Origin of the sequence: Blautia aquisgranensis, from assembly GCF_040096615.1 — a bacterium.
In the GTDB taxonomy this organism is placed as follows: domain Bacteria; phylum Bacillota; class Clostridia; order Lachnospirales; family Lachnospiraceae; genus Blautia_A; species Blautia_A aquisgranensis.
In genome coordinates this window covers 1-41372 of sequence record NZ_JBBMEJ010000024.1, presented here as the reverse complement: position 1 = coordinate 41372, position 41372 = coordinate 1, and the positions used below count along the sequence as shown (strand labels likewise).

General features: G+C 45.2%; 36 protein-coding genes. 10 read left to right on the top strand and 26 right to left on the bottom strand.

Annotated features, from left to right (window positions below; genetic code table 11):
- Together WMO28_RS15135 and WMO28_RS15130 are read right to left on the bottom strand one after the other, a co-directional pair.
- A partial coding sequence (locus WMO28_RS15135) for a GGGtGRT protein (protein WP_349057535.1) occupies positions 1 to 998 on the bottom strand: 998 nt, incomplete at its 3' end.
- Between the two features lie 40 nt (positions 999 to 1038).
- Positions 1039 to 1731: an iron-sulfur cluster assembly scaffold protein gene (locus WMO28_RS15130; protein ID WP_015525726.1), complete on the bottom strand. Its 693-nt coding sequence runs from the start codon at positions 1729 to 1731 to the stop codon at positions 1039 to 1041.
- A gap of 246 nt (positions 1732 to 1977) precedes the next feature.
- On the opposite strand from WMO28_RS15130, the gene WMO28_RS15125 reads away from it, so the two are divergent.
- Entirely contained in the window at positions 1978 to 2712 is a 735-nt protein-coding gene (locus WMO28_RS15125) for a TraX family protein (protein ID WP_349057534.1), read from the top strand.
- Positions 2713 to 2876: 164 nt separating this feature from the next.
- On the opposite strand, the gene WMO28_RS15120 is transcribed toward WMO28_RS15125, so the two are convergent.
- The 8 genes from WMO28_RS15120 to WMO28_RS15085 form a co-directional block, all read right to left on the bottom strand.
- Positions 2877 to 3032, bottom strand: coding sequence for a hypothetical protein (locus WMO28_RS15120; protein ID WP_349057533.1), 156 nt, complete (start codon positions 3030 to 3032; stop codon positions 2877 to 2879).
- Positions 3033 to 3387: 355 nt separating this feature from the next.
- Complete coding sequence (locus WMO28_RS15115) at positions 3388 to 4059, bottom strand: LbetaH domain-containing protein (RefSeq protein WP_178643890.1); 672 nt, start codon at positions 4057 to 4059, stop codon at positions 3388 to 3390.
- Positions 4056 to 6104, bottom strand: coding sequence for a DNA topoisomerase (locus WMO28_RS15110; RefSeq protein WP_349057532.1), 2049 nt, complete (start codon positions 6102 to 6104; stop codon positions 4056 to 4058). The genes WMO28_RS15115 and WMO28_RS15110 overlap by 4 nt, the downstream gene beginning before the upstream one ends.
- 1 nt (position 6105) lies before the next feature.
- A complete protein-coding gene (locus WMO28_RS15105) occupies positions 6106 to 6861 on the bottom strand; it encodes a formate/nitrite transporter family protein (protein ID WP_178643893.1) in 756 nt (251 codons plus the stop codon).
- 210 nt (positions 6862 to 7071) lie between these two features.
- Positions 7072 to 7308: a putative Se/S carrier protein gene (locus WMO28_RS15100; RefSeq protein ID WP_349057531.1), complete on the bottom strand. Its 237-nt coding sequence runs from the start codon at positions 7306 to 7308 to the stop codon at positions 7072 to 7074.
- A gap of 164 nt (positions 7309 to 7472) precedes the next feature.
- Positions 7473 to 8558: an aspartate-semialdehyde dehydrogenase gene (asd, locus tag WMO28_RS15095; RefSeq protein WP_178643896.1), complete on the bottom strand. Its 1086-nt coding sequence runs from the start codon at positions 8556 to 8558 to the stop codon at positions 7473 to 7475.
- Between the two features lie 94 nt (positions 8559 to 8652).
- The gene (gene argH, locus WMO28_RS15090; RefSeq protein ID WP_349057530.1) at positions 8653 to 10032 is read right to left on the bottom strand and encodes an argininosuccinate lyase; all 1380 of its coding nucleotides are present in this window, start codon (positions 10030 to 10032) and stop codon (positions 8653 to 8655) included.
- 154 nt (positions 10033 to 10186) lie between these two features.
- Positions 10187 to 10849: an epoxyqueuosine reductase QueH gene (locus tag WMO28_RS15085; RefSeq protein WP_349057529.1), complete on the bottom strand. Its 663-nt coding sequence runs from the start codon at positions 10847 to 10849 to the stop codon at positions 10187 to 10189.
- 121 nt (positions 10850 to 10970) lie between these two features.
- Between WMO28_RS15085 and WMO28_RS15080 the strand changes: the two genes are divergently transcribed.
- On the top strand, positions 10971 to 11738 hold the full coding sequence (locus tag WMO28_RS15080) for an ATP-binding cassette domain-containing protein (RefSeq protein ID WP_178643902.1): 768 nt from the start codon (positions 10971 to 10973) through the stop codon (positions 11736 to 11738).
- Positions 11731 to 12525 carry an ABC transporter permease gene (locus WMO28_RS15075; RefSeq protein WP_349057528.1) on the top strand — a complete coding sequence of 265 codons (795 nt, stop codon included), beginning with the start codon at positions 11731 to 11733 and terminating at the stop codon, positions 12523 to 12525. The genes WMO28_RS15080 and WMO28_RS15075 overlap by 8 nt, the downstream gene beginning before the upstream one ends.
- A gap of 111 nt (positions 12526 to 12636) precedes the next feature.
- Here the strand turns inward: WMO28_RS15075 and WMO28_RS15070 are convergent, their stop codons facing one another.
- Positions 12637 to 15060, bottom strand: a complete 2424-nt coding sequence (locus WMO28_RS15070) for a putative bifunctional diguanylate cyclase/phosphodiesterase (RefSeq protein WP_349057527.1) — start codon at positions 15058 to 15060, stop codon at positions 12637 to 12639.
- 162 nt (positions 15061 to 15222) lie between these two features.
- Positions 15223 to 15876, bottom strand: a complete 654-nt coding sequence (locus WMO28_RS15065; protein WP_349057526.1) for a DUF3786 domain-containing protein — start codon at positions 15874 to 15876, stop codon at positions 15223 to 15225.
- A gap of 383 nt (positions 15877 to 16259) precedes the next feature.
- Between WMO28_RS15065 and WMO28_RS15060 the strand changes: the two genes are divergently transcribed.
- A complete protein-coding gene (locus WMO28_RS15060) occupies positions 16260 to 17399 on the top strand; it encodes a glucose-1-phosphate adenylyltransferase (protein ID WP_119239971.1) in 1140 nt (379 codons plus the stop codon).
- 1 nt (position 17400) lies between these two features.
- A complete protein-coding gene (gene glgD / locus WMO28_RS15055; RefSeq protein ID WP_178643908.1) occupies positions 17401 to 18522 on the top strand; it encodes a glucose-1-phosphate adenylyltransferase subunit GlgD in 1122 nt (373 codons plus the stop codon).
- Between the two features lie 140 nt (positions 18523 to 18662).
- Here glgD and WMO28_RS15050 read toward each other — a convergent pair whose 3' ends face one another.
- Both WMO28_RS15050 and WMO28_RS15045 read right to left on the bottom strand, forming a co-directional pair.
- Positions 18663 to 19364, bottom strand: coding sequence for a hypothetical protein (locus tag WMO28_RS15050; protein ID WP_349057525.1), 702 nt, complete (start codon positions 19362 to 19364; stop codon positions 18663 to 18665).
- Between the two features lie 56 nt (positions 19365 to 19420).
- A complete protein-coding gene (locus tag WMO28_RS15045; RefSeq protein WP_178643912.1) occupies positions 19421 to 20440 on the bottom strand; it encodes an acyltransferase family protein in 1020 nt (339 codons plus the stop codon).
- Positions 20441 to 20643: 203 nt separating this feature from the next.
- Here WMO28_RS15045 and WMO28_RS15040 point away from each other — a divergent pair, with 203 nt between their 5' ends.
- The 4 genes from WMO28_RS15040 to rfbD all read left to right on the top strand — a co-directional run bounded on the left by WMO28_RS15040 (position 20644) and on the right by rfbD (position 24911).
- Complete coding sequence (locus WMO28_RS15040; RefSeq protein ID WP_178643914.1) at positions 20644 to 21825, top strand: methyltransferase domain-containing protein; 1182 nt, start codon at positions 20644 to 20646, stop codon at positions 21823 to 21825.
- A gap of 125 nt (positions 21826 to 21950) precedes the next feature.
- Positions 21951 to 22847, top strand: a complete 897-nt coding sequence (gene rfbA / locus WMO28_RS15035) for a glucose-1-phosphate thymidylyltransferase RfbA (RefSeq protein WP_349057524.1) — start codon at positions 21951 to 21953, stop codon at positions 22845 to 22847.
- 100 nt (positions 22848 to 22947) lie between these two features.
- Positions 22948 to 23982 (top strand): dTDP-glucose 4,6-dehydratase, encoded by a 1035-nt coding sequence (gene rfbB, locus WMO28_RS15030; RefSeq protein ID WP_015525710.1) that lies wholly within the window; start codon positions 22948 to 22950, stop codon positions 23980 to 23982.
- A complete protein-coding gene (gene rfbD / locus WMO28_RS15025) occupies positions 23979 to 24911 on the top strand; it encodes a dTDP-4-dehydrorhamnose reductase (protein ID WP_178643918.1) in 933 nt (310 codons plus the stop codon). Before rfbB ends, rfbD begins: the two co-directional genes overlap by 4 nt.
- A 57-nt stretch (positions 24912 to 24968) precedes the next feature.
- Here the strand turns inward: rfbD and WMO28_RS15020 are convergent, their stop codons facing one another.
- The 3 genes from WMO28_RS15020 to WMO28_RS15010 all read right to left on the bottom strand — a co-directional run bounded on the left by WMO28_RS15020 (position 24969) and on the right by WMO28_RS15010 (position 28846).
- Positions 24969 to 26546: an LCP family protein gene (locus tag WMO28_RS15020; protein ID WP_349057523.1), complete on the bottom strand. Its 1578-nt coding sequence runs from the start codon at positions 26544 to 26546 to the stop codon at positions 24969 to 24971.
- A gap of 71 nt (positions 26547 to 26617) precedes the next feature.
- The gene (locus tag WMO28_RS15015) at positions 26618 to 28036 is read right to left on the bottom strand and encodes an exopolysaccharide biosynthesis polyprenyl glycosylphosphotransferase (RefSeq protein ID WP_178643705.1); all 1419 of its coding nucleotides are present in this window, start codon (positions 28034 to 28036) and stop codon (positions 26618 to 26620) included.
- 93 nt (positions 28037 to 28129) lie between these two features.
- A complete protein-coding gene (locus WMO28_RS15010; protein WP_178643707.1) occupies positions 28130 to 28846 on the bottom strand; it encodes a CpsB/CapC family capsule biosynthesis tyrosine phosphatase in 717 nt (238 codons plus the stop codon).
- Positions 28847 to 29198: 352 nt separating this feature from the next.
- Between WMO28_RS15010 and WMO28_RS15005 the strand changes: the two genes are divergently transcribed.
- Positions 29199 to 30077, top strand: coding sequence for a homocysteine S-methyltransferase family protein (locus tag WMO28_RS15005; protein WP_178643709.1), 879 nt, complete (start codon positions 29199 to 29201; stop codon positions 30075 to 30077).
- Between the two features lie 139 nt (positions 30078 to 30216).
- On the opposite strand, the gene ptsP is transcribed toward WMO28_RS15005, so the two are convergent.
- The 9 genes from ptsP to WMO28_RS14960 all read right to left on the bottom strand — a co-directional run bounded on the left by ptsP (position 30217) and on the right by WMO28_RS14960 (position 40952).
- Positions 30217 to 31869, bottom strand: a complete 1653-nt coding sequence (gene ptsP, locus WMO28_RS15000) for a phosphoenolpyruvate--protein phosphotransferase (protein WP_349057522.1) — start codon at positions 31867 to 31869, stop codon at positions 30217 to 30219.
- A 29-nt stretch (positions 31870 to 31898) separates the two neighbouring features.
- Positions 31899 to 32939: an extracellular solute-binding protein gene (locus WMO28_RS14995; protein ID WP_178643713.1), complete on the bottom strand. Its 1041-nt coding sequence runs from the start codon at positions 32937 to 32939 to the stop codon at positions 31899 to 31901.
- 27 nt (positions 32940 to 32966) lie between these two features.
- Entirely contained in the window at positions 32967 to 34820 is a 1854-nt protein-coding gene (locus WMO28_RS14990) for an extracellular solute-binding protein (RefSeq protein WP_178643716.1), read from the bottom strand.
- Between the two features lie 12 nt (positions 34821 to 34832).
- Positions 34833 to 35651: an ABC transporter permease subunit gene (locus tag WMO28_RS14985; protein ID WP_178643717.1), complete on the bottom strand. Its 819-nt coding sequence runs from the start codon at positions 35649 to 35651 to the stop codon at positions 34833 to 34835.
- Entirely contained in the window at positions 35651 to 36697 is a 1047-nt protein-coding gene (gene potA, locus WMO28_RS14980) for a spermidine/putrescine ABC transporter ATP-binding protein (protein ID WP_178643719.1), read from the bottom strand. The genes WMO28_RS14985 and potA overlap by 1 nt, the downstream gene beginning before the upstream one ends.
- Entirely contained in the window at positions 36694 to 37479 is a 786-nt protein-coding gene (locus WMO28_RS14975; RefSeq protein WP_178643721.1) for an ABC transporter permease subunit, read from the bottom strand. The genes potA and WMO28_RS14975 overlap by 4 nt, the downstream gene beginning before the upstream one ends.
- On the bottom strand, positions 37476 to 38330 hold the full coding sequence (locus tag WMO28_RS14970) for an ABC transporter permease subunit (RefSeq protein ID WP_178643725.1): 855 nt from the start codon (positions 38328 to 38330) through the stop codon (positions 37476 to 37478). Before WMO28_RS14970 ends, WMO28_RS14975 begins: the two co-directional genes overlap by 4 nt.
- The gene (locus WMO28_RS14965) at positions 38323 to 39483 is read right to left on the bottom strand and encodes an ABC transporter ATP-binding protein (protein WP_349057521.1); all 1161 of its coding nucleotides are present in this window, start codon (positions 39481 to 39483) and stop codon (positions 38323 to 38325) included. Before WMO28_RS14965 ends, WMO28_RS14970 begins: the two co-directional genes overlap by 8 nt.
- A gap of 164 nt (positions 39484 to 39647) precedes the next feature.
- Entirely contained in the window at positions 39648 to 40952 is a 1305-nt protein-coding gene (locus tag WMO28_RS14960; protein WP_178645309.1) for an amidohydrolase, read from the bottom strand.
- Between the last annotated feature and the right edge of the window lie 420 nt (positions 40953 to 41372).

The following is a 41372-nucleotide window of genomic DNA, read 5'->3' as shown; positions in this document are numbered from 1 at the left end:
GATCTAGCAGCTTCCTGTACGGAAACAGCTACAGCAACTGTCATACCAACCATCGGGTTGTTTCCAGCGCCGATAAGACCCATCATCTCTACGTGAGCCGGTACGGAAGAAGATCCTGCGAACTGAGCGTCAGAATGCATACGTCCAAGTGTATCAGTCATACCGTAGGAAGCAGGACCTGCTGCCATGTTATCCGGGTGAAGTGTACGTCCTGTACCACCGCCGGAAGCAACGGAGAAGTATTTCTTACCTTTCTCATTGCACTCTTTTTTGTATGTTCCTGCTACTGGATGCTGGAAACGAGTCGGGTTTGTGGAGTTTCCTGTGATGGAAACGTCAACGCCCTCTTTCCACATGATAGCAACACCTTCCGGAACGCTGTTAGCGCCGTAGCAGTTAACTTTTGCACGAAGACCCTCTGAATAGGATTTACGGAATACTTCCTTAACCTCGTTCTTATATGGATCATACTCTGTCTCTACATATGTAAAGCCGTTGATACGGGAGATGATCTGAGCAGCATCTTTACCAAGACCGTTCAGGATAACACGAAGAGGTTTTTTACGAACTTTGTTCGCTTTCTCAGCGATACCGATAGCACCCTCAGCTGCTGCGAAAGACTCATGTCCTGCAAGGAAGCAGAAGCAGTCTGTCTCTTCCTCAAGAAGCATCTTTCCAAGGTTTCCATGTCCAAGACCTACCTTACGTGTGTCTGCAACGGATCCCGGAATACAGAATGCCTGAAGGCCTTCTCCGATAGCTGCTGCTGCGTCAGCGGCTCTTCTGCAGCCTTTTTTGATTGCGATAGCTGCACCTACTGTGTAAGCCCAGCAAGCATTCTCGAAGCAGATCGGCTGAATGCCTTTGATCTGATCGTAAACGTTCAGACCCGCGTCTTTAGTGATTTTCTCAGCTTCTTCGATAGAAGCGATTCCATAGCTGTTTAAAACAGAATTGATCTTGTCAATTCGTCTCTCATATGATTCAAATAAAGCCATTTCCTGTAACCTCCTGATATTTTTACCTTACGAAGTGTAATTACTCTTTTCTTGGGTCGATGATCTTAACAGCATCTGCAACACGGCCGTACTGACCTTTTGCTTTCTCCCATGCTGTGTTCGGGTCATCACCTTTCTTAATGAAGTCAGTCATTTTTCCAAGGCTTACGAACTGGTATCCGATGATCTCATCGTTCTCGTCAAGAGCGATACCTGTAACATAACCCTCAGCCATCTCAAGGTAACGAGGTCCTTTTTTCAGAGTTCCATACATTGTACCAACCTGAGAACGAAGTCCTTTTCCAAGGTCCTCAAGACCAGCTCCTACTGCAAGTCCGTCCTCGGAGAATGCAGACTGGGAACGTCCGTAAACGATCTGAAGGAAAAGCTCTCTCATAGCTGTATTGATTGCATCACATACAAGGTCTGTGTTCAGTGCCTCCATAACAGTAAGTCCTGGAAGAATCTCAGAAGCCATAGCTGCAGAATGAGTCATTCCTGAACATCCGATAGTCTCAACAAGTGCCTCCTGGATGATTCCCTCTTTAACGTTAAGGGAAAGCTTACATGCACCCTGCTGAGGAGCACACCAGCCAACACCGTGTGTAAATCCGGAGATATCCTTTACTTCTTTTGCCTGAACCCATTTTGCTTCTTCCGGGATCGGAGCGGCACCATGATGTACGCCCTGTGCCACTGGACACATTTCTTCTACTTCGCGTGAATAAATCATTTTAAAACTCCTTTCAAGTATAGATTGACCGATGTTATTGAGAAAAAAAGTTCTATAACACCCTATGGGTATTTTCTCACAAAACCTTTGTTTCGTCCAGTCATATTTGATAATTTTTTGTGATAAAACGCATTATATTGGAAGTTATTATTCCGGTATTTCCCCCTTATCCGCCAAATATTTCTGGCAACTTCATCATCCATATGTTAATATGTTATCAAGTCAGACCCCGGAGGTTTATTTTTTATGAACACATCTGCAGATTTTATTTTTCCAGAAAAATACCGCATACTCAGTGGCAGCACCCTGAAAATGATCGCGATCATAACCATGCTCATTGACCACACCGGAGCCGTTCTCCTCAGTATGTACCCACCGGCTCAGAAAATATTCTTCACGCTATTCGGCCGGGAATACAGTCTGTATCTCATCTTCCGCGATATTGGAAGAGTCGCCTTCCCGATCTTCTGTTTTCTCCTTCTGGAAGGCTTCCGGCACACACACGACCGCTTCCGTTACGGACTAAACCTCTTCCTTTTTGCACTGATCTCCGAGATCCCATGGAACCTTATGTTCACAAATACTCTGCGTTATGAAAAACAGAATGTGTTTTTTACACTTTTCCTGGGATATCTTGCCTTCTGCGCCATTGAATATTTTCAGGATGACCAGCTCCGTCAGCTGTTGTGCATAATCGGTCTGCTGATCGTTTCCATCCTTCTGAAAGCAGATTATTCCTGGCGTGGATATATCTTTCTCCTGATCATGTACTACACAAGAAAAGATCCAACCGGCCAGGCCATCCTCGGAAGCTGCTGGCTGTACTACGAGTGGAGGGCATGCTTTGCCTTTCTGTCCATTAACCTCTACAATGGAGAGAGGGGGTTTGTTCGGAACAAAGTCTTAAAATACGTTTTTTATTGGTTTTATCCGGTGCATATTTTGGTATTAGTGGTAATTAGGAAAGTTTTGTTTTTATGAGATTTTTTTCTACCTTTTTTAAGGTGGGAATATCTGAGGGGAGAAAACACTCAAAGTTGCGAAGCCCGTTTTTCTCCCCTCAGACTCCCCTCTTTCCGGGCACGCGAAAAATCTCTTATTTTTTATAATGTAACGTTTTGATTTTAATCTGTATTCTACTTCTCTCAGAAATGCAAGGTTGTGCCGATTATTTTATATACAGTTCCACTGTCAAACAAACCGGCACATCTTCCAAATGCACCGTCAAACCAATTCGTCACACCCTCAAACGCAATCTCAGCCTTTCCCATAAGCCATCCAGCGCAACGCCGATGGCCCATCCCCTCCCGTCAGACCACGCTATCCTCACCACCGGATGAACCAGCCCGGGAGGTGTGTGCTGTATTCCACTGACTCTGCAGGAGAGGAGCTGATTCTTGGCTGGTGGGAATCTGCGTTGTTTTTCAAAAGTCCGCTGTCTGAGCGACTTTAGGAGCGAGTTCGGGCTTTTGGAAAACGGTTTTAGCAGATTTCCGGCAGCCTAGAAGCCAGCCCTCGACGAAGCCCAGTGGAAAACAGCACACACCTCCCGGGCGTCCCCATCCGCCACACACCCACACAAAAAAAGAGCCACACTCCAAAAGTGCAGCTCTTTAGCATCAACGTGAACAGAAGGACAGGATCAATCCCATCTTTTTAATCCCTTTTTCTGACAACCTCACCGACATTCTTATAAATCGAATCCGACGCCACACAGCCTCTCACAGAAGACAGCGGATAAATATTACAGTTCCGTCCGATCACAGTACCAGGATTCAGCACAGAACCACATCCAACCTCAACATGATCCCCAAGCATAGCCCCGAACTTCTTAAGCCCGGTCTCGACCTTCTCCTCACCATCCTTCACAACCACAAGCTTCTTATCTGACTTCACGTTAGAACAGATCGATCCGGCCCCCATATGAGACTTATAACCAAGCACAGCATCACCAACATAATTATAATGCGGAACCTGCACCTTATTAAAGAGCACTGCATTCTTAAGCTCAGTAGAATTACCAACTACAGCACCCTCGCCAACGATCGCATTTCCACGGATAAACGCACAGTGACGAACCTCCGCATCCTTACCGATGATCGCTGGGCCTGTAATGCTGGCAGTCGGCGCAACCGTTGCAGACTTTGCGATCCATACATTCTCACCTATTTGCTCATACTCAGCAGGATCCAGAGTCTTACCAAGCTTAATGATAAAATCACCGATATCCGGAAGCACCTCCCACGGATAAGTCTTTCCCTCAAAAAGCTCTGCAGCGATCGTCTCGTTAAGATTCAGAAGATTGCTGATCGTAAAATCCTTCATCATGATTTTTTTCCTCCCTGTCCGGAAGCACGCTCCGGCTTCCTGTAATTTACAGCGGCCGCATCAAAAAACTGCCGCAGGTTATACTGATAATTGCTGGCCTCGACCTGCTGGGTACGCACCCTCACAAAATGCTCCAGCTTGTCCATATATTCCTGTTCTGTAATACTGCCCTCAGCCACATACGTGAGCCCTTTTTCCCAGCTCGCAGTAAGCTCCGGATTCAGAAGCTGCCGGATCGAACAGTTCACCACATCAAAGATCATCTCACCAAGAAGCGTAGGCGTGATCACCTGTGTCTTTTTATTCAATGCAAGATACTTGATATTTACAAGTTTTTTCAGAATCTCGGCTCTGGTAGCACTGGTACCGATCCCGCTGCCCTTGATCTGGGCGCGAAGCTCCTCATCCTCAATAAGCTGACCTGCATTCTCCATGGCAAGGATCATGGAACCGGAATTGTATCGTTTCGGCGGTGAAGTCTCGCCCTCCTTGATCGAAAGCCCGTTCACAGGAAGTATATCACCCTTTTTCAGCTTCTGCAACGCATCCAGAAGCACCGTATCACAGGAAACCTCTTCTTCCTCACCATTTCCACTCTTGTCACTGTCGGAAGCCTTTTTCCAGGCAAAAGAATTCGTGGCAACCTTAAGATATCCCTCTTCCTTAAGCACCTTAAAGGATGAAAAGAAAGCCTCCCCGTCAAGCTTCGTCACAAGACTCACCTTCTGATAAACAGCCGGCGGATAAAAAATACACAAAAATCTCCGCACGATCGTCTCATATACTCTCTGCGCGGTAAGTGAAACACTACCCAATGCATTTAAACCCTGACCTGTAGGAATGATCGCATAATGATCCGTGATCTGCTTATCATTCACATATCTCGTCTTTGAAATATTTTTCCAGGAATCCATTCCAAGAACTTCCGCTGCCACAGCCCCGGCCTGGGGATAATTGCGAAGACCAGAAATATTCTTATAGATCTCCTTAGCCACTGCTGTAGAAAGAACTCTGGCATCCGTTCTCGGATACGTCACCAGCTTCTTCTCATAAAGCTCCTGCACGATCCGCAGCGTCTCATCCGGACTGATCTTGAACAGCTTGGAACAGACATTCTGAAGCTCCGCAAGGTTGAACAGAAGCGGTGGATTCTTGTTCTCCTTCTTCCGCTCTATCTTCTCCACAGTACACTGAAGCGGCTGATTTTGCATCAGCTGGTCGATCAGCTCCTTGGCGTGCTCTTTTTTCTTGAAGCCGTTCTCTTTATAAAGATATGGGGACTGAAAATACCGGCTGCCTTCCACAGCTCTCCATTCTCCGTCAAAGCTCTCGCCCGCAAGGGCGATACTGCTTAATACCCGGTAAAACGGTGTCTTCACAAAGACGCGGATCTCCCTTTCTCTTCGAACCACCATTCCAAGAACACAGGTCATCACACGTCCCACTGCGATCGCCTGATACTTAGAATGGAGATAATTGGTCACGCTGCTGCCATAGCGCAAAGTCAGTACTCTTGAAAAATTAATTCCCATGAGATAATCCTCTTTTGCCCTGAGGTACGCAGATGCTGCCAGATTATCGTACTCCGAGATATCCTTTGCCTCCCGGATTCCTCTTAAGATCTCCTCTTCTGTCTGGGAGTCGATCCACACACGCTTCTGGACCTTTCCCTTCACGCCTGCCATCTGTGCCACCAAACGATAGATATATTCTCCCTCGCGTCCGGAGTCAGTACACACATAAATGGTCTCTACATCCGGGCGGTTCAAAAGTCCCTTTACAATATCGAACTGTTTCTTTACTCCCGGTATCACCTCATATTTAAATTCGCGCGGCAAAAAAGGCAGGGTATCAAAACTCCACCTTTTATATTTCATATCATATTTTTCGGGATAACTCATGGTGACCAGGTGCCCCACACACCAGGTCACCACGCTGTCCTGTGATTCCAGATATCCGTCTTTTCTCTGTCCGTTAATCTTTAAAGCCTTCGCAAATTCCTGTGCCACGCTGGGCTTTTCTGCTATGTATAAAGCCTTTGCCATACTATTTATCTGCACTCATCTTTCTAAGCGGCCATGCAAGAAGCACAGCTCCACCAACTATATTTCCTAATGTTACGATCACCATACTCTTAAGCATGGCACCGACAGACAATCCGGGAACCATACAGTACGCAACTGTAAAGATGCCCATATTTGCAATACAGTGCTCAAATCCGCTGACAACGAAACCTGAAATACAGATCACGATCATCAGAAACTTGCCTGACTCACTCTTAAGCTTAATGCCGCAAAGCACTGCAAGACAGACAAAGAAATTACAAAGCACTGCACGGAAAAACATCTGTCCTGCCGGAATACTGAGTTTTCCGTTTATAAAGCCGGCAAAATAATCTGCAGTACCGGAGGCTCCGGCACCTACAAAAATCCATGCCAGAATCAGGCATCCCACAAAATTGCCGATATAACTGACTCCCCATACCTTGCCAACGTCTTTCCATGATACGCTCTTGTCATACGCACCAAACGCCATTACCAGATTGTTACCGGTAAAAAGCTCTCCGCCTACCATCACGATCAGAAGTACCGCGATGGAGAACACGATGGCTCCAAGGAATTTCCCCCATTCCGGGAATGTCTTGGAAAATACATTTCCCACAACATTACTGTAGATCATCGCCACATCAATAAAAAATCCAGCCATGATCGCCCGCATAAAGTATTTTCCAAAGTTGCTGTTCAAGAGATTGCTCTTACCTTTCGCAGCGGTTGACAATTTCTCTACATCCTCCCTGTTCATAAATAGCACCTCCACATTTTTTTAGCAAGCGTGGCACTTTGCTGCTGCTTCTTTGTTCACAGCAGCACGCTTTACGGAAATCTGCTCTTCATATTGTAACACTTTATCAAATAGTTCACAACAAAAATGGGAAAATTTCTGAAAAATCATGTATTGTTACACACAACAAACAAAATCTCTGTCAGGCGGATATTCTCACTCTGCATTCAGTTAAATCAGAACCCGGTAGATTCCGTCCCATGCAAGTTCTTTTTCCTGCAAAAAAATCTCTGTCTCTTCCTCAGACTGCTTCTCGCATTTCCAGGCAAGCCCGCATTCGGCACTGATCTCAGACGGGATCGGAATCAGCCTTCCCGAAAATCCCGACTCCTTAGACGTTTTTTCCATCTTCATAGCTGCTGTTGTGGTAGAAAAGGTAATTACTGTTCGAATTTCTTTCTTACGCATTTACTTCTGCTCCTTAATATACGATCCTGTCGCACGGACACTTCACAGGCATTCTCTTTACAGACCCCTTCAGAAGTTTCCTTTGAGACGCAAAAACAGGACACCGAAAAGTTCCGATATCCCGTTCTGCTGATACTTTTTATTTCATATGAAGATTTACCTGATTATTTAGCCTGGATATATCCCTTAGCTTTCAGAGTCTCTGCACAGAGAACAGCTCCGCCTGCAGCTCCTCTTACTGTGTTATGGGAAAGTCCGATGAACTTGTAATCGTAAACAGTATCCTCACGAAGACGTCCTACAGATACTCCCATTCCGTTCTCATAGTTTACATCCATCTGTACCTGCGGACGGTTGTCCTCCTCAAGATACTGAATGAACTGCTTCGGAGCACTCGGAAGCTCAAGCTCCTGCGGAAGTCCCTTGAACTCAACAAGCTTCTGGATCAGCTGCTCTTTGGTCGGTTTCTTGCGGAATTTAACGAATACAGCTGCTGTATGTCCGTTGAGAACCGGAACACGTACACACTGGCATGTGATAACTGGTGTAGTAGCCGGAACGATCACGCCGTCCTCGATCTTACCCCAGAGTCTTAACGGCTCCTTCTCACTCTTCTCTTCCTCACCACCGATGTACGGAATGATGTTATGCTCCATCTCCGGCCACTCTTTGAAGGTCTTACCTGCTCCGGAAATAGCCTGGTATGTAGTAGCAACTACTTCATATGGCTCGAACTCTTTCCATGCAGTAAGAACCGGTGCGTAGCTCTGGATAGAGCAATTTGGCTTAACAGCTACGAAACCGCGTTTTGTTCCGAGACGTTTCTTCTGGAACTCGATTACATCGAAGTGCTCCGGGTTGATTTCCGGAACTACCATCGGAACATCCGGTGTCCAGCGATGTGCGCTATTGTTGGAAACAACCGGTGTCTCTGTCTTCGCGTACTCTTCCTCGATTGCCTTGATCTCTTCCTTAGTCATATCCACTGCGGAAAATACAAAGTCAACAGTAGCTGCAACCTTCTCAACCTCATGAATGTCCATAACAACAAGCTTCTTCACTGCCTCCGGCATCGGAGTATCCATCTTCCATCTGCCGCCTACAGCCTCTTCGTATGTCTTGCCTGCGCTTCTCGGGCTTGCTGCTACAGTAACCACCTCAAACCACGGATGGTTCTCCAGAAGAGAGATAAATCTCTGTCCAACCATTCCAGTTGCACCTAAAATACCGACTCTAAGTTTTTCGCTCATAATAAAATTTCTCCTCATCTTGTGTCCCTCTATGGCACACATTTGTCTTTTCTGTAAATACTATACCAATTTTTCAAAAAATGCAAGCATTATCTTAATTTTTTTCAAGATATTCCCTGTTCTCAGCGATTACCTGTTCCATAACGGACGGTCCCGGTGCTCCCAGAGTCACACGCTTCTCCACACAGGTCTTCATGCTGATCGCTTCGTAGATATCCTCCTCAAAGACAGGGCTGATCTCTTTGTACTCCTCAAGAGGAAGCTCATCCAGGGAGATTCCCTTGTCCAGGCACAAAAGAACCAGTCTTCCTACAATGCCGTGGGCATCACGGAACGGTACTCCATGATTTACCAGATAGTCAGCTGCATCTGTGGCGTTTGTAAAGCCTCTCTTTGCGCTCGCCTCCATGTTCGCCTTATTGAACTGCATTGTGGAAACCATACCTGTAAACAACGCGATACAGCCCTTTACTGTGTCGATCGCGTCAAAGGTCAGCTCTTTGTCCTCCTGCATATCTTTATTGTATGCAAGCGGGATTCCCTTCATGGTTGTAAGAATAGATGTCAGCGCACCGTAAACACGGCCAGTTTTTCCACGGACAAGCTCTGCGATATCCGGATTCTTCTTCTGTGGCATGATACTGCTGCCTGTGCTGTATGCGTCATCGATCTCCACGAAACGGTACTCATTGGAGTTCCACAGGATGATCTCCTCGCAAAAACGGCTCAGATGCATCATGATCGTGGAAAAAGCACTCAAAAGCTCGATCACATAATCTCTGTCTGATACGGAATCCATGCTGTTTCTGGTCGGCGCATCAAACCCCAGAAGTTCTGCTGTGTAAGCACGGTCCAGTGGATAAGTCGTTCCTGCCAGTGCGCCTGCACCCAGCGGACAGGTATTCATTCTCTTACGGATATCAAAAAGTCTGTCGCGGTCTCTCTTAAACATCTCAAAATAAGCACCTACATGATGTGCCAGTGTGACCGGCTGTGCCTTCTGAAGATGGGTAAATCCAGGCATGTAGGTGTGCACATTCTCTTCCATGATCTTCTGCAGTGCAACAAGAAGCGCTTTCAGCTCTTTATCCGTCTCATCGATCTCATCACGGACATAAAGCTTCATATCAAGTGCAACCTGATCATTACGGCTTCTTCCTGTGTGCAGCTTCTTACCAGCGTCACCGATGCGGTCAATCAGATTCGCCTCCACGAAGCTGTGGATATCCTCGTATTCGGATGTGATCGCAAGCTTTCCAGCCTCCACATCTGCAAGAATTCCGTCCAGGCCTTCTGTGATCTGATTCTTCTCTTCCTCTGTCAGGATGCCCTGTTTTGCAAGCATGGCAACGTGTGCCTTGCTTCCGCGGATATCCTGTTTATAGAATTTCTGGTCAAAAGAAATCGATGCATTAAAATTATAAACCAGCTTGTCCGTCTCCTTTGTAAAACGGCCTCCCCATAACTGTGCCATATCTCTGTTCCTCACTTTTTCTTTTTTGCGGCAGAATAGCCTGTTCTGCACCGACGTACAGCCTCGTCCCGGCCTTCTGCACTTTTCTGTGTTAGTGTATCATATTTTTATAAAAATGCAAAGTTTTTCATACTTATACATTCTGTAAATCTTACTATTCTTCTGTCTCTGAATTTTCAACTGCTTTTTTGCGGTCTCTTTCCTGGGCTTCTCTTCTGGAGAAAACGCAGCCGCAGTAATTCTGGCGGTACAGATCGTACTCATGTGATAATTCAATAGAACGTTTATATCCATTCTTCTTTTTGAAATCCGATGGCAGGTGCTCTACCTTATAGATTCCGGATAACTCCTCACCGATCTCATTGATCTTTCCGGCATTTTTCAGAGGACTGATGCTGAGCGTAGTCGTAAAGTAATCATATCCACCCTCTTCTGCCAGCTTCGCAGCCTCCTCCATACGAAGGCGGTAACACCGGAAGCACCGCTCTCCACCCTCCGGGATGTCCTCCAGACCTTTTGCCATATCATAGAATTCCTTCGGATCATACCGGCCTTCCACCAGCGTCACCGGATGAACAAAATCCATTTCTCCGATCAGGCGGCGGATCTCCTCCACACGATGAACATACTCTTCCTCCGGTGCAATATTCGGATTATAAAAAAACACTGTGATCTCAAAATACTGTGAAAGATATTCCATCACATAACTGCTGCAAGGTGCACAGCAGGCATGGAGAAAAAGCCTCGGCACCTTTCCATCCTTCTGTATATTTTTTATCAGATTATCCAGCTCTTTCTGGTAATTTCTCTTATTCAAACAAATGCTCCCTTCTTCTGATACACTGATTTTCTGAATTGCTGTGATTTCCTTTATCAGTCAGCATTTCTCAGACATATGATGATATTATACCACTATCTACGAAACGGAGGCAATATTCATGAAGCCTGTCTTAAAGGTACGGGATGTGTGTCTTTCCTATCACACCTTATCCGGAGAGACCCCCGCCCTTTCTCATATATCCTTTGATCTCATGCCTGGCGAATTTCTGTCCATTGTAGGTCCGTCCGGTTGCGGAAAATCCACGCTTCTCAATCTGATCGCCGGTCTGCTCTCTCCTGAGAGTGGTTCCGTCACCTTAGATGGAAAAAAAATCTCTGCCGGAAGCACTGAAGTAGGATACATGCTCCAGAAGGATCATCTTCTGGAATGGCGCAGTATTTACCGGAATATTCTCCTTGGCCTTGAAATCCGTAAGGAGCTCACTCCCCAAAAGCTTGCAAACACGGAAGCGCTTCTTAAAACCTACGGTCTTGACCGTTTCCGGGATGCAAAACCATCCCAGCTTTCCGGTGGCATGCGGCAAAGAGCAGCCCTGATCCGGACCCTTGTGCTGGAACCGGAGCTTCTTCTTCTGGATGAGCCTTTTTCCGCGCTGGATTATCAGACCCGGCTGAATGTCAGTGATGACATCGGAAAAATCCTCAAAACATCGGGCAAGCCTGCGATCCTTGTCACACATGATATTTCCGAAGCCATCAGCATGGCTGACCGGGTGCTGATCCTCTCCGCCCGTCCCGCTACAGTACAAAGAATCGTTCCCATCCATCTTGATATAAAAGACCGCACACCGTTTTCCTCCAGAAATGCTCCGGATTTCAAAAAATATTTCAACCTTATATGGAAGGAGCTGAACAAAAATGCCTGATTTCTCCCCTCGGCAAAAACAATATCTCGCACAGCAGAAAAAAGAAAAGCACATAGTCCTGGCAGCGCGCATTCTGCTCTTTGTCCTTTTTATGGGACTCTGGGAAGTGTCCGCAAAATGGGACTGGATTGATTCTTTTATATTCAGCAGTCCTTCCCTGATCACAAAAACCTTTTTCCTGATGTGTCGGGATCAGTCTCTTTTTTCACATATTGCAGTCACACTGACAGAAACTCTTGTCAGTTTCTTTTTTGTTGTACTCCTTGGAGTTGGAACTGCAATACTTCTCTGGTGCTCCCCAAAAGCTTCACGGATTCTCGAGCCTTACCTGGTCGTTCTCAACAGCCTGCCAAAATCCGCTCTCGCTCCTCTTCTCATCGTATGGCTGGGTGCCAATGAACGTACCATTGTTGTGGCCGGTATGTCTGTCGCCATTTTCGGCTCCATCATCAATCTGTACTCCGGCTTCTGCCAGGCAGACCCTGAAAAATTAAAGCTCATCGAAACCCTGGGCGGACACAAAAAAGAAAAACTGACCAAGATCGTTCTGCCCTCTTCCGTCCCGTTGATCTTAAGTGTAATGAAGGTCAACATCGGTCTCTGTCTGGTAGGCGTGATCATCGGAGAATTTATCGGTGCCCGAAAAGGTCTCGGATATCTGATCATCTACGGCAGCCAGACTTTCAAGCTCACCTGGGTTCTGATGTCCATTGTAATCCTGTGCGTAATCGCTATGGTGTTGTATGGAATCCTGAATTTTATTGAAAAACGGGTATGGAAATATTAATCCCAAAAACAACCTATAAAAAGCAGCCAGGTGCATATGCATATCCCACATATGTCCCTGGCTGATCACTTTCTTTTTATTCAACTGCTGTTCACTCTGTAACCAGCAGCCTTACTTATCTGATTTCTTCATAAATCTATCCACAAATTCCTCCCACGGTACCGGTCTGGAATAATAGAAGCCCTGAATCTCATCACAGTCCAGCTCCCGTAAAAGTGCCACCTGACCTGCAGTCTCCACGCCTTCCGCAAGCACCTGCATTCCAAGACTGTGAGCAAGTGCAATGGTGTGGCGGATAACTTCCATACCTCTTGTATTCTCTATGTAATCGATCAGGCTCTTATCCAGCTTCAGCGTATCAAACGGAAGCTGGTTCAAACTCGTCATGGAAGAATATCCGGATCCAAAATCATCCATATGAAGCTCAAATCCTGCATGAACCATCTTCTCTGTGAGCTCCCTGATCTGCACATTATAAAGAGCAGCCGTCTCCGTCAGCTCAATAGGAACCGCCGAAAAAGGAATTCCTCGCTCCTCCACGATCCGTACATAACGCAGGATCATATTTTCATAATGAATACTGGCTCTTGAAAGATTCACAGAAATCGGAAGCAGTTTTCCACCTGTCTCCATATGATTCTTCTGAATTTCGCAGACCTTCTGAAACACATATTCATCCAGCCGGACGATCAGACCATCTTTCTCATAAAGCGGGATAAATTCTCCCGGAGAAACCATGGAACCGTCCTTTTTGCGCCAGCGGACAAGCGCCTCCGCTCCTGCGATCTCCTCTGTGACCACATTATATTTCGGTTGCAGATAAACTACAAATTCCTCATTACGGATGGCTTTCTCAAACTCATTCTCCATCATCCGGTCTCGGATATGCTTCCGTCCCATCTCATCATCATAAAACGCAAACGGATGCTCATAGTCATCCTGAATACTCTTCATCGCCAGAAACGCCCTGTCACAGATCAGCGTCAGTGACAATGTCTTATCCACATCCTTATAAATACCATAATTCACTGCCAGCTTGGGAACCGGAGCCTCTTCCTCGATTCTGCGGATGGCTTTGTCCACAGTTTCTGCTTCCAGCGGAAGATTACCATACATGATTGTAACGAACTGATCTCCGCCATATCTGGCTACCATGCCATTATGTATCCGGCTCTTATATGTATCTGCCAAATACTGCAACACCTGATCTCCTGTCTTCTCACCGTAAGTGCCGTTGATCCACTTGAAATTCTTAACATCTGCCACAATCACATGGAATTTCTCATCCTGTTTGAATCGCATCAGAGTCTTTGCGTGATGGAAAAATGCCTGCCGGATATAGATTCCCGTAAGCTCATCGTATTCCAGCGCAGACAGAACGATCGCAGATTCCCGAAGCTTGATCACACTGTTGATCTTCCCCTTGACAATGCGGATATTATAAGGCTTCCGGATAAAATCTACCGCTCCAAGCTCCAGACAGCGTACCTCATCTTCCGGCCGGTTACTTCCGGTTATTACAATTACCGGGACAGAGGAAAGCATCACATCATCCTGAATCCGCTCCAGGAACTGAAAACCGTCACAGATCGGCATGCTCACATCCAGAAGCACTGCTGAAATATCCCGGTAATTTTCCCCAAGAAGCTTCAGACCTTCTTCACCGTCACATGCTGTCATAACATCATAGCTGTCCTCCAGAAGCTCTGTAAGAAGTTTTCGGTTCAGCTCATTATCTTCTATAATAAGAAGTTTCCTTCTGGAAGCTGTTCCTCCCGGCTCCAAAATCGATTCCATCTCACTGTGACGGACATCGGAATCCTCATTGGCAAACGCCAGAACCACATCTTCAAAACTGTCTGCTTCCCCGATTCTTGCACATTTCACATAATAGTGATAAATCGTATCATTCCGGTACACTCTGTAGTGCACCTTAAACTGCGGAACCTTTCTCAGTCGGTCACAGATCTTCTCAAAATCCATCGCCTGATGCATACGCAGTTTATCCTCTGCTGCAACATTATCTTCTATATAGATATCCATTACCTTGTCATAAGAATCATTACGGAGCAGACTCTCTCCTACTCCTCCAAGCATACGGTTATGGAACCGGCATACGCTGATTTTATGTGTCCTACGGTTCACGGAATAAATATTCGTGTAATTCTTGCCCAGTACATTAACAATTCCAAGAAGAAGCGGATTCTCGCCATTATTGGTCAGCTCACTGTAAACATCCTGTGTAGCTTCTGCTGCCGAAAATACAAGAGCATGTCCCATCTCTCCTGATTCCAGCTCAATCTCTATAGCATCAATTGCACGAAGCATATTACTTCCGGGCTCCAGATAATTCTCAGGCCCCTCAATTCCATTCGCTACCGGACAGTTCTCACAGGGTACATCCTGCTTCATCAGACATTGATAACACTTCTCACCTTTTTTCAGTTCCGGGTACATGGTCTTCGCAGCATGGTTATAGCTGACTATATTATATTCTGCATCTATCACATACATTCCCGACGCATTCCTGCCCATCTTACACACCTCCAGGACCATTGTACTTCTCCAGAAACGGTCACCCAAATTCATAACTATGGCATAATTGTATACTCTTTTTCTGGTAATAGCAAACCTTTTTTCTATATTTTTTACAGGTTTCTGTTTTTATTGCAGGCATACGAACTGTATCTGTCTGCTTCAACGCATCTGAAAAGATTTCCCACGTACGGGCACTCCCGCCAGCTCTGCAAGACGCTTAATTCCCACATCTGCGATGGAAACCGCACTTTCTATATGGTTAAAATCCGTTGCACTGTAATCAAAAAGAATATTTCCCTGTGCCTCGAATTCCTCATCTGCATCCCAGAAATAAAATCGCATCGGCATGCACTCAAAGGCTTTGATCTCATAGCCTACATCACCTTGAGGAAGCTCACGTCCACCAAGGCTTAACAATGCGTGTCGAAGTTCCTTAGCGTGTCCGGAAAATGTAGCACTGAAAACATCTGTCTCTCCGATCTTATACGCCGGTGCAAAAGGTCTTGCATTTCGAAGCTCTGCAAAAGGTACCCATTTTTCCATGAAAAAAGCACCTTCTTTTGCGTAGCCCAGAAGTGTGTAGATATTCAGCTGTTCTGTTGTATCCGGTTCGCTCTGTCCGTCAAGACTATGGATACTTCCATCCTTTTTGCTGATTCCGAATTTCCGGCCGAAATGCGTGATCGCAAGAAAGCCGTTTTCGTCCTTTAACTCCGGTACACGCCTGCGCAGCTCCTCCTGATCCATTTTCATAAATTTATCTGCCCATTCCATGCAAAGCTTCACATAGTTGGAAATTTTTTCTTCCCGCATTTTCTCTCCTCCTGGTATCCGTCCGGCAGCTTCCGGTCTGTTCTCTTACACTTTTATTCTGCAAAGCATTAATATTTCTGCCTTCGCCTCGAATTCTTCTTTCAGAATACATGCTTTCGTGTTTTTCCGCAAGCGCCCTGTATTCTGGATGAATTTGAACTGTTTTTCATATAAAAAAATTGACTTTGAACGTTTCTTTCTTTTTTGACATATCCTCTTTTAAATTTTACTTATTCGTCCAAAATTTCAGCATAAAAATAATGCTTTTTTGCACAAAAAACTGGATTTTCAAGCTCTAAAGGTGTATAATATGAACAAAGTTTATTGTTTGCAAGGTTAAATATTTCCTAACAATAAACAAGAAATGAAAGTGAGGATTCGCCATGAAACAAAACAGTATGTTAGCAATGATCCTGGCCGGTGGAAGAGGAAGTCGTCTTCACGAGTTGACGAATAAAGTTGCCAAGCCAGCCGTTGGTTATGGCGGTAAATACCGTATCGTGGATTTTCCGCTCAGTAACTGTGCCAACAGCGGCATTGATGTCGTAGGTGTACTGACACAGTATGAATCAGTTTTACTGAACAGCTATGTAGCAGCCGGTGGCCGCTGGGGCCTTGATGCCAAGGACAGCGGAGTTTATGTACTTCCTCCACGTGAGAAGGCTGATGCCGGTCTGGATGTATACCGTGGAACAGCTGATGCGATCTCTCAGAATATTGATTTCATCGACTCACAGAACCCGGAATACCTTCTGATCCTTTCCGGTGACCACATCTATAAGATGAATTATGCAAAGATGCTTGATGACCATATCCAGCATAAGGCAGATGCGACTATTGCAGTTATCGAGGTTCCCATGAAGGAAGCCAGCCGTTTCGGTATCATGAACACCGGTGAAGATGACCGCATCGTGGAATTTGAGGAGAAACCGGAACACCCGAAGAGCAACCTTGCCTCTATGGGTATCTACATATTCAACTGGAAGCTTCTGCGTAAGCTCCTGCTGGCAGATATCAAGAATCCGGATTCCAATCACGATTTCGGTAAAGACATCATCCCTACACTCCTTGCACAGGACAAGGCGCTCTACGCCTACAAGTTCAAAGGCTACTGGAAGGATGTAGGAACCATCGATTCCCTCTGGGAAGCAAACATGGATCTTCTCAGTCCTAACAGTGAACTGGATCTTAACGATCCTACCTGGAAAATCTACACTGAGGATGCTACCTCTCTTCCACAGTATATCTGTGATACCGCTGTGATCAACACTGCTTTCATTACTCAGGGCTGTGTTGTAGAAGGTGAAATCACCAACTCCGTACTTTTCACAGGCGTCAAGGTCGGTCCTGGTGCCAAGATCATCGACAGTGTCCTGATGCCGGGTGTTGTTGTTGAAGCAGGTGCCGTTGTCCAGCGTGCTCTCGTTGCAGGCGGAGTCGTGATCGGTGCCAACGCTCGTGTCGGTTCCAAAGACAGTGAGCACATCGAACTTGTATCAAAACGTGTAAAGGGGGCTGAGTAATATGTTTAAAGCATTTGGAATCGTGAATTCCTCAGAAAGAAATATCCATGTGGAGGGGCTTCAGGACTACCGTGCGATCGGCGCCTTTTCATTTCTCGGAAGATATCGTGTCATCGACTTCCCGATCTCAAATATGACCAACAGCGGGATCGAGTACATTCAGGTCTATGTAAAGAACAAACCCCGTTCTCTTGTGGAACATCTCGGAACCGGACGTCACTACAACATCAACTCCAAGAGCGGTAATCTCCAGATCCTCTTTTCAGAGCATTCCGGAGTCAACGATATCTATAACACCGATATCGACAACTACTACTCCAATCTGGAGTGCATCGAAGCAGTTCATTATCCGTATGTTGTTATCGCTCCGAATTACATGATCTACACCACCGACTACTCCAAGCTGATCGATGCCCATATCGAATCCGGCGCGGATGTGACCATGCTTTATCATTCCGTTGATAATGCCAAGGAGAACCATCTGAACTGCCACATCCTGAACCTGAACCGTCAGAAGGGTGTTCTCTCCATTGAGCACAACCACGGCAATGCAAAGAACCGCAACATTTTCATGGATACTTACGTAATGAGCAAGGAGCTTTTCATCAGCCTCATCCATAAGGCAAAAGAGATTTCCTCTCTTTATACCCTTGCAGACGTGATCAATGCCGGTTGCAGAGACGGTGAGCTGGATGTGCGTGGTATATCTCATCGCGGATATTTTGCATCGATCACTGATTTCAAGAGCTATCACGATGCAAATATGGATCTGATCGACTACAAAACTGCAACGGATCTTTTCCATGATAACTGGCCGATCTATACGCGCACCAACAACTCCTGTCCGACTCATTATTTCGATACAGCCAATGTTTCCAATTCCGTTATCTCCAACGGTTCCATGATCGAAGGTACTGTAGAGAACTCCATTATCGGACGTGGCTGTACTATCAAGAAAGGTGCTGTTGTCAAAAACTGCGTTGTTCTTGCTGACTGTACCATCGGTGCCAACGTGCACATCGAGAATCTGGTCGTAGACAAGCATGCGAAAATCACCCACGCAAAGGAGATCATCGCTCCTGCAGAGGAGCCAGGTTACATCAAACGTAACGATACTCTGTAATATTCATATAAAAGAAGCCCGACGGTTCTTAAAATATGAACCGCCGGGCTTCTCCCTTTTATAAGCATATCTCATTCTGTGTTCTTATCAGAAGAGTGACCAGATCCGTTTCCGTACCTTCTCTTCATTCTTCATATCTCTCAGAGGATCGACTGAATCCACTTCAGAGCGTTCTCTTCATTCTTCACATTTACCGGAATGCAGATACATACCGTCTTATACGGAAGCGCCAGCTCTTCCGCCACCTTACCGCCATCAAGCTCCAGATGATATTCATCGGCAGCTCCCAGACTCTCATAGACCTCATCGCCAAAAAGCTCCTTTAAATCTGCATACATACCTTTATCCTTCTCGATGTCATAAAGCTCCTTCGGCATGACTACCACATCGATGGTTGCTGACTGGATCTCTGTGACATAGGCCATTCTCGCATAATAATCGAGATCACCAGTCTCATCGGTGGTAAGATTCTGTGCCACGCTGACCTCAGCAAATTTATTATCGATATCCAGAATGTCGAGGATGTTTTTTTCTACGGTGTCTGCTACAAAATCGCCGCTATCTACCACTGCAATGGAAAGCACAGTCTGCATCTGTGCGTGATGATAAAGGTTCACGCCAAGGCAGATAAGTCCGATCAGGGCAACCACGCCAAACATATGTGGCTTATAATACATCCAGATGTATTGGAGTTTCTTTCGAAAGCCCATCCCCTTAATCTTCTCTCGCTCTATCTTTCGACGTTCTTTCTTCGTCAGGTCTGTCTCATTAGGCATCTCCGGATTCAGTACACTCTCATCGCGCCCGTCGCTGCCCGCCTCAGCTCTGTTTCGTAAATCCATCGCTTCTGCTCCTTTATCTTCGGTATTTTTTATTTATTCCCATTCACTGATAAAGGTTATTCTAACATATTTTTGTGCAGAATGACAGATTTCAAATATGAAAATATCATAAAATATATCACTGCTGCCACAGTCACAAGCACACAAACCAGCACAGGTCTTGCCCAGAGGTACAGCACATTTTTACTGAGCCCCTCCATCCGGAAAACATCCTTCAGAATATCTGCCACGCAAAGATGAAAAAGATAGATAAAAAAGGCATATTTCTTTCCCACCGCAGAAAGGCTCTCCGGTGCCTTTATATCCGGTCTGGTCAGCGCTATAAGAAAAATTCCTGTTGCCATACATACCGATCCCAGTAACAGTTCCTGTTTTCCGAAAATCCGGTATTCCAGAAGGCTGCACAAGGCCCCCACTACCACCAGCGCATACAAAAAGAGCTCTTTTTTCCCGGAAAACCAGAGATTCAGCTTCTGCTGGTATCTGTGGATCAGATGTCCAGCCATAAAAAACGGAAAACCGGTAAACAGATAATTCCGAAACTGCATCACCCGGAAATGCTCTCCCAGATATGGGGAAAATTCCTCCATTCCGAAATGGATGAAAAGCAGTACCGGAATCAGCATATAAGCCAGTCTGTACAGCCGGAATTTCGCCACCAGGGCAAACAGAAGATAGCAGTACAGAAGTGCCGGGAGAAACCACAGATGCCACTTTACCTGCGAACTGTTGTTATATAGAAAGAACTCCCGGATATTTTCTCCGGAGACAAGCTCCTTAATCCACTTCGTCTGACTGTCCCCGTCAATATGATTCTGCATCAGTTCCCACAGAGTACAGACCGGAAAAGCCACCAGGATCAGCACCAGCACATGTCGGATCTTCTTTCCAGTTCTCGGAAATTCCATACCATCGCTCCGATAGCAGAAATACCCGGAAACCATAAAAAATACCGGCACAGCAAATCGCGCAAGCACATTTGCCACATCCCCGGCTGTTCCCGGAAAACGTATATGAAGAAGGACAACTGCGTAGGCGCATAAAGCTTTCACCATGTCCAGCGTACGATTTCGCATAAATTTCACTCCTTTATGCGTGCCAGCTGTTTCAATTTTTCCGAAATCAGACGACACGCCCTGTTTCGAACAGCTATGGTAGCAAACATGCTGGATTCTGTCAAGTCGGATGCAATATGTGATTTTCCTTTCTGCCTGTGCTTGCCTGACACTTTCGTCTGAATTATAATAACTATAATAAAGTACGAAAGGATCCTTCCATAATGAAAAAAGACGGCTACTACTCTTCCGGCGAATTCGCGCGCATGGCCCACGTGACCCTGCGTACCGTCCGCTACTACGATAAACAGGACATTCTTAAGCCCTCTCTTGTCACCGAATCCGGTGCGCGTTTTTATACAGATGAGGATTTTGCAAGGCTTCAGCAGATTCTCCTTCTGAAATATTTAGGCTTCTCTCTGGATGATATCCGGGAAATGACTATCGGTGATTCCGACTATCACTTCATGCTGAATTCTCTTAATATCCAGCTCCGCCTTGTGCGCGACCGGATTGAGCAGATGCAGCTTGTGGAAAAAGCCATCCAGGATACTGCCCAGGTGATTCAGGACCAGCACACCATAGACTGGAGTCAGATGCTGAACCTGATCCACCTTACCGGCATGGAAAAAAGTCTAAAAAACCAGTATCAGAATGCCACTAACATTTCCTCAAGGATCAACCTTCACAGTCTTTACTCGCAAAACAAACAAGGCTGGTTTCCATGGATCTTCCAGAACTGTCAGATTCATCCCGGACTTCGGATTCTGGAGCTTGGCTGCGGTGACGGAACCTTATGGACTGAAAATCTTGCTCTGATCCCGGAAGATGTTTCCATCACGCTTTCTGATATTTCCAGTGGTATGCTCCGCGATGCAAGGCGTGCCATCGGCTCTTCCGATACCCGTTTCGCTTTCCGGGCTTTTGATTGCAAAAAGATTCCCTATAAAGATGAAAGCTTTGACCTGGTGATTGCCAACCATGTACTTTTTTACTGTGACGACATTCCTTCTGTTCTTCGCGAAGTCAGTCGTGTGCTCTCTCCAGGTGGTCACTTTCTTTGCAGTGCCTACGGACAGGCACATATGCAGGAAGTCGGTCAGCTCGTACAGGATTTTGACAACCGTATCGTACTCTCAGCAGACAAACTATATGAACGATTCGGACGCGAAAACGGTGGGCAGCTTCTGGAGTCTTTTTTCCGGAAAGTTCAATGGCAGTCCTATGAAGATTTTCTCCTTGTCCAGGATGCAGAGCCTCTGATTTCCTATGTACTTTCCTGTCATGGCAATCAGAATCAATATATTCTGGACCGTTATAAGGAATTTCGTTCTTTTACAGCCAGAAAAACTACCAAAGGTTTCCGCATTACAAAAGACGCAGGCGTATTTCTTTGTGAAAAATAGCCAAAAATATAAAATATATAAAAATCTTCTTGAAGATTACCTTACGTCACCTTTTATAATAAAATCATAATATGAAAATATGCAGTTTCAAAACACTGCACAACATAACACAAAGGAGAAACGATATGAAAGGAATTATTTTAGCCGGTGGCTCCGGAACACGCCTTTATCCACTTACCATGGTAACTTCCAAACAGCTTCTGCCGATCTATGATAAACCTATGATCTACTATCCGATGTCCGTTCTCATGAATGCAGGCATCCGTGATATCCTGATCATTTCCACACCACAGGATACACCACGGTTTGAAGAACTTCTCGGCAATGGTCATCAGTTCGGTGTAAATCTTACCTACGCTGTACAGCCAAGTCCCGACGGACTTGCACAGGCTTTTGTGATTGGTGAAAAATTCATCGGTAACGATACTGTCTGCATGGTTCTCGGTGATAATATTTTTGCAGGCCACGGCCTTACAAAACGTCTGAAAGCTGCCGTAGATAATGCAGAAACCGGAAAGGGAGCTACTGTTTTCGGATACTATGTAGACGATCCGGAGCGCTTCGGAATCGTAGAATTCGATTCAAACGGCAAGGCTGTTTCCATTGAGGAGAAGCCCGAGAAGCCTAAGAGTAACTACTGTGTCACAGGTCTTTACTTCTACGACAACAAGGTTGTTGAATATGCAAAAAACCTGAAGCCAAGCGCAAGAGGCGAGCTTGAGATCACAGATCTGAACCGCATCTATCTTGAAAAGGGCCAGCTGAATGTAGAGCTTCTCGGTCAGGGATTCACATGGCTGGATACCGGTACACATGAAAGCCTTGTTGAGGCTACCAACTTTGTAAAAACTGTAGAGCAGCATCAGCACCGCAAAATCGCCTGCCTGGAAGAGATCGCATACTTAAACGGCTGGATCACAAAAGACGATGTACTCAAGGTTTATGAGATTCTTAAGAAAAACCAGTATGGTCAGTATCTGAAGGATGTTCTGGACGGTAAATATCTTGACGCACTTCACTGATTCCATACGGATGTACACAATCTGTACGGATATATTTCAAAAAACCTGTGACCCTGAAGCTTCTGAATCACACTAAATTATAAAAAGGAGATTTTTTTACATGACTATTATTGTTACCGGCGGTGCCGGATTTATCGGAAGTAACTTTATTTTTCATATGATGGAAGCTCATCCTGACTATCGTATCGTATGCCTGGACTGCCTGACCTATGCAGGAAACCTTTCCACTCTCGCACCGGTTATGGACAAGCCGAACTTCCGCTTCGTAAAAGAAAGCATCACAGACCGTGACGCTGTTTATAAGCTTTTTGAGGAGGAACATCCGGATATCGTTGTCAACTTCGCAGCTGAGAGCCATGTAGACCGTTCCATTGAAAACCCGGAGGTATTCCTTGACACAAACATCAAAGGAACTGCTGTACTTATGGACGCATGCCGCAAATACGGTATCCAACGTTATCATCAGGTTTCCACTGATGAGGTTTACGGAGATCTTCCTCTTGACAGACCGGATCTCTTCTTCACAGAGGAAACACCGATTCACACAAGCAGCCCGTACAGCTCATCCAAAGCCGGAGCAGATCTTCTTGTTCTTGCATACCACAGAACTTATGGCCTGCCTGTAACCATCAGCCGCTGCTCCAACAACTACGGACCATATCATTTCCCGGAAAAACTGATCCCGCTTATGATTGCCAACGCGCTTAATGACAAACCGCTTCCTGTTTACGGAAAAGGTGAAAACGTTCGTGACTGGCTCTATGTTGAGGACCACTGCCGTGCTATCGACCTGATCATCCACAAGGGACGTGTTGGTGAGGTTTACAACGTAGGCGGACATAACGAGATGAAAAACATCGACATTGTTAAGCTGATCTGCAAAGAGCTCGGCAAACCAGAGAGCCTGATCACACACGTTGCTGACCGTAAAGGCCACGATATGCGTTATGCGATTGATCCGACCAAGATCCACAACGAGCTTGGATGGCTTCCGGAGACAAAATTCGCTGATGGCATCAAGAAAACCATCAAATGGTATCTCGACAACAAAGAATGGTGGGAAACAATCATTTCCGGTGAGTACCAGAACTACTACGAAAAAATGTATGGAAACCGCGAGGAGGTTAAAGCATGAAATTTTTCGTAACAGGCGTTGGCGGCCAGCTTGGCCATGACGTAATGAATGAACTTTCCAGCCGTGGCCATGAAGGCGTAGGAAGCGACATTGCTCCTTCCTACAGTGGCATCGCAGATGGCACACCGGTGACGACTATGCCGTATGTACAGCTGGATATCACAGATAAAAAAGCCGTTGCAAAAGTGATACGCGAAGTCAATCCGGATGCAGTTGTACACTGTGCCGCATGGACAGCTGTAGACGCTGCCGAGGATGAGGAAAACCGCAAAAAGGTCCGTCTCGTCAATGTTGTAGGAACACAGAATATCGCAGACATCTGCAAGGAGCTTGGCATTAAGATGATGTACATCTCCACAGACTATGTTTTTGACGGTCAGGGAACTGCTCCATGGGATCCGGACTGCAAGGACTATGCCCCACAGAATGTATATGGCCAGACTAAGCTTGACGGTGAGCTGGCTGTATCTGGCACAGTCGACAAGTTCTTTATTGTCCGTATTGCATGGGTATTCGGCAAAAACGGCAAGAACTTCATCCGCACCATGGTAAATCTCGGAAAAACTCACGACAAGCTTACCGTTGTCAGTGACCAGATCGGAACTCCGACCTACACCTATGACCTTGCCCGTCTCCTGATCGATATGCTTGAGACAGACAAATACGGCTACTATCACGCAACCAACGAAGGCGGATTCATCAGCTGGTATGATTTCACAAAAGAGATCTTCCGTCAGGCTGCCGCCCTCGGTCATGAAGAATATGCAAAAGTTGAGGTTTCTCCTGTCACAACTGCAGAGTACGGTGTTTCCAAGGCTGTCAGACCATTTAACAGCCGTCTGGATAAATCCAAGCTTGTAAAAAACGGTTTCCGGCCACTTCCAACATGGCAGGATGCACTAAAACGATATCTGAAAGAAATCCTGTAAAAAAAAGATCCGCACGGTTAACACCTGCGGATCTTTTTTTGTACTATTTATTGTTTTTTATTGTTGCTGTGCACTGTCATCTGCTGTCTGAGCGTCTCCTGTGCTATCCTGTGCTGCATCAGCAGCTACAACATTTTCTGCTGGTGAACTGTCTGCCGTAGAATCATCCGCTTCTTCCTGAGAAACTGTTTCTCCATCACGAACCTTCTTCATCATAGTTTCAGCTTTCTGAACGGTAGCTTCATTCGGAATCATAACATAAGCTGCCTGACTCATCGAATATGGTTTCTGTGTATCTCCTGTACCATCGACACTATAACTTACAATGTTCCAGTCACCGCCATTGTTTAACTGCTGCTGAAGCAGTTTTGCAATCTCTTCATAAGATATATTCGTCTCAAAGCATCCCTGGATGCTGGAAAGAACAGAAGAATAATTTTTCAGAAGTTCCGGTGAAAGAGCCTTGTTGATAATACCTTTGATCACGGCCATCTGGTTCTTACCTCGCTGACGGTCACCTTCCTGGAAAGCATAACGTTCACGGCTGAATACCAGTGCCTGCTCACCATTCAGGAAATTATCTCCCTGATTAAAATGATATCCTTCTACATTTTTGGAATCAAACTCATAGTCAGAATAAACCGTAACTCCGCCAAGGGCATCTATCAGCTGCTCAAATCCGGCAAAATTGATTCGGAAGTAATAATTGATATCTTCATTATAAAGCATTCCCAAAGTATCCATACATACATTGATACCATAAATACCGGCATGTGTCAGCTTATCTCTCTGTCCGCCTGAAATAGAAAGCGGAACAAAGTAATCTCTTGGTGTGGAAACAAGCAAAATCTGTCTGGTAGCTGTATTGATTGTAGCAACAATATTAGAATCGCTTCGGCTTTTAGCTACAAGACCGCTTCGACTATCAATACCACTGACAAAAATTGTATATACAGAACCATCATTTGTGTTCTGTGCTGCCTCGCTCTGTTGCGGTTCAATCGTTGTTTCAACTTTTTTTACCGTTAATTCTTTGATTCTGGAAGAAATATCGGAATATCCATCCATTTCTTCAATGACACTCAGATATGCGCTGTTCAGTACAATAGCTCCTGCCTGTCCGTTCAAAAGCCCGTCAACAAGATCTGTAAGACCTGCAAATTCCTGTACCTGAACGTTCTTACCAGTTTCGGAATCAACCTCCTGAATCGCCTTATCAGAATTTTCCCGGTCAAGATCTGTAAGTACACCATATACATAATCTGCAGTATCAGATACGGCTTCCGCAGAATCATCTGCACGGACATAAATACCCACTTCTGTTACCTCGGTATTCACACCGGAAATATCTGTCAATGTGGAATGCGTCTTATACACATACATACTGCCAAGAATAAATACAGCCGCAAATACTGCCGCAAAAATTACTCCCACAGCAAATCGAATCACATTATGTGTATTCCATACAAGCACTCCAACAATCAATACCAGAATCAGTATAATCAGACCAATTCCTGCCAGAAACTTTGTCGGAACCATGTTCATATTCATAAGCAGTACCGCAAACACAATTGCAGTGATCAGAACTACAAGTGTTACGATCAAACCTGGAATATGTTTTCCCATTTTTCTCATATGCAAACCTCCATCTTTTATCTCATATGTCTCAATCATTTTACGCTTTTTGGGGGATAAAAGCAATAATTTTACTTCGCACCACTTCCCATAAATACAACCATAACTGTTTTAAACAGTATTTCTACATCCAGTTTAAGGCACCACTCAGAAATATATTTTGTATCTAATTCCACTACTTCCTCAAAATCTGTGATATCGCTTCGTCCGCTTACCTGCCACATTCCTGTAAGTCCAGGTCTGATTGCAAGACGTTTGCGATGATGGAGTTCGTATTTTTCCCATTCATCTACTGTCGGTGGCCTTGTCCCGACAAGACTCATATCACCTTTCAAAATATTCCAGAACTGCGGAAATTCATCCAATGATGTTTTTCTGATAAAATGTCCTACTCCTTTGATAATTCTCGGATCATCATCCATCTTGAACATCATTCCGTCTTTTACATTGTTCTGTTTCATAAGCTCTTTTTTTCGTTCTTCAGCATCCATATACATAGATCTGAATTTATAGATCTTGAATGGACGTCCGTTCTTTCCCACCCGGACCTGTGAAAAAAATGCAGGTCCCGGAGATTTGATCTTGATAGCCGGAACCAGAAACAATGCTACTATTCCGGTAAACAGACACCCTACCAGACCACCGACTATATCCATTGTTCTTTTTATGAACATCTGCCGTGGTGTTACAATTCGAATACTGCTGGAAAGAACCGTATAGCCAGCCACTTCTTCCACAATCTGATTTTTACCAAGCGATTTCATTGTTGCAAGCTGCATATGAATAACCACACCCATTGTAGAACAATCCTTAATGATCTGCTCCGGTATGGTAATTTCTTTCGGCACTGCAAAAAATACTTCATCTACCCAGTTTTTGTGTATATAGGAAATAATGTCTTCAGAACCTGCTACTACCGGTATTCCCTCGATGGTTTTACCCTTTTTATCACAATCCATCAGAACAATTCCGGCCAGATGATATGTTCCGTAATTATTTTTACGAATAGTCTCTACGATATTTTTTGCATTGCTGCTGACTGTCACAATCAGCATAGAGCGTTTTTCGCCTTCTTCATACCTGCGGTTTTTCAAAAATTTTTTCAGCATCTGTCTGCTGCAATAACTGAATCCTATATAAAATACATAGCTAACCAGCAGAATCATTCTGGAATAATCGCTTCCAACCCTCATCAGAAACATATATACCAAAACTAGAAGACATACCAGAGTACATTGTTCAAAAGTTTTTTTCAGTTCTTCAAGCATATTTCTTCGCAATACACCACTGAAGCTTTCATTGAAAAACGTACACACCAGCTGTATAAAAATCATTACTACTGCTACATTTCTATAGAGCTCTGTCTCATATGGATGTCCCACTCCGTTTTTAATCCAGTATGCTAATATGAATGCCAGCTGAAGACATAGCATATCGCAAATGGTAAAATCCGCGTGTTTCACCCAGCTACTGTTTTCTTTCTGATACATGTTTTTTTCTGCACCTTCCTACACTTACTGTTTTTTTCGGGCTTCCAGGCGATTCTTCAAACATCCCTTTGCGGAAAATGCCCGTTTTTTACGTCATCCTGTAATTTTTCGAGGATTCCCGATAAATATCTTCTTTACATATTCACTTCCCATAGTTTTTTCCATTTTTGCAACACACCTGCCAATTTCCGGAATTCGTTCATTTTTTCTATGACCATCAGATCCTACAAAATCCAGGATTCCCTGTTTCATAACTTTTTTCGCAAATGTTCTGGCTCCGAATCCCTCCTGCCCACTGATTGTGTCTGCATTGATCTGGATATATGCTCCCATTTGTTTCAGCTCCATCAAAAAACCGATATCATTCCGTGTCGCCTTATAGCGCTCCACATGAGCTATAATTGGGATATAGCCATTCATCAGAAGATTTCTGATTCTTTCTTCTATATAGCTTTTCTCATCTTCATTACTGAATTCCACCAGTACATATCTGGAGCCGGCCAATGTAAGCCGTCGCCCCTTTTTAAGGCATTCTACCATATCCATGCTGGAATGAAGCTCACATCCCAGATAAAGCCGCATGCCTTCTTCACCTATGTTCATAGCTGCTCTTCGCAGTTGCATAAACTGTCGTGTCACAATATTCAGATGTGGCTCAAACATATCATATCGGAAATGTGGTGTCAGTATCACATTTCGGACGCCTTCCCTGTATTCCTTATTCAGCATCCACAGGGATTCCTCCATATTTCGTGCACCATCATCTACCCCGGGAAGAATATGACAATGAATATCATAAAGTCCCTTCATAAAAATAACCTGCTCTTTTCTCTTTTCTTATCTGTTTACCTGCTACTTTCATCATATTTTTTTAATTCATCTTAATGTCCATAATCAGACTACCGACCATCTTTCATCCGGACATATTTACTTGTTATTATACAATCCCCCTTCTCTTTCTGCAAGTTCTTTATAGAACTTAAAATGCATTAAATATGTATATTTTCCGTATTTTTTACCATTTTCCCCTCACCTGGCAGAAACAGGATGGATTATTCCTCCTTCCTGTGTTAAAATAAACCCACGGCAATGAGTGCAGCGGTTACAGGAGGAGCCAGATTTTATGCCAACTGTGATTGGCTGCCATAAGGAGGATATAAACATGACGAAACAGGAATTTCATGAACTGACACAGAATGGTGTCCTGCTGCTGGATGGTGCAACAGGTTCCAATCTGATGAAGGCAGGCATGCCACGAGGTGTCTGCACAGAGAGCTGGGTAATTGAACATAAGGATGTGATCCAGTCTCTCCAGAAGGCTTACATCGAGGCCGGAAGCCATATTATCTATGCTCCAACCTTCGGCGGAAACCGTATTAATCTGACCATGCATGGTCTGGACGGACAGATTGAAGAGATCAACCATACCCTGGCCGGTTATTCCAGGGAGATCGCACCGGCAGGTGTTTATGTTGCAGGTGATATCACCACTACCGGTAAGATGATGGCACCGGCAGGGGATATGACTTATGAGAAAGCATTTGAGACATATCAGGAACAGATTGGTTATCTCCGCGATGCAGGCGTTGATCTGATCGTTGCTGAAACTATGATCAACATTGAAGAAACACTGGCTGCTGTAGACGCGTGCCAGAGCGTCTGCGACCTTCCGATCATCTGCACCGTAACTGTGGAAGCTGATGGAAGTATCTTCAGCGGCGGTAATGCGATAGAGGCTGCCATGTCTCTGGAAGCTGCCGGTGCTGACGCGGTAGGTATCAACTGCTCTGTGGGACCGGATCAGCTGGTATCTGTTGTTCGCAATATTAAAGAGAACGTTTCCATTCCGGTCATCGCCAAACCGAATGCCGGTATGCCACAGATCGATGACAATGGAAATGCTGTATACAACATGACACCTGCTGATTTCGCAGGCTATATGAAGGTTCTGGTGGACAACGGTGCTTCTGTGATCGGTGGTTGCTGCGGTACGACGCCGGAATTTATCGCTGAGACTGCACAGGTACTTGGACTGCACTAAGTTATCTGAGATTATCCGGCGCAGGGATTCATATTTCGAAACCTGACTCAGCTTCATAATTTATTCAATAAAAAATCCCGGGAATTCTATCTCTCCTGTCAAATGCAGACAGGAAACAAAGTTCCCGGGATTTTCTGATTTATTCTGTTTTATTCTGTTCTGTCGGCCGGTTGGCTTCATCTGCATACGCTGCGCGGATGGCTTTTCGGATTGGAAGCACACAGGCCGGTACAACGGAAAGTCCGTCCACTCCCATCTGGATAAATTTCTCTGTCAGATTGGAGTCTGCTGCCAGCTCTCCACATATGTACACATTACAGCCGGATCTATGTCCTGCCTCTGTCACCATGCGGATCATTTTTACAAGGGCAGGATGATGATCATTATATTTATTCTTCAGAAGAAGGTTCTGTCTGTCCATAGCCAGTGTATACTGTGTCAGATCATTGGTTCCAAGGCTCAGAAAATCCACCCGTTTTCCAAGCTCCTCGCTGATCATTACAGCTGCCGGTGTCTCGATCATAATTCCTGTACGGATATTTTTGTACGGGATATTTTTTTCATTGAGACCTTTTTTTACTTCCCGGATCAGCTCCTCGATCTCGTCCAGCTCCTCCTCGGAGGTGATCATCGGATACATCAGGCTTAAGTTACCATATGCACTTGCACGGTAAATGGCACGAAGCTGAGCCTTGAACATTTTTTTGCGGTCAATGCAGAGGCGGATTCCCCGGTTTCCCATCATCGGGTTCGTCTCATCCGGAATCGCCATATAATCAGCCTGACGGTCTGCCCCAAGGTCCACGGTACGGATCACGGCCGGGCGGCCTTCCATATCCTCCGCAACTTTCTTATATGCGCGGAAAAGCTCATTTTCTCTTGGATAATTCTCTCTTCCAAGATACTGGAATTCGCTTCGGAGAAGTCCGATGCCTGTTGCCCCATAATAGAGCACTGTGTTCAGATCATCCAGATTTCCGATGTTTGCCAGGAGCTTGATCTTTCTGCCATCGGCTGTGACATCCTCCTGATTCCGAAGCCTGAGCAGTTCTTCTCTCTCCTCCGTGTCTGCCTGATGCCGGATCCTGTATTCTTTCAGAAGCTCCGGTTCCGGATCAATATAAAGTGTTCCTGTATAACCGTCCACAATGGCCAGATGTCCATCCCACTCCTTCTGGATCTCTACCTCTACCAGTGTAGGGATTGCCATGGATTTCGCCATAATCGAAACATGAGAAATAATGGATCCCTGATGCATAGCAACTGCCAGAAGTCTGGATTTATTCATCTCCAGAAGCTCATTTGGTGAAAGCTGCTCTGCTGCCAGGATCACCGGCTCGTCTCCCAGATTGATGCGGGCATGGGAACCACCCATGGCACCGATCAGCAGCTCGGAGATCTCGCGGATGTTTTCGATCTGTTCCTTCACCGCCTCATCTTCCAGGTTTCGGAACACATTGGCAAGCTCATCTCTTGTGGTCTGGACCGCATACGCTGCACTGACCTTTTCTGTCGTGATCATGCTCTCCACGGCCCGCTGAAAGCTTCCTCCGCTCAAAAGCCGGATCTGGCGTTTCAGCGTCAGCTCCTGTTCCTTCGGAAGAGGACAGCCGTTTTTGTACATATGCTGGATCTGTTCCCTAACAGCTGTTCTCGCCTTATCCAGTCGATCGAGCTCTTTTTTTACATTGTCTACCATGGACTGGCGGATCTGATATTCACCTCTGTGATAATACAGTATCTTTCCGATAGCTATGCCGGCAAAGGCGGATACACCCTTGTAAATTTCCATCCTAAAACCCCCTTACTGCCGCGTCTGCTTTAGTCGCAGGCTGCCTTAAATTCTGTCCAGATCTTATTGTATTCCTGCTCTGCCTCCTGGCTTACATTCTGTACGATCTCACCCTTGGTCACATCATCCGGAACAACCAGATTCTCATCTACCAGGTCATCAGCTGCTTTGTTTGTATTATAATATCCGATATAGTTGATACACTGTGCAGATACTTCCGGCTCCAGAATATAATTGATGAACTCATTAGCTGCTTTTGCATTCGGTGCATCACTTGGAACGAACATTCCCATGATACCGAAGCCAAGTCCCTCCTCCGGATAAACAACTTCAAGATCCGGATTATCCTTCAGTGCCTGTGTTACCTGTGAAGTATAAAGAAATGCCACACTGGCCTCGCCGTTAAGAAGTGCATTCTGTGTATTATCATCCTGGATCATGCGGATGTTCGGAGCCAGCTCTTTCAGCTTCTCACCGGTCTTGTCGATCACATCCACATCCTCTTCATTCATGCTCTCTCCCATGGACATCTGGGTGATTCCACAGATAACACGATAGTTTCCAATAATTGCAATGCTGTCCTCAAGAGACGGATCCCAGAGATCCTTGTATCCTTTGATATCTATGTCTACCTGCTCCGGATCATAGACGATCAGCGGGATTCCAGCACCATATGGTACGGTATATTCATCGTCCGGATCATAGAACTGTCCCTGATAAAGTGGATTGATATTCTTGAAATTGGTAACAGTATTCTTATCGATCTTCTGGATAAGGCCTTCTTTTACTGCGTTTTCAATGATATAGTCGTCTGCAATGACAACATCGTAATCTCCGCCCTTTGCCTGGGAAAGCTTCTCAAGCATGGTCTCATCGGTATCAAAGTTAGAGTAAATGATCTTTGTTCCGGTTTCTTTTTCGAAATTATCCAGTACCTCCTGCGGGAACATTCCTTCCCATGTGTAAAGTACCAGTTCGTCTTTATCCTTTGCACTGACGCTTACCCCCGTCATCACGGACGCGCCAAGAACTGTACATAACATAATCGCTGCTGCTTTTTTTGCTTTCATAGGACCTCCTTAATTATGTCTGTGTTATTATTTTGCTTTTACTTTTGTCCAGAGCTCTGCGAATTTCTGTTTGATCTTCGGCTTCTGGTATGCAAAGATCTCATTCTTCGGATTGTCGATCTGCGGAATGTAGGAATCAATTCCCTCATAGGTTCCGTTCTTCATCTCCTCAAATGCACTCTTCACAGTAGAAGTATATCCTACCTCTTCGGTATTGGAAAGAGCATTTTCATCATCCAGCATAAAATTGATGAACGCATGTGCCAGATCTACCTCACTGCAGTCCTTTGTGATGACCATTGCATCATACCAGGTGTTGGTTCCCTGCTGCGGTGTGTAATAATCAAGCTCCGGATTTTCGCTGATAATATAGGAAGCATCTCCGGAATAAACAACGGCCATAGCCTTGTTTCCTGAGATCATATTATCGATCACATCGTCGCCTGCATAGATCGGATCCATGGTATCTCTCTGCTGGATCAGCCATTCATAAGCCTCCTCGATCTCACTGAGTTTCGTGGTATTCATAGAATAACCTAACGCTTTCAGTGCGATCATAAAGGAATCCCTTTCGGAATCATACATGTAAACATTTCCTTTATATTTGGTATCTTTCAGGACATTCCAGCCTTCATTTTTCAGATCATCCTGTGATACAACATTCTTATTATAAAGGATTCCTACAGTTCCCCAGAAATACGGGCAGGAATAACGGTTGCCCGGATCATATTCCTTATTCTGCACTTCCTTCATAAGTTTTTTGCTGTTCGGAATCTTTTTCCAGTCAAGAGCCTGGAGATATTCCTCTTTAATCAGTCTCTCGATCATATAGTCCGAAGGCACAAGCACATCATAACTCTCGCCGCTTGCAAGCTTGGTGTACATCATCTCGTTGGATTCAAAAGTCTCGTACACAATGGTACAGTTAAACTCTTTTTCGAACTTATCAATAAGATTCAGATCCATGTATTCTCCTGCATTGTATACACGAAGTACATGATTTCCCTGGCTTACAATGGTCCATTTTCCAAGACCGACAACTATAACCACTGCTGTCACCGCTGCTACGATTTTTCTTGTTCTTGGTTTCAGCTTTTTGACGGTGGACGCCTGAAGCTTCGGCAGTACCAGATTTGCAAAAAGCAGCACCAGCACAATAACCAGGATCACGATCGTGGACAACGCATTGATGGTCGGGTTGATACGCTTCGTCATATTATATACAACGATGGAGATATTTTTGACTCCGTTTCCGGAAACAAAGTAGGAAATTACGAAATCGTCAAAGGACATGGTAAATGCCAGAAGCGCTCCCGCAAAAATTCCCTCTTTGATCATGGGTACGATAACCTTTGTCAGGGCCTGGTATGGCGTTGCACCAAGATCCATGGCAGCATTGGCAAGGTTCGGGTCCAGATTACGCACCTTCGGATATACACTGGTGATCACATACGGCGTACAGAACGCGATATGTGCCAACAGCATGGTCAGATATCCCTTCGTCATTCCCAGTGAGGAAAAAAGAAGCATCAGTCCGATTGCTGTAACAATATCCGGATTCAGAATCGGAAAATTATTGATGGTAAGTACCATCTCCTTGAGAATTTTCCGGTTTTTGGAAAGTCCGATGGCAGTGATAGTTCCCAGTATTGTGGAGATAATCGTTGCAATGATCGCGATCGTCACAGAAACATAGACAGCCTTGCTGATCTCCATGTTATTAAGAAGTTCACCGTACCAGCGCAGGGAAAAGCCTGTGAATCTTGTCAGTGACTTGGATGAGTTAAAGGAAAATATCATCGTCACAAGAATCGGCAGGTAAAAAAATGCCAGACACAGCACAATATATAATTTTGAAAATATGGTATTTTTTCTTTTCATCTCCTGCCTCCTTTAATCATCCTGGGTATCCATCTTCTTCATCAGGCTCATAAAGATCAGGATGATCACAGCCAGGATCAGAGAGATGGCACTTCCGAAGTTCCAGTCACCTACAGAGATAAACTGTGACTCGATCAGGTTACCGATCAGCATATACTGGCCGCCGCCGAGAAGCTTCGGAATAACGAAGCTTGAGATTGCCAGCAGGAATACCATCATAACACCATTCACCACACCCGGCATGGAAAGCTTCCAGGTTACTTTCCAGAAAGTCTGAAACGGATTGGCTCCAAGGTCATTAGCTGCCTCGATCAGTGACTTGTCCATTTTGCTTAAGGATGTGTGGATCGGAATGATCATAAATGGCATAAAGTTACATACCAGTCCCACGATAACAGAAAAATCTGTGTACATCATGGTGATCGGTGAAATGCCGAGAAGCTTCAGAAGACTGTTCATCAGTCCGTTATCTGAAAGGATATTCATCCATGCGTAAGTACGCAAAAGCATATTGATCCACATGGGGATCGTTACCATCAGGATCAGAAAGCTCTGCACCTTTTCGGAATATTTTGAAATAATATAGGCCAGAGGATATCCGCATACAAGGCAGATAACTGTCGTCACGATACCCAGACGAAAAGATTTCAGAATTACATTTAAATATGTAGCTTCCAGGAATTTTGCAAAATTCGCCCATGTAAAGTGCAGGGTCAGCACCTCATTTCCATCTGAGGTAAAGGCGTAGAGCACGATCAGGATCAGTGGCACTACGATCAGGATCAGAGACCAGATGATATATGGCTTGATCAGATGTTTGAACTGTTTCATTAGTATCCTCCCATTCTGCACATAACATGGATATCCTCCGGACCGAATTTCAGTCCTACCTCACGTCCCACTGCCGCATAGTCCGTAGTGTGTACCATGTATGTGCGAAGCTCCGTTTCGATCAGGATCTCATAATGCACGCCTTTGAACGTAATGTTCTTGACGATTCCACGGATCTTGGCCTGATCCGGTTCTACGATATCCAGATCCTCCGGACGGAGAACTACCTCGATCGCTTCATTGTCCTCAAAGCCTTTATCTACGCATTCAAACTGGAAACCATCGAATTCCACGAGAAAATCTTTGATCATGGTTCCCTCAATGATATTGGATTCCCCGATGAAGCTTGCCACAAAACGGTTCCCCGGCTCATTATAGATGTCCGTCGGGTTTCCGATCTGCTGGATCTCACCATTGTTCATGACAACCACGGTATCGGACATGGAAAGTGCCTCCTCCTGGTCATGAGTGACATAGATAAATGTGATTCCAACCTCCTGCTGGATCTTTTTCAGTTCAAACTGCATCTGCTTACGGATCTTTGCATCCAGAGCACCAAGCGGCTCATCCAGAAGAAGGACTTTCGGCTCATTGACAAGTGCTCTCGCAATGGCAACTCGCTGCTGCTGGCCTCCGGAAAGAAGGGTGACATCTCTTTTTTCGAAGCCCTCCAGACCTACCATCTTCAGCATTCTTTTTACTTTCTGCTCGATCACGGATTTATCCACTTTTTTCAGGTTCAGGCCGAAACCGATATTGTCCATAACATTGAGATGCGGAAACAGTGCGTATTTCTGGAATACAGTGTTGATTTCTCGCTTATATGGAGGAAGCTTGGATATCTCAATACCGTTAAAAAGCACCTCTCCGCCGCTTGGCTCCTCAAAGCCTGCGATAATTCTTAAGGTTGTTGTTTTTCCACAGCCGCTGGGTCCCAGAAGCGTAAGGAATTCGTTTTCGTGGATGTCCAGATTGATACCACGAAGCACCTGCTGGTCATCAAAGTTTTTTGTGAGATTCTTTAACTCGATCAGTTTATTGCTCATCTCTTATTCCCCTTCCCGCGTTTTCCCAGGATCAGATACACAGCCAGCACAAGAAGGATCACTCCCAGCATGATCGTGCAAAGTGCATTAATCTCCGGCGTAACGCCTGTTTTCATCTGTGTGTAAACTTTTATCGGCAGCGTGGATACACGCGGACCGGTCACAAAAATGCTGATCACCACATCATCCATGGACATGGCGAAGGCCAGCAAAGAGCCGGATATAACAGCCGGCATGATCAGTGGCAGGGTAATGTCCCAAAACGCCCGAAACGAGCTGGCGCCAAGATCTCTGGCAGCCTCTTCCAGGGACGGGTCCATTCCCACAAGCCTTGCTTTCACTTCCATTAATATATAGGGCACACAGAAAACCGTATGTCCGATAAGAAGTGTCAGCATTCCAAATGGCAGATTCAGCATATAGAAAAATGCCATCAGTACCATTCCCAGAATAATTTCCGGGATCATCAGCGGAAGAATGGATATATATTCCATCACTCCCTTTGTTTTCCAGTGGATCCGGGACATTCCTACAGCCCCCAGTGTTCCGATCACTGCAGATACCCCGCAGCTCGCCACACCAAGGACCAGACTGTTTTTCAAAGCCTGGATCATATCCCGGTCACGAAACAGTTCCTGATACCATTTCAGCGAAAATCCTGTAAAATGTACCGGAAGCCGTGACTCGTTAAAAGAAAATACCACGACCACCCCAATGGGCAGATACATCAGAAAAAACAGAATGCCTAAGTATAATCCTGATAATTTAGAATTTTTTTTCATCCCATTCCCTCCAGTGCTTTTACATTGGTAACTTTTCTGTAAATAACGATCATCAGCGTAGTCAGTATCATCAGAACAACTGCCAGTGCCGCCGCAAACGGCCAGTTATTTCCTCTTGTCATCTGCTCCTGGATCAGGCTTCCCACCAGTACGATCTTATTTCCGCCAAGAATATCTGCGATAAAAAACAGTCCCATTGACGGAATAAAGGTCAGAATAATTCCCGACAGAAGTCCCGGCAGGGTCAGCCTAAACGTAACGCTCCAGAATGCCTGCCAGCTGCTGGCTCCCAGATCTCTGGCTGCCTCGATCAGTGACCAGTCCAGTTTTTCCGCACTGGAATACACGGACAATGCCATAAAAGGAAGCAGTACATAGATCATTCCGATCACGATAGCCGGATAACTGTACAGAATTTTCAGAGGTTCCTGAATAATTCCGATTTTCAGTAAAATATAATTCAGAAGGCCTTTTTTCTGAAGGATAATGATCCAGCCGTAAAGACGGATCAGCGAATTCACCCAGAACGGAAGCATCAGAAGAAGCATCGCCAGCTTCTTTTTTCCCTCGGAAAGCTTTGCCATAAAATACCCGAAAGGATATCCAATCAGACAGATGATCACTGTACTGGTGATGGCAAGCTTAAAAGAGCCTGTAAAAGTCTGCAGATATACCGGCTCCAGGATCTGCCTATAATTATCCAGGGTAAATTTCCAGTTTACGCCATAACCGCCATCTGCTGTGGAAAAGCTCAGCGCAATTACATACAGAAGCGGCAGTGCAACAAAGATCAGCGTAAAAATATACAGTGGCAGGATCATCCATACGGAGCCTGCTTTTCGCTTACGCATTGATGCCTCCATGGGAACTACTGTGTCCCTCATCTGCATTCTGCTCCTCGCGGTCTACCAGCACAGCATCCTGGGGCTGAAAGCTTAAAAATACTTTTTCTCCTACATTTACATTCATGTCGATGCCGTAACGGCTGGCTACAACATTCTGCTTTTCTGATATTTTCAGGACTACGCGGAGCTGACCACCTGCGAAGGTTTTTTCGGTGACTTCTGCCTGGAGGACGTGTATTCTCTGCGTCTGAATTTCAGAATATTTATTCAGATGAATGTTTTCGCTTCTTACTGCAAATGTGACTTTTTCTCCTGACTTCGGCGGATTTTTTTCTGAGGATATATCCACCAGTACTTCTCCGCTTTCGGTTTTTATTCTAATACAACGATTACTGCTGTCATTATTCGGCTCTTTTGCTACAACACCTTTAAGTATATTTGCATTTCCCACAAAAGTCGCAACGTAACTGGTCTTTGGATGATTGTAGATCTCATCCGGGGTTCCTATCTGCTCAAAACGTCCATGATTCATCACTGCAATGGTATCCGACATGTTAATTGCCTCTTCCTGGTCATGCGTGATATAGATAAAAGTGATTCCCAGCTTTTTCTGCAAATGCTTCAGCTCATGCTGCATAGCACGGCGCAGCTGCAGGTCCAGTGCTCCCAGCGGCTCATCCAGAAGAAGCACCTCCGGATTGTTGACCAGAGCTCTTGCAATGGCTACTCTCTGTCGCTGTCCTCCGGAAAGCTCAGAGGGTTTACGTTTCTCGAATCCGGAAAGCTGAACCAGCTCCAGTATTTCTTTTACCTTCTGGTTGATCTCTTTTTTAGGTGTTTTTTTCAGCTTCAGCCCGTAGCCTATATTATCAGCAACATTCATATGGGGAAAAAGTGCATAATTCTGGAACACGGTATTTACATTGCGCTGATTGGGTTCCAGAGATGTCACATCCTTTCCATTCAGAAAAACCTGCCCGGAATCCGGCTGTTCCAGCCCTGCTATAATACGCAAAGTCGTTGTCTTGCCACAGCCGGAAGAACCCAGCAATGTAACAAATTCACTTTTTCGGGCGGTAAGACAGATGCCTTCCAGGACGTCCTCCCCTTCCTGGAAGCTCTTTTTTATATTTTTCAGTTCTAATGAAATTTCGGACATTTATTTCTCCTTGTCTTTCTCTCTGTTACAATATCCTCTTCTTCCTGACACTTAACCAGGTAACTTCAAAACAATTTATTCAAATTACTCAGATACAGGCATCCTCTTCTCTATTTGGCTATTAACCTAATAGTACAAAATAGTTTATAGCTGCAAAGCAGTAGTTATTTGCTTAAATTTTCCCGAATGTATCTGCAATAACTTTCTCTATCAAATATCGGTTGGAATTCGCTGCATATTTTTTCTGCTTCCCGGGCGTGATCACAGAGAAGGTGATACGTTGTCAGTGCCAGCAGCTTCGCCGGTTTGATATATGCCAGTTCTTCGTCCACGATCCTGAAATCTGCACCGTGAAGCTTTCCCTCAAATCCTCCGAATGTGAAGTTCAGCACCGGAAAAAGGTGCGTCAGATCGCCCACATCTGTGCAGGCATTGTTGAAATCTTCCGGTTTTGAACAACGATAGGTTACTCCCAGAAGCTCTGCAGATCTTCTCATAGCTTCGTCTGCTTCTCTGTGAATGACCGGCATATAGCCCTGCAAAGGCTCCCTCTCGATCTTTCCGCCGAAAGCATAGGCAGCTCCGTCATAAGCCCGGTCCATTTTTTCCTGTGTGGCGCGAATTGCATCCAGGGAAGCTGCCCGGACCTTCGTCTCGATCACGGCTTCATCCGGCACTGCATTGATCACATCTCCCGCTTTCCGGATCACATTATGGAGACGTACATGATCTTCCTCACGAAATGTTTCGCGCATCAGGCCCATCATCTGAATCGCACTTGAAGTAATGCTTAAAGCATTTACTCCGTCCCAGGGATCAATTGCTGCATGGGCAGCTTTTCCCTTTACAGTCACACATTCCGCAGAAAAGCCATTGCAGGCTGCATTGCCCAGGTAAAAATCTTCTTCCACAGGCATCATATGCACGTGGGTTGTCAGAATAATATCAGAATCATCGAATTCTCCCAGACGGATCAGCTCACTTTTTCCGGAGGCCGGAAACCCGATTCCTTCTTTTCTAAGACACGTACGCTTGTCTGCATCAATGTATTCTTCCGCCGGAACGGCAAAAAAAGATACGGACCCAGACAGAGAGGCTTGAACCTCCTCATCGGCTAATGCCAATGCTGCGCCAATCATGGCTGCAATCTGTGCGTGGTGTCCGCATGCATGTGCTGTCCCGTTAACGGGATCAGCCATCGGATGCGACTTGCATCCAATGGCGTCAAGTTCTCCGACAATTGTAACGTTTGGTCCGTCCTGTTCCATCCATTCAGCGCGGACCCCTGTGCGTGCAAGTCCTCCATGTACGCGAAGTCCCAGCCCACGCAAAAAAGCCGCTACGTGTGCGGCTGTTCTCTCCTCATAAAACCCTGGTTCAGGATGGCTCTGTATATCCTTCGCAAAGGCTATGATCTCGTCTCTATGTTCATCTATCGTATGAATGATTTTTCCTTCTATGTGATTCATGTTGCACAACCTCCTTTTTCCGCAGGTTAAGCTATATGATATCATAAAATGTGTGGTTTGGAAATAGGTATTTTTTTGAAGATGATTTTGGTATTATTTTTATTGTTTTTTGGGTACAAAAAAAGTGGCTTGAATTAGCCACTTTTTGTTGATTGTATATTCAAAACTACATACATGCTTTGTTGATGGTTAATCGTTAAATCAAGTTTTAACCTGCGTACCGATACTCCAGCGGTCATCTCATGACTTCGTCATTCAATGTCATTTGCTTCGCAAATGTCCAATTCAGCTAATGCTCATACGTCCACAAGCAAGTTTGCTCCCGTATGATCCTTATCTGTCTTGCCCGCTTCCTCGGCTTTTTGGTCAAGCCCTCACCCGATTAGTAACAGTCAGCTCCATGTGTTACCACACTTCCAC

What these genes read in the sequence shown, in the direction of transcription:
- WMO28_RS15060 (WP_119239971.1), top strand. Translation starts at nt 16,260, where the DNA reads ATGAAACAAAACAGTATGTTAGCAATGATCCTGGCCGGTGGAAGAGGA.
- WMO28_RS15020 (WP_349057523.1), bottom strand. Translation starts at nt 26,546, where the DNA reads ATGAGAAAAATGGGAAAACATATTCCAGGTTTGATCGTAACACTTGTA.
- WMO28_RS14970 (WP_178643725.1), bottom strand. Translation starts at nt 38,330, where the DNA reads ATGCGTAAGCGAAAAGCAGGCTCCGTATGGATGATCCTGCCACTGTAT.
- WMO28_RS15070 (WP_349057527.1), bottom strand. Translation starts at nt 15,060, where the DNA reads ATGGGCAGGAATGCGTCGGGAATGTATGTGATAGATGCAGAATATAAT.
- potA (WP_178643719.1), bottom strand. Translation starts at nt 36,697, where the DNA reads ATGAGCAATAAACTGATCGAGTTAAAGAATCTCACAAAAAACTTTGAT.
- WMO28_RS15100 (WP_349057531.1), bottom strand. Translation starts at nt 7,308, where the DNA reads ATGCGTAAGAAAGAAATTCGAACAGTAATTACCTTTTCTACCACAACA.
- WMO28_RS15120 (WP_349057533.1), bottom strand. Translation starts at nt 3,032, where the DNA reads ATGGGCCATCGGCGTTGCGCTGGATGGCTTATGGGAAAGGCTGAGATT.
- WMO28_RS15050 (WP_349057525.1), bottom strand. Translation starts at nt 19,364, where the DNA reads ATGGATTTACGAAACAGAGCTGAGGCGGGCAGCGACGGGCGCGATGAG.
- WMO28_RS15040 (WP_178643914.1), top strand. Translation starts at nt 20,644, where the DNA reads ATGAAAAAAGACGGCTACTACTCTTCCGGCGAATTCGCGCGCATGGCC.
- glgD (WP_178643908.1), top strand. Translation starts at nt 17,401, where the DNA reads ATGTTTAAAGCATTTGGAATCGTGAATTCCTCAGAAAGAAATATCCAT.
- WMO28_RS14975 (WP_178643721.1), bottom strand. Translation starts at nt 37,479, where the DNA reads ATGAAAAAAAATTCTAAATTATCAGGATTATACTTAGGCATTCTGTTT.
- asd (WP_178643896.1), bottom strand. Translation starts at nt 8,558, where the DNA reads ATGAGCGAAAAACTTAGAGTCGGTATTTTAGGTGCAACTGGAATGGTT.
- WMO28_RS14990 (WP_178643716.1), bottom strand. Translation starts at nt 34,820, where the DNA reads ATGAAAAGAAAAAATACCATATTTTCAAAATTATATATTGTGCTGTGT.
- WMO28_RS15125 (WP_349057534.1), top strand. Translation starts at nt 1,978, where the DNA reads ATGAACACATCTGCAGATTTTATTTTTCCAGAAAAATACCGCATACTC.
- WMO28_RS15015 (WP_178643705.1), bottom strand. Translation starts at nt 28,036, where the DNA reads ATGTATCAGAAAGAAAACAGTAGCTGGGTGAAACACGCGGATTTTACC.
- WMO28_RS14960 (WP_178645309.1), bottom strand. Translation starts at nt 40,952, where the DNA reads ATGAATCACATAGAAGGAAAAATCATTCATACGATAGATGAACATAGA.
- WMO28_RS15065 (WP_349057526.1), bottom strand. Translation starts at nt 15,876, where the DNA reads ATGCGGGAAGAAAAAATTTCCAACTATGTGAAGCTTTGCATGGAATGG.
- WMO28_RS15115 (WP_178643890.1), bottom strand. Translation starts at nt 4,059, where the DNA reads ATGATGAAGGATTTTACGATCAGCAATCTTCTGAATCTTAACGAGACG.
- WMO28_RS15105 (WP_178643893.1), bottom strand. Translation starts at nt 6,861, where the DNA reads ATGAACAGGGAGGATGTAGAGAAATTGTCAACCGCTGCGAAAGGTAAG.
- rfbA (WP_349057524.1), top strand. Translation starts at nt 21,951, where the DNA reads ATGAAAGGAATTATTTTAGCCGGTGGCTCCGGAACACGCCTTTATCCA.
- WMO28_RS14965 (WP_349057521.1), bottom strand. Translation starts at nt 39,483, where the DNA reads ATGTCCGAAATTTCATTAGAACTGAAAAATATAAAAAAGAGCTTCCAG.
- WMO28_RS15045 (WP_178643912.1), bottom strand. Translation starts at nt 20,440, where the DNA reads ATGCGAAATCGTACGCTGGACATGGTGAAAGCTTTATGCGCCTACGCA.
- WMO28_RS15010 (WP_178643707.1), bottom strand. Translation starts at nt 28,846, where the DNA reads ATGAAGGGACTTTATGATATTCATTGTCATATTCTTCCCGGGGTAGAT.
- WMO28_RS15075 (WP_349057528.1), top strand. Translation starts at nt 11,731, where the DNA reads ATGCCTGATTTCTCCCCTCGGCAAAAACAATATCTCGCACAGCAGAAA.
- WMO28_RS15005 (WP_178643709.1), top strand. Translation starts at nt 29,199, where the DNA reads ATGACGAAACAGGAATTTCATGAACTGACACAGAATGGTGTCCTGCTG.
- argH (WP_349057530.1), bottom strand. Translation starts at nt 10,032, where the DNA reads ATGGCACAGTTATGGGGAGGCCGTTTTACAAAGGAGACGGACAAGCTG.
- WMO28_RS15130 (WP_015525726.1), bottom strand. Translation starts at nt 1,731, where the DNA reads ATGATTTATTCACGCGAAGTAGAAGAAATGTGTCCAGTGGCACAGGGC.
- rfbB (WP_015525710.1), top strand. Translation starts at nt 22,948, where the DNA reads ATGACTATTATTGTTACCGGCGGTGCCGGATTTATCGGAAGTAACTTT.
- WMO28_RS15080 (WP_178643902.1), top strand. Translation starts at nt 10,971, where the DNA reads ATGAAGCCTGTCTTAAAGGTACGGGATGTGTGTCTTTCCTATCACACC.
- WMO28_RS14985 (WP_178643717.1), bottom strand. Translation starts at nt 35,651, where the DNA reads ATGAAACAGTTCAAACATCTGATCAAGCCATATATCATCTGGTCTCTG.
- WMO28_RS15110 (WP_349057532.1), bottom strand. Translation starts at nt 6,104, where the DNA reads ATGGCAAAGGCTTTATACATAGCAGAAAAGCCCAGCGTGGCACAGGAA.
- rfbD (WP_178643918.1), top strand. Translation starts at nt 23,979, where the DNA reads ATGAAATTTTTCGTAACAGGCGTTGGCGGCCAGCTTGGCCATGACGTA.
- WMO28_RS14995 (WP_178643713.1), bottom strand. Translation starts at nt 32,939, where the DNA reads ATGAAAGCAAAAAAAGCAGCAGCGATTATGTTATGTACAGTTCTTGGC.
- ptsP (WP_349057522.1), bottom strand. Translation starts at nt 31,869, where the DNA reads ATGGAAATTTACAAGGGTGTATCCGCCTTTGCCGGCATAGCTATCGGA.